At 57.8% G+C, this 57,408-nt stretch carries 52 protein-coding genes and 4 pseudogenes (1 of these 56 only partly in view); 30 read left to right on the top strand and 26 right to left on the bottom strand.

Translation table 11 applies throughout. The annotated features are described in order from the left end of the window. Window positions 1-347 carry the 3' portion of an ATP-binding protein gene (locus J4E53_RS06445; protein ID WP_177431685.1) on the top strand. The gene continues 1,003 nt to the left of window position 1, outside the view, so 347 of the gene's 1,350 nt are visible here — the last part of the coding sequence; its start codon lies beyond the left edge, outside the window; the stop codon is at window positions 345-347. On the opposite strand, the gene J4E53_RS06440 is transcribed toward J4E53_RS06445, so the two are convergent. The 11 genes and pseudogenes from J4E53_RS06440 to J4E53_RS06395 form a co-directional block, all read right to left on the bottom strand. Next, entirely contained in the window at window positions 331-2,298 is a 1,968-nt protein-coding gene (locus J4E53_RS06440) for a TonB-dependent receptor domain-containing protein (protein WP_103308268.1), read from the bottom strand. The genes J4E53_RS06445 and J4E53_RS06440 overlap by 17 nt on opposite strands. A 197-nt stretch (window positions 2,299-2,495) precedes the next feature. Continuing rightward, window positions 2,496-2,705: pseudogene (locus J4E53_RS31025) on the bottom strand (methyl-accepting chemotaxis protein); the annotation flags it as partial. 81 nt (window positions 2,706-2,786) lie between these two features. Then, window positions 2,787-3,779: pseudogene (locus J4E53_RS06435) on the bottom strand (PAS domain-containing protein); the annotation flags it as partial. Window positions 3,780-3,892: 113 nt separating this feature from the next. Beyond that, a complete protein-coding gene (locus tag J4E53_RS06430) occupies window positions 3,893-4,570 on the bottom strand; it encodes an energy-coupling factor ABC transporter permease (RefSeq protein WP_103308266.1) in 678 nt (225 codons plus the stop codon). A gap of 60 nt (window positions 4,571-4,630) precedes the next feature. Further along, window positions 4,631-5,059 (bottom strand): nitrile hydratase accessory protein, encoded by a 429-nt coding sequence (locus J4E53_RS06425; protein WP_259333218.1) that lies wholly within the window; start codon window positions 5,057-5,059, stop codon window positions 4,631-4,633. An 8-nt stretch (window positions 5,060-5,067) separates the two neighbouring features. Beyond that, a complete protein-coding gene (gene nthB, locus J4E53_RS06420; protein ID WP_060742472.1) occupies window positions 5,068-5,721 on the bottom strand; it encodes a nitrile hydratase subunit beta in 654 nt (217 codons plus the stop codon). A 19-nt stretch (window positions 5,722-5,740) separates the two neighbouring features. Then, complete coding sequence (gene nthA, locus J4E53_RS06415; protein WP_103308264.1) at window positions 5,741-6,379, bottom strand: nitrile hydratase subunit alpha; 639 nt, start codon at window positions 6,377-6,379, stop codon at window positions 5,741-5,743. A 76-nt stretch (window positions 6,380-6,455) separates the two neighbouring features. Then, window positions 6,456-7,970 carry an amidase gene (locus J4E53_RS06410; protein WP_103308263.1) on the bottom strand — a complete coding sequence of 505 codons (1,515 nt, stop codon included), beginning with the start codon at window positions 7,968-7,970 and terminating at the stop codon, window positions 6,456-6,458. A gap of 237 nt (window positions 7,971-8,207) precedes the next feature. Beyond that, the gene (locus J4E53_RS06405; protein WP_103308262.1) at window positions 8,208-8,732 is read right to left on the bottom strand and encodes a group 1 truncated hemoglobin; all 525 of its coding nucleotides are present in this window, start codon (window positions 8,730-8,732) and stop codon (window positions 8,208-8,210) included. A gap of 106 nt (window positions 8,733-8,838) precedes the next feature. Continuing rightward, on the bottom strand, window positions 8,839-9,705 hold the full coding sequence (locus J4E53_RS06400; protein WP_103308261.1) for a transporter: 867 nt from the start codon (window positions 9,703-9,705) through the stop codon (window positions 8,839-8,841). Window positions 9,706-9,792: 87 nt separating this feature from the next. After that, entirely contained in the window at window positions 9,793-10,848 is a 1,056-nt protein-coding gene (locus tag J4E53_RS06395) for a phenylacetaldoxime dehydratase family protein (RefSeq protein WP_103308260.1), read from the bottom strand. Between the two features lie 562 nt (window positions 10,849-11,410). Between J4E53_RS06395 and J4E53_RS06390 the strand changes: the two genes are divergently transcribed. Further along, window positions 11,411-12,346: a helix-turn-helix domain-containing protein gene (locus J4E53_RS06390; protein WP_103308259.1), complete on the top strand. Its 936-nt coding sequence runs from the start codon at window positions 11,411-11,413 to the stop codon at window positions 12,344-12,346. A gap of 57 nt (window positions 12,347-12,403) precedes the next feature. Here J4E53_RS06390 and J4E53_RS06385 read toward each other — a convergent pair whose 3' ends face one another. From J4E53_RS06385 to J4E53_RS06370, 4 genes are all read right to left on the bottom strand, one after another. Further along, on the bottom strand, window positions 12,404-13,426 hold the full coding sequence (locus J4E53_RS06385; RefSeq protein WP_103308258.1) for a transketolase family protein: 1,023 nt from the start codon (window positions 13,424-13,426) through the stop codon (window positions 12,404-12,406). Next, window positions 13,423-14,271: a transketolase gene (locus tag J4E53_RS06380; RefSeq protein WP_103308257.1), complete on the bottom strand. Its 849-nt coding sequence runs from the start codon at window positions 14,269-14,271 to the stop codon at window positions 13,423-13,425. Before J4E53_RS06380 ends, J4E53_RS06385 begins: the two co-directional genes overlap by 4 nt. Window positions 14,272-14,288: 17 nt before the next feature. Continuing rightward, window positions 14,289-15,590 carry an MFS transporter gene (locus tag J4E53_RS06375; protein WP_060742463.1) on the bottom strand — a complete coding sequence of 434 codons (1,302 nt, stop codon included), beginning with the start codon at window positions 15,588-15,590 and terminating at the stop codon, window positions 14,289-14,291. Between the two features lie 96 nt (window positions 15,591-15,686). Then, complete coding sequence (locus J4E53_RS06370; RefSeq protein WP_060742462.1) at window positions 15,687-16,436, bottom strand: SDR family NAD(P)-dependent oxidoreductase; 750 nt, start codon at window positions 16,434-16,436, stop codon at window positions 15,687-15,689. A gap of 187 nt (window positions 16,437-16,623) precedes the next feature. Here J4E53_RS06370 and J4E53_RS06365 point away from each other — a divergent pair, with 187 nt between their 5' ends. Beyond that, the gene (locus tag J4E53_RS06365) at window positions 16,624-17,541 is read left to right on the top strand and encodes a LysR substrate-binding domain-containing protein (protein WP_060742461.1); all 918 of its coding nucleotides are present in this window, start codon (window positions 16,624-16,626) and stop codon (window positions 17,539-17,541) included. A gap of 73 nt (window positions 17,542-17,614) precedes the next feature. On the opposite strand, the gene J4E53_RS06360 is transcribed toward J4E53_RS06365, so the two are convergent. Genes J4E53_RS06360 through J4E53_RS06340 form a run of 5 tightly spaced genes read right to left on the bottom strand, consistent with a single transcriptional unit; the run spans window position 17,615 to window position 22,335 of the window. Beyond that, a complete protein-coding gene (locus J4E53_RS06360) occupies window positions 17,615-19,633 on the bottom strand; it encodes an LTA synthase family protein (protein WP_103308256.1) in 2,019 nt (672 codons plus the stop codon). Continuing rightward, a complete protein-coding gene (locus J4E53_RS06355) occupies window positions 19,633-20,232 on the bottom strand; it encodes a hypothetical protein (protein WP_103308255.1) in 600 nt (199 codons plus the stop codon). Before J4E53_RS06355 ends, J4E53_RS06360 begins: the two co-directional genes overlap by 1 nt. After that, window positions 20,232-21,500, bottom strand: a complete 1,269-nt coding sequence (locus J4E53_RS06350) for an exo-alpha-sialidase (RefSeq protein ID WP_103308254.1) — start codon at window positions 21,498-21,500, stop codon at window positions 20,232-20,234. Before J4E53_RS06350 ends, J4E53_RS06355 begins: the two co-directional genes overlap by 1 nt. A gap of 23 nt (window positions 21,501-21,523) precedes the next feature. Then, window positions 21,524-22,069 (bottom strand): cytochrome b/b6 domain-containing protein, encoded by a 546-nt coding sequence (locus tag J4E53_RS06345; protein ID WP_103308253.1) that lies wholly within the window; start codon window positions 22,067-22,069, stop codon window positions 21,524-21,526. Continuing rightward, window positions 22,069-22,335: a PepSY domain-containing protein gene (locus J4E53_RS06340; RefSeq protein ID WP_060742456.1), complete on the bottom strand. Its 267-nt coding sequence runs from the start codon at window positions 22,333-22,335 to the stop codon at window positions 22,069-22,071. Before J4E53_RS06340 ends, J4E53_RS06345 begins: the two co-directional genes overlap by 1 nt. Before the next feature lie 147 nt (window positions 22,336-22,482). Here J4E53_RS06340 and J4E53_RS06335 point away from each other — a divergent pair, with 147 nt between their 5' ends. After that, window positions 22,483-23,145, top strand: coding sequence for a response regulator (locus J4E53_RS06335; protein WP_060742455.1), 663 nt, complete (start codon window positions 22,483-22,485; stop codon window positions 23,143-23,145). Beyond that, window positions 23,142-24,566 carry a sensor histidine kinase gene (locus tag J4E53_RS06330; protein WP_103308252.1) on the top strand — a complete coding sequence of 475 codons (1,425 nt, stop codon included), beginning with the start codon at window positions 23,142-23,144 and terminating at the stop codon, window positions 24,564-24,566. Before J4E53_RS06335 ends, J4E53_RS06330 begins: the two co-directional genes overlap by 4 nt. Window positions 24,567-24,710: 144 nt before the next feature. Here J4E53_RS06330 and J4E53_RS06325 read toward each other — a convergent pair whose 3' ends face one another. From J4E53_RS06325 to J4E53_RS06315, 3 genes are all read right to left on the bottom strand, one after another. After that, the gene (locus J4E53_RS06325; RefSeq protein WP_060742453.1) at window positions 24,711-26,129 is read right to left on the bottom strand and encodes a sugar porter family MFS transporter; all 1,419 of its coding nucleotides are present in this window, start codon (window positions 26,127-26,129) and stop codon (window positions 24,711-24,713) included. A 95-nt stretch (window positions 26,130-26,224) separates the two neighbouring features. Next, window positions 26,225-27,184 carry a sugar phosphate isomerase/epimerase gene (locus J4E53_RS06320; RefSeq protein ID WP_060742452.1) on the bottom strand — a complete coding sequence of 320 codons (960 nt, stop codon included), beginning with the start codon at window positions 27,182-27,184 and terminating at the stop codon, window positions 26,225-26,227. Next, a complete protein-coding gene (locus J4E53_RS06315) occupies window positions 27,181-28,209 on the bottom strand; it encodes a Gfo/Idh/MocA family oxidoreductase (protein ID WP_103308251.1) in 1,029 nt (342 codons plus the stop codon). The genes J4E53_RS06320 and J4E53_RS06315 overlap by 4 nt, the downstream gene beginning before the upstream one ends. A gap of 340 nt (window positions 28,210-28,549) precedes the next feature. Between J4E53_RS06315 and J4E53_RS06310 the strand changes: the two genes are divergently transcribed. From J4E53_RS06310 to J4E53_RS06225, 18 genes and pseudogenes are all read left to right on the top strand, one after another. After that, on the top strand, window positions 28,550-29,575 hold the full coding sequence (locus tag J4E53_RS06310) for a LacI family DNA-binding transcriptional regulator (protein ID WP_103308250.1): 1,026 nt from the start codon (window positions 28,550-28,552) through the stop codon (window positions 29,573-29,575). 302 nt (window positions 29,576-29,877) lie between these two features. Continuing rightward, a complete protein-coding gene (locus J4E53_RS06305) occupies window positions 29,878-31,578 on the top strand; it encodes an AMP-binding protein (protein ID WP_158249653.1) in 1,701 nt (566 codons plus the stop codon). 45 nt (window positions 31,579-31,623) lie between these two features. After that, window positions 31,624-31,890: an acyl carrier protein gene (locus J4E53_RS06300; RefSeq protein WP_158249652.1), complete on the top strand. Its 267-nt coding sequence runs from the start codon at window positions 31,624-31,626 to the stop codon at window positions 31,888-31,890. Window positions 31,891-31,901: 11 nt separating this feature from the next. Continuing rightward, window positions 31,902-32,924 (top strand): hypothetical protein, encoded by a 1,023-nt coding sequence (locus tag J4E53_RS06295; RefSeq protein WP_092253595.1) that lies wholly within the window; start codon window positions 31,902-31,904, stop codon window positions 32,922-32,924. Then, window positions 32,909-33,949 (top strand): fatty acid desaturase, encoded by a 1,041-nt coding sequence (locus tag J4E53_RS06290; RefSeq protein WP_103308247.1) that lies wholly within the window; start codon window positions 32,909-32,911, stop codon window positions 33,947-33,949. Before J4E53_RS06295 ends, J4E53_RS06290 begins: the two co-directional genes overlap by 16 nt. Then, entirely contained in the window at window positions 33,946-36,561 is a 2,616-nt protein-coding gene (locus tag J4E53_RS06285) for an aminotransferase class III-fold pyridoxal phosphate-dependent enzyme (protein WP_103308246.1), read from the top strand. Before J4E53_RS06290 ends, J4E53_RS06285 begins: the two co-directional genes overlap by 4 nt. Before the next feature lie 14 nt (window positions 36,562-36,575). Continuing rightward, a complete protein-coding gene (locus J4E53_RS06280; protein WP_060742444.1) occupies window positions 36,576-37,028 on the top strand; it encodes an SRPBCC family protein in 453 nt (150 codons plus the stop codon). Beyond that, window positions 37,025-38,155 carry a hypothetical protein gene (locus J4E53_RS06275; RefSeq protein ID WP_060742443.1) on the top strand — a complete coding sequence of 377 codons (1,131 nt, stop codon included), beginning with the start codon at window positions 37,025-37,027 and terminating at the stop codon, window positions 38,153-38,155. The genes J4E53_RS06280 and J4E53_RS06275 overlap by 4 nt, the downstream gene beginning before the upstream one ends. A gap of 18 nt (window positions 38,156-38,173) precedes the next feature. After that, window positions 38,174-38,860: an ABC transporter ATP-binding protein gene (locus tag J4E53_RS06270; protein ID WP_103308244.1), complete on the top strand. Its 687-nt coding sequence runs from the start codon at window positions 38,174-38,176 to the stop codon at window positions 38,858-38,860. Next, a complete protein-coding gene (locus J4E53_RS06265; RefSeq protein WP_081015435.1) occupies window positions 38,857-41,217 on the top strand; it encodes an ABC transporter permease in 2,361 nt (786 codons plus the stop codon). The genes J4E53_RS06270 and J4E53_RS06265 overlap by 4 nt, the downstream gene beginning before the upstream one ends. Beyond that, the gene (locus J4E53_RS06260) at window positions 41,214-41,993 is read left to right on the top strand and encodes an outer membrane lipoprotein-sorting protein (protein ID WP_060742440.1); all 780 of its coding nucleotides are present in this window, start codon (window positions 41,214-41,216) and stop codon (window positions 41,991-41,993) included. The genes J4E53_RS06265 and J4E53_RS06260 overlap by 4 nt, the downstream gene beginning before the upstream one ends. A gap of 16 nt (window positions 41,994-42,009) precedes the next feature. Then, window positions 42,010-42,255, top strand: coding sequence for an acyl carrier protein (locus J4E53_RS06255; protein ID WP_060742439.1), 246 nt, complete (start codon window positions 42,010-42,012; stop codon window positions 42,253-42,255). A gap of 8 nt (window positions 42,256-42,263) precedes the next feature. Continuing rightward, window positions 42,264-43,481: a beta-ketoacyl synthase gene (locus J4E53_RS06250; RefSeq protein ID WP_103308243.1), complete on the top strand. Its 1,218-nt coding sequence runs from the start codon at window positions 42,264-42,266 to the stop codon at window positions 43,479-43,481. Further along, window positions 43,478-44,449, top strand: a complete 972-nt coding sequence (locus J4E53_RS06245) for an SDR family NAD(P)-dependent oxidoreductase (RefSeq protein WP_103308242.1) — start codon at window positions 43,478-43,480, stop codon at window positions 44,447-44,449. The genes J4E53_RS06250 and J4E53_RS06245 overlap by 4 nt, the downstream gene beginning before the upstream one ends. A gap of 11 nt (window positions 44,450-44,460) precedes the next feature. Beyond that, window positions 44,461-45,990 carry an acyl-CoA dehydrogenase family protein gene (locus tag J4E53_RS06240; RefSeq protein WP_143011713.1) on the top strand — a complete coding sequence of 510 codons (1,530 nt, stop codon included), beginning with the start codon at window positions 44,461-44,463 and terminating at the stop codon, window positions 45,988-45,990. Then, entirely contained in the window at window positions 45,987-47,222 is a 1,236-nt protein-coding gene (locus tag J4E53_RS06235) for a hypothetical protein (protein WP_060742435.1), read from the top strand. Before J4E53_RS06240 ends, J4E53_RS06235 begins: the two co-directional genes overlap by 4 nt. A gap of 620 nt (window positions 47,223-47,842) precedes the next feature. After that, window positions 47,843-47,977: pseudogene (locus J4E53_RS06230) on the top strand (Arm DNA-binding domain-containing protein); the annotation flags it as partial. A gap of 17 nt (window positions 47,978-47,994) precedes the next feature. Next, window positions 47,995-48,645, top strand: coding sequence for a hypothetical protein (locus tag J4E53_RS06225; RefSeq protein WP_256587141.1), 651 nt, complete (start codon window positions 47,995-47,997; stop codon window positions 48,643-48,645). Window positions 48,646-48,660: 15 nt separating this feature from the next. On the opposite strand, the pseudogene J4E53_RS06220 reads toward J4E53_RS06225, so the two are convergent. Beyond that, window positions 48,661-48,827: pseudogene (locus J4E53_RS06220) on the bottom strand (Arm DNA-binding domain-containing protein); the annotation flags it as partial. Between the two features lie 107 nt (window positions 48,828-48,934). Continuing rightward, window positions 48,935-49,537, bottom strand: a complete 603-nt coding sequence (locus J4E53_RS06215; protein ID WP_103308241.1) for a helix-turn-helix domain-containing protein — start codon at window positions 49,535-49,537, stop codon at window positions 48,935-48,937. Between the two features lie 161 nt (window positions 49,538-49,698). Between J4E53_RS06215 and J4E53_RS06210 the strand changes: the two genes are divergently transcribed. Then, on the top strand, window positions 49,699-50,418 hold the full coding sequence (locus J4E53_RS06210; RefSeq protein ID WP_103308240.1) for a B3/4 domain-containing protein: 720 nt from the start codon (window positions 49,699-49,701) through the stop codon (window positions 50,416-50,418). A gap of 5 nt (window positions 50,419-50,423) precedes the next feature. After that, window positions 50,424-51,317 (top strand): dihydrodipicolinate synthase family protein, encoded by an 894-nt coding sequence (locus J4E53_RS06205; protein WP_103308274.1) that lies wholly within the window; start codon window positions 50,424-50,426, stop codon window positions 51,315-51,317. A 56-nt stretch (window positions 51,318-51,373) separates the two neighbouring features. On the opposite strand, the gene J4E53_RS06200 is transcribed toward J4E53_RS06205, so the two are convergent. Beyond that, the gene (locus J4E53_RS06200; RefSeq protein WP_060742432.1) at window positions 51,374-51,856 is read right to left on the bottom strand and encodes a DinB family protein; all 483 of its coding nucleotides are present in this window, start codon (window positions 51,854-51,856) and stop codon (window positions 51,374-51,376) included. Between the two features lie 238 nt (window positions 51,857-52,094). Between J4E53_RS06200 and thrC the strand changes: the two genes are divergently transcribed. The 5 genes from thrC to J4E53_RS06175 form a co-directional block, all read left to right on the top strand. Beyond that, on the top strand, window positions 52,095-53,498 hold the full coding sequence (gene thrC / locus J4E53_RS06195; protein ID WP_103308239.1) for a threonine synthase: 1,404 nt from the start codon (window positions 52,095-52,097) through the stop codon (window positions 53,496-53,498). Between the two features lie 14 nt (window positions 53,499-53,512). Next, a complete protein-coding gene (locus J4E53_RS06190; protein ID WP_103308238.1) occupies window positions 53,513-53,950 on the top strand; it encodes an Lrp/AsnC family transcriptional regulator in 438 nt (145 codons plus the stop codon). A gap of 117 nt (window positions 53,951-54,067) precedes the next feature. Next, on the top strand, window positions 54,068-55,117 hold the full coding sequence (locus J4E53_RS06185; protein WP_007896168.1) for a homoserine dehydrogenase: 1,050 nt from the start codon (window positions 54,068-54,070) through the stop codon (window positions 55,115-55,117). Between the two features lie 2 nt (window positions 55,118-55,119). Continuing rightward, window positions 55,120-56,538 carry an aldehyde dehydrogenase family protein gene (locus J4E53_RS06180; RefSeq protein ID WP_060742429.1) on the top strand — a complete coding sequence of 473 codons (1,419 nt, stop codon included), beginning with the start codon at window positions 55,120-55,122 and terminating at the stop codon, window positions 56,536-56,538. A 51-nt stretch (window positions 56,539-56,589) separates the two neighbouring features. Continuing rightward, window positions 56,590-57,408, top strand: an 819-nt coding sequence (locus J4E53_RS06175; protein WP_207268117.1) for a PLP-dependent aspartate aminotransferase family protein, incomplete at its 3' end; no start/stop codon positions are given.

Raw genomic sequence — 57,408 nt, 5'->3', positions numbered from 1 at the left:
CCCTGGCGCTGAAACGGGCCCTGACCAACCTGATCGACAACGCCTTGCGTCATGCCGGGGACGCCACGCTGAGCCTGTGTCGCGAAGACGCCGGCACCGTCCGCCTGGACATCCTTGACCACGGTGCAGGGCTTCCCGATGCCTGGTTGAGCAGGGTGTTCGAGCCGTTCGTGCAGCTCGCCGGTGGAACGGCCGATGGGCACAAGGGCGGTGTCGGCCTGGGCCTGGCCATCGCCCGCGCCTGCGTGCAGGCACACGGTGGCGAACTGCTGCTGGAAAACCGCCCGTCCGCCGGATTGTGCGCCGTGGTCAGGCTGCCGGCCGCGCTGCTCAGAAGTTCAACGTAGCGCCCATCCACAACGTGCGACCGTAGTTCACCGTGCCGTAGGTTTCATCGTCCAGGCGCTTGTCGGTGATGTTGTTCAGCGAACTGTTCAACGTGATCGAATCGGTGAGCTCATAAGAGCCGCCCAGATCGGCCGTGGTGTAGCCTGGCGCACTTTCATCGGTAATGGTGTTGCCGGTTTCTTCTCCGTAGTAGCTGACCGACGCCCACGCTTGCGCGCGATCATTGATCGCCCACTCGCCGCGCAGGTTGGCTTTTTGCTTGGGCGTCAGCGCCAGTGGTGCGCCGGCATTGGCGCCGCTTTTCTGTTCCGAGTCGGTGTAGGTGTAATTGGCCTTGAACAACACACTGGCGTTGATATCCCATTGCCCGGTCAGCTCCACACCCTGGATCACGGCCTTATCGATGTTGACCCGGTCCATGACGATGTAACCGTTCCAGCGCTCGTCGGTGGTGATCGTCGACAACTTGTCCTGGAAGTCGTTGTAGAACACCGTCGCGCCCGCCGACAGATCATCGCGGTTGGACCACAACGCCGAGAACTCGTAGTTGGTGCTGGTTTCCGGCTTCAGGTCGGGGTTGCCGAGCATCACGAAACGGTTGCGTCGCAGGTAGGCGTAATCCTTGACCACCGCGCGCAATTCGGGTGCCTTGAAACCGCGGGCGATGCCGCCCTTGAGCGTCCAGTTATCGGTGGCGCGCCACACCCCGTAGATCCGCGGACTGGCGTGGGTGCCATATTGTTCGTGGTCGTCCAGGCGCAGGCCGGTGGTCAGCGCGAAGTTGTCGGTCACCGACCATTCGTTTTCGGCGAACACGGCTTTTTGCAGCACCGAAAACTCGTAATCGACGCGATCGCCCAGGCCCTGGTTCCAGTCGGTCAATTCGCTTTCATTCCATTGCATGCCCACGGTACTGACATTGTGCGTGGTGGGCACCACCAGTTTGGCGTCGAACACGGTGTTCTTGACCTCCGGTTTGCGCCCGTAAATATCGGTTTGCGCCGGCGTGGCCTTGCCTTCGCGGCTGGAGGTTTCCTGGGACAAGGCGATATCCGAAGTGGCCCAACCCCAACGGCCCTGGTGCGACAGCGACCAGTGATCGCGATTGTTCTCCTGCTTGCGGGTGGCCCAATTGGCACTGATGCCGTCGCCGTTCTTCAAGCGCGTGGCGCCAGCCTCCAGCAGGATGTCGTGGTCGACGGTCGGGGTGAAGGCCAGGCGTGCGGTCAGGTCGCGGTGATCGGCCTGGCTGAAACCGTTGGTTTGCTCGATGTCGTCATCGGCCTGACGATCCAGGTAACGGCCCCAGACCTGCAAGCCGAGAAAATCTTCGTGCAACGGACCATTGAGGTAGAACTGCGTCTGACGGGCGTTGCCTTGGTCACTGTGCTGGCGCGCGGAATAATCGTAGGACACCGAGCCGCCCCACTGCGGCGAAACCTTGCGGGTAATCACGTTGATCACCCCGCCAATGGCGTCCGAACCGTACAGCGACGACATCGGCCCACGCACCACTTCGATACGCTCGATGGCCGCCGCCGGCGGCACGAAACTCTGCTCGTAACCGCTGTTACCGTTGACCCGCGATTCCCGGGCACTCTGGCGCTTGCCATCGACCAGAATCAGCGTGTAATCGGCCGGCATGCCGCGAATGGAAATGTCCGTCTCATTGGCCCCGCCGTTGACCGTTACCCCCTCGACATCCCGCACCGCGTCACCCAGATCGCGATACGACTTGCGGCGCAGCGTCTCCCCATCAATCACCGTGACAGAGGCCGGCGCATCCTCGACGCGTTGCTCGTAGCCGGAAGCGGTCACGACCACATCATCAAGGGTCATGGCCTGCGGTTCGGCAGCCTGGGCGGACGTGCACAGCGCGCCGGCTGCACTGGCGGCCAGGGCGAAACGCGTCCACGGGGACAATGTTGGAAAACGGAGAGGGGAGTGCATGGGGTGTCCTTTACAATTCAACTTAAAAGAGAATCGTAATCATCTGCACTGGTGAAGATTGGACAAAGTGTGACAGGCAAATCCTACAGCACCCCACTGTAGGTTCGAGTTCACTCGCGAAAACCCAGGAGCGTCACTGCCTGGGTCTTGTACGAGAAGTCGGGGCGAATAGCATGGGGCCCCGCTTGAACTCAGTACCTCTCGATCATGTCGGCCGCCTGCTGGGTGGCCTGGCTGGTCCGGGTGGCCAGCTTGCGGACCTCGTCGGCGACCACTGCGAAACCCCTTCCGGCCTCACCGGCTCTGGCCGCCTCTATGGCCGCATTCAGGGCCAGTAGATTGGTCTGTTTGGCGATGCTTTGGATGGCGGCGACTATCTGCGTCAGCTTGGCGAGGTTTTCCTGCATGGCTTGATGCTGACGTTCCTGAGTCTGGCGCAACTGGCTTTCCTCGCGATGGGAGTGCACGTCTGTGATCGCCCCCACTGTACGTAAGGGCGTGCCGTCGTTGCTTCGCTGGGTCTGACCTCTGCCTCTGAACCAACGGTACTCGTCGTTGCGGTGCTTGAGGCGGTAGGTCACATCGAAGGGTGTTTGGCCGGAGCGGTCGGCGACATGGTCGACAAAGGCTTGCACGGCACGCTGGCTGTCTTCGGGATGCAGGCGTGACAACCAGCTTTCGAACACATTGGGAAACTCTTCGATGGTTTCGTAGCCGAGCATGCGACGCATCTGTGACGAGAACCAGATGACGTTATGGGGATTGGCTGGATCGCCTGCGACGATATTGATATCCCAGAGCGCGTCCTGGATGCATTCGCGGGAAATATCGAAGCGGGCCGAGAGCATCGCGAACTCTTCGTCTCGCAAGCGCTGTTTGTGGATGTCGCGCAGCATACCGACGCTGATCTGTGGCAGCCCCCGTTCGTCACGGAGCGTTTCACCGCAGATCTGGACCCAGCGGTATTCTCCCGAGTGGCTCTCGAGGCGCACCTCCACCTGGTAGGGCGCATGCCCGCTGCGATCGGCAAGGTGATGGGCCAGGGCATCCAGGTTGGCCTGGCGGTCGTCAGGGTGAAGGCAATCGTTCCAAGGGCCTAGATAGACGGGGAGATCCGTTTGGGTGGGCAGGTTGCCGAACCATTGCAGCACTGCATCACGTGCGGGCTGCAGGCGGCCATCGAGCTGCAATTTCCAGAGCAGATCTTCCGACCCGCTTGCCGCCAATTGCCAAAGTTGTTCTTGATCATGCAACCGCGTTTCGTATTCACCCAACTGAAGCCTGAGGCGTTGCAGTTCAGCATTAAGGTCGACCACGCTGGCCCGGAGCGCCGTGCGATCGGCGAGCAGGCGTTCGATGCCCGCCAGTACCCGTCGCAGGGACGAATCCTTCGCCGCTATCGATACTCCCTCGCCGTCGTGCTGTTCCAGCCGGTCGCCGAGCAGCTTCAATTCCTTGCGGGTGCTATTTCTGAAAAACATCAAACACCTCTGGTTCGCTCACGAGGTTTCGGGACGGTTCTCGCTCTTGATGCCCCCGAGCATTACGGTCTTCGAATGCCCGGGGACAGTCTGGCCTGGAGGAGTCTGTCGACTCAGGCGGCCTGGTACAGACGGCGCTCGAGCAGCGTGCTACCACGCAGGCGATGTGTGGCCTTGGCACCGGCCAGCACGGCCAGGTCCAACAGCGGTTCGAGGATGACGACGGTCATGTAGGCGCTGCCGAAGGTCAGAATTGACAGGGCGTTTTCTGCTGTGAAGCCTTGCCCGTAGAAGGCCCAGAAGGCAACCCAGGCGACAATGCCCCCCTGAAAGGCTGTCGACAGCCCCAGCGCTTGTCTGTAGCTCAGCTCCACATACGGTGTGTTTGGCGCGATGATGCGTTTCGCCAGGGCGGTAACTGCGAACAGCGGAACCAGAAGGGTGGTGACGTTCATGCCGTATTGCGGCAGGTCGAATGGCGCGAAGAACAGACCCTGGATCAGCAGTCCCAGGGCCAGACCCACTGCCGCAGGTGCGGCGCCGAGCAGCAGAAACAGCGTTGACCCGAGGATGAGATGGACCTCGGAGACGCCGACGGGATGATGCGGTAGTAGCTCGAAGAAGCTGAATACCAGGGCCGTGGCGGTGACAGTGCGAGCCAGCAGCGAGAAGACACCGCGCTCGCCCATGGCTTGGGCAGCGAGTTTGAGGGTGTAGGCGCCGGCACCTGCGGCAGTGACGTAGCTCAGCCAGAGTTTTCCAGCTTCCACCAGGTTAGGTTCGATATGCATGACGATTGCCCCTTGGCCGCTACGCGACCTCGAAAGTAAAAAAACAGGACGACTCCGGCCTCAGCTTATGGCCCGGCTGATCGCCACCGGCTCGTGCCGCGGCAGGTGTTCGTGGCCGTTTCCATGGGCCGGTGGGCAACTCGCATTGAGCAGCGTCACCGGCTGTCCGTGGGGGGTATTCAAGTAAGCCTGCTGCCATTCCTCGGTGCGGCGGGTGATGTCTTCCATACCCGTTAAACCGAGTGTGGTGACCATTCTTTCCAACGCTGTGAGCCACTGCCGGTAGTAAGTGTCGTTGACGCTTTCTCCGGGTTGCGCCGGGGCAGCCTTGATTTCGTCGCTGAATACCTGCACCCAGTCCTCCCAGGGGAACAGACCGATCTGGTGCAGGTGTACCAGCAGGGAAAAAGCCTCGGCCTGCCAAGGTTTGTCGAAGACCGGGCCTTCATCGTCGAGAGACAGGCCGGCTATTGGGGGGATGTGACGCATGCTGGCGCTCATACGGCCTCCAGATAGTTGTCCCACAGATCAATGCAAACACTGTCCGGTCGCGCCACTCCCCACAGTTCTGTCGCACTGAAGCGAACGGCATAGACCTGTTGGGGTTGTTCGCCGAGACCGTGTGCCATCGTGTCCGGGGTGGCAAACGCGCCGTGTGCAATCTCGATGGTCCCGACCTTGCCGCGCGCGTAGCGGGGCAGTCGGGTGTGGGTGGTTGGGTTGAGGTTCTTCGTCCGCACCCGGTCACCGACCCGGAAGCGGCCGCAGACGGGTTCCTTTGCCCGGGAAGAGGCGCCGCCGAGCACTACGGCCTCGACGATGTCCGGTGTTAAAACAGTGATGGGCTGTGTCGATGGGGTTGGTTTGGCCGTACCCTGCAGTTCGCCAGTGCTGATCACGCCTTTTTCCAGCAGCAGGTTCTCGAAGGCATGCAGCCAATGCTCGTAGTAACTGGACTGCAAGTATTCAGCCGGTTCCATGCGTTCAATGGAGTGTCGGAATTCGTCGACATTGAAGTGTCCGCCGACGAAGAGCGAGGCGAACAGCGGAAAGACCCTGCGCTCCCAGTCGTGATGGAAGATGGGTTCATTTTCTTCGGTGAGCACCGGGCCGAAACCGTGCATACCGCCTAAGTCGTGTACACCGTTCATGGTTTTCTCCTTCTCGGGTTCAGGCTTCGTCGCCCGGCGTCTTCGGCAGGCCAGTGCCGATCATGGCGTCACGCGTCACCAGCTCGACCAGTCGTTCCTCGCTCCAGCCGTCAGTACCGGCCGGACGTTCCGGCAATACCAGGTAGCGCAACTCAGCACTGCTGTCCCAGACGCGAACTTCCTTGTCATCGGGAATGATCAAGCCGAATTCGGCCAGCACGCTGCGCGGATCGATGACGATCCGTGACCGATAGGGCGCGGATTTGTACCAGACGGGTGGCAGGCCCAAGGTCGGCCAGGGGTAGCAGGAGCACAGCGTGCAGACCGTCACGTTGTGCACGGTCGCGGTGTTCTCCACCACCACCATGTCTTCGCCCTGCACGCCGGAAAAACCCAGCTCGGCAATGGCCGCGGTGGCATCTTCCAGCAGCCGATGCTTGTAATCGGGATCGAACCAGGCCTTGGCGACCACCTGGGCGCCGTTGCGCGGGCCGACCTTGTGCTGGTAAGTGTCCACCAGCGCATCCATGGCGGCTGGGTCGACCAAGCCCTTTTCGATCAACAGGGATTCGAGTGCCTTGACACGCAAGGCGATGGCCTCGGGGGGCTCGGTGTGGTCATGATCGTGATCGTGATGATGTTCGTGGGTATGGCTCATGTCTTGGCTCCTCTGAAGTTGATACTCACTTTCAGTGCTACTTGCCGGTGTTCGTTCGCCAATGCGATGCGCAGGTCTACAACGTCCGCCAATCGACAGAGGCCTCGAATGCGGCTGCAGCCTGATAGAGGGTGCCTTCGGCATAATGTTTTGCGACTAACATCAGCCCCACGGGCAGTCCGTCCACCAGGCCGCAAGGGATCGACATGGCGGGGTGCCCTGTAATGTCCTGAGCGGCCGTATTGCCAAGCATCTCCAACGCACGCGTGACGGTCTCGGTGATTGAAGAACCCGGTTCCGGGAGCGGCTGGGCGGTGATTGGCACTGTCGGCATGACGAGCAGGTCATAGGTGTCCAGTGCCTTGTCGTAGGCCGCTCGGGCAAAGCGCGCTATGTTCTGGGCCTTGGCGTAGTAGCGACCGTTGTAGCGCTCCAGACCGAACTGGCCGACGAACATGCAAAGCTTGAGGGACGGCGACAATGCGTTTGCCTGATCGCGCCAACCGACCTGTTTGTCCAGCAGGCCCACGTCGTAAAGCCCCTTCCAGTTAAAACCCGCGCCATTGCCGTGCATCATTTGCATGGTCAGGCCTTCACAGCCGATAGGGCTCCATAACGATCCCGCCAGGTTGTGTTCGGGAACCGATACCTCCTCGACCCGCGCGCCCAAGGCTTCGAGCCGGGCGATAGCGCTGCGGACCTTTTCTGCGATACGTGGATCCTGGTTGGCGAGTTGGAAGCCTTCCTGGAGGATCCCGATCCGGAGTCCGGTCACGCCTCGTTCCAGATAATCGCAATAGGCATCGACCTTGGGGGCGGCCTGGCGAGGGTCGAGCCCGTCGGCGCCGGCCATCACTTCGAGCATGAGCGCGTTATCGCGTACGTTGTTCGTCATGGGGCCGACATGGTCGAAGGTGGACTCGATCGCCATGACCCCGGTGTAAGGCACTAGACCCCAGGTAGGTTTCATTCCATAAATGCCGCACCATGCGGCAGGAATGCGGATGGAACCGCCTTGGTCGCCACCGATAGCCAGGTCGACCGCGCCCGTCGCCACAAGCGCCGCGCTGCCCGAAGACGAACCGCCCGTCGTGAAACCATGGCGAAAAGGGTTGTGCACAGGCGCGGGGTCCGAGGTATGGCTACCACCGGAGAGGCAGTAATGTTCGCAGGTGGCTTTGCCGAGGATGGTTGCTCCCGCGTCGAGCAGACGCGTCACCACGGTGGCATCAAACGACGGTACGAAACCCTCCAGTGGTGCGGCGCCGTTCATCATCGGGACACCGGCCAGAGAGATATTGTCTTTGAGCGCGACCGTCTTGCCAGCGAGTTTGCCCGAACTGGCGCCCATCACCTCAGTTCTGTAGTACCAGGCGTTCAGCGGGTTTTCCGTGCTTGAAGGGCGATAACCGGAACTGCGCTCGTAGCGCACTGAAGGGATGAAATCAGGCAACTCATCGACGAGGTCGTAGGCATCGAAACTGGATTGCATGAGCGCCAGGTATTCGCTGGCTTGCTCGGGTGTCAGCTGTATGTGCAGGCGGCTGGCGAGATCCTGCACTTGTTCGAGAGTCGGGCGGATGATGGCCATGGGGTGTCCTGTGTCCTGTGCCAACCCGCAGGGGCTGGCAATGTCTGTTCAAACGTCATCTCGGGGATGCCCGGGCACGGTGCGCACGATTGGCGAGCCGTGGCCGGGGCTGGTATCAAGCTATCTCCACAGATTGAGCAGCGCTTGGCTGAGGAGGACAGTCGCTTGGTTGAGCGGGACTCGCTTGCTCCTCCACGGTCGCCCTCCATTGCTGTGGCTCAGGCTTATGCCGGGGTATCAGTCTTCGGATTCAGGCGTGGTCTGTTTCCGAGACGACTTCCCTGGTTTTGGCCAGACAACCCCAACGCTTCTCATGCCTTTGGCAGGGTCCATTTCCGGGTGCGCGAGTACGACGTCCCGATAGGAGGGGCTCCCGATCACCGCCGGTTTGAACTTGATGAGGAAGTCATTGACCTCTTTGCGCAGATCCGGGGCCAGAGCGTAGTCGTCGTAGCACGCCTCGAGACAATCGAGCACGGCTTGCCAGTGCACCTCGGTCAGCCCCATTCCGCGATGCGCGGTGACCATGTCTCTCCCCCTGTATTTGGCGCTTCCACCCCAGTGCTCGGAAAGGAAATCGACAAAATTGATGTGTTCCTTTTGGAACGTCGATTCCGACATATGGGCCCAGATGTGCCCGATGGCAGGGTGTCCCATTGTCTTTCTCAACACTGCGCCTGCGAACTGATAGATCACGTCATAGCCGCCAAGACGGGTATAGAGGGAGGGTTGTTGTTCCGTGGTGGGTTGCTGGTCGGTCATTGTCTGGTTACTCCGTTTCGGGTGAGAGGCATCTCATTAGCCAACTGTCGCGTCGTTGGGCACACGCTTGGTTGATAAGGACAACGGGTGGTAGAGACGGGCGGGCCTAAAAGACCCTGACGTAGCGCAGGTTCATGCGAAAGTCTTCTTTGGGGCCGTTCTCCACCGCAAGGTCGCGTCCGAGTTGCACTTGGAGTTGGTCCTTGGCGGTGAAAAACTTTCTGGCCGTGACGCGGACGTTGGTGGTTTCCATCCTGTCGTCCTGGTTGACACCATCGATCTGGTTTTCCCCGCCCCAACTGTGGCCGAAGCCGATAGCCAGCGCAGTGGTCTCGTCGGGCATGTAGCGCCCCATTAACTGAGCGCCGTAGGAAACGTCCTGCTCCCGGCGGGCGGAGCTGGCGCCGAAGTCGTTGTTGTCCCCGTACCAGATGGCGTCACCGACGAGGTCGATGGCCCAATTCTCCGTGAAGTGCTTGACGTAAGCGGCCTGGAGATCAACCTTCCAACGGTTCTCGCCAATGTTGAGCGCGTCGTCTTTGTCATAGTCACCAGTCGGCACGTACAGGTAGGCGGTCGCACCGAGGGTGTCGTTGGCGTCGTTGAGACGGTACTTGAGCGGCGCGGTGAGAATGAGGTCGCCGATGCCGCTGGCGTCGCCTAGACCAGAAGCGTCACCACCGCCCGAGACATGACCGAAGGGCAACAGGAATTGAGGCTCGATGGTCAGTCGCTCGCTCAACTGATAGACGTGCAGCAAACGCAGAATGCCGATATCGGAAGTCAGGTTGAAATCGGAACTGGTCTTGTGCCCCTGGGCATAGGCACTGTCCGTGGTGGCGTGCTGGTAGTAGACCACGCCGATGGTCGCTCCCACGGGGAGCGGCTCGTAATCGCCAGGGTCCACCTCGAGGGCATGGGAGGAAAGGCTGGGGAGGAGGGCGGCAAGCGACAGGTAGCGGAACTGTTTCATGATCGACGATCCTTTTTTCGGGCAAAAAGAGCCCCGCAATCGCCAGTCAGGCAATGCGCAGGGCTAAAAGTGGAGTCAGCGATGGAGTCAGGCGGGCGACACTTGCGCGTCGCGCATCATCCCGGTCTGCGGATGGCAGTTGATGTACTCGAACAGTTGTTGGCTACCGTCCGCTACCGAGACCTCGTGATACAGCCGCAGCTTCGAAAGGCCCCCGATCACTCGGAAGAACGTGGTGAAAATACGCAAGTGAGTGGGGTGGGATTCTGCCCAGCGCTCCAGTTTGTCGAGGGATCGCCAGTGACCGATGTCATAGGCGATGTCGAGGAGATTGCCATCCAGGTCGACATTGCGTACGAAGCGGTTGCTGTAGCAGCCCAGCGCCTGCCCCTCGTCACGCAGGAAGTTCATGCCGTCTTGCAGTGGCGGCAGCATCTCGTTGAAGTAGAGCGCACGCTCTTCGTCGCCGGCTTCGACCCAGTCTTGTCCGGAGCGGATCAGCGTCAGGTTGTCGTGGCCGCGTACCACGACCCTGCCGCCCTTGGCGGGGTCGCCTGAAATGACTTGCAGTTCGCTGGTCGGCTGCATCCAGTCGGTCTGTGAGATAGCAAAGCGATCCCGCGCCGAGCCCCAGTAGCCGTGCTCCTCGATCTCGCCGCTGATGCCGTCCATGATCGCACCGACACCTGGCAAATCATCCTGGAATGCATACAGCGTCTCGAACTGCTCGGCACGTGGTGCGATGACTTCGCGGAAATACCCCAACCCCTCGTTCAGGCGCGCATCGTCGCCCCACCAATCGGCCACAGGCGCTGAAAGTAGCCATCGGTGATAGGCGGCGGGATCACGCCAGTAGCCCACGGCGATGAAGTTTCCGTAACCCTGATTGTCGAGGTGGTAGGTCAGGTCGTGATTCCCTGGGCCATCGGCGAGGGCAAAGCTTGCGTCAATGTAGCGCATGGCTTGCAAGGCGGCGGCGCGTTGCTCGTCGCGGAATTGCACCCCGAGGTAAGCCATTACAACTTGCTTCACGTTTTCGTCAGCCCGCCCCACAAACATCGGGAAGGGTGGCTGGTAATCGTCGTGGACACGACGGGACAAAGTCCGCGGACATTTGAGATGTTTATCGATTGCAGATTCCATGGGGGGCTCCTTTATTTCCGTCTCAAACGGACGGTTCGCTGTTCTACATCCCAGTGGATGTTGTTGTTTTGCGGTGGGTACCACTCCATCGGCGTTGCAGCACCAAGGTCCCGAGCTGCACCAGGTAAGTGGCGAACTCTTCGGGTGCCATGTCCCATCGCTGTAAAAACCAGGATGAATCGGACAGTCGCTGCTGTTCTCGTGGATGCATGAGACACCTCCTCATTCGTGCTTGTAGGGACACGGCGTGGAGTGAAAATTATCCAGGGGGGATGCAACGTGCTTGGCTCGAATGGACAACCGTTTGGTTAAAAAGGACAGGTAAAAAAGGCCGGCATGTCAGCGCGCGGCAATGGTGCGGGGCGTGTGAAACAAGGGGGCGAGGTGCCCCGAGAAGTGGCATGGGGAGTGTTGGAAGGATCGGCCTCTGTAACGTGCAGGCGGCCATCTTCCAAGGTGTCTGGCAGCGGGAATGATGCGATGGAGATGGCCTGCTAATTGCTTGGCTCGCAAAAACGTTACCCCGCTTCTTTTGTTGAAACGCCGCCGCGAGGTGAATGCAATGAGCCAGACCTGTCAGTATTCAACGCTTGCCGTTACGGCCCCCCACCGGTTCGATTACTGGAAAGAGGTGGTTTGTCACCACTGCCTGGACGCAGACAGCAAACGACTGGCGCAGAGCGATTTTGACGGGGCACTTGAGGTGCATGCCATGGGCGCATTGGACATCTGCACGTTGTCCGCACCCTTGCACTATTGGGAGCGTTCCGCCCAGCACCTGCGCAGTGATCCTAATGACGATTTGTGGTTGGGCTTTACCAGGAGCGGTTATGGCGAACTGGAGCAGGCTGACCGACGGACGAAACTGGCGGCGGACGATCTGTTTCTTTATGACGCATCCCAGCCGTTCAGATTCAGCTTCGGTGGTACTGATAACCACCTTGTCCGCATTCCGCGACAATTGCTCAGTCAGCGCTTGCCCTCCATAGCAGACTGCACCGCTGTGGTTCTGGATGACCGTCGCCCCGGGGTGATTCCGTTACGCGAGATGTTACGTCAAGCCGCGAGTATGCCTGCCGGCTTCCATAACACAGGAGTCTCCAGTCGTTACTCCAGCACGTTGCTCGACCTTCTGGTGGTCAGCCTGGAACTCCAGGATTTAAAGCAGACTCATGACGAGTTGGATCTGCATGGCCGGATCATGAAGTACATCCACCAGTATTTGACCGAGGCGGACCTGTCGCTCGAACGCATCGCGCAAGCCCACCATGTCTCCACACGCACGGTGACGCGCGCTTTCGCCCGTCATCAGAAATCGCCGGTCGCAGAAATCTGGAAGGCACGCTTGCTCGCCAGCCGCGAGGCTATTGAGCGCGGTCAAGTCCGCAGTATTTCTCAGGCGGCGCTGGATTTCGGTTTCTCCGACTTCTCTCATTTCAGCCACGCTTTTCGCAAGGCCTTTGGCGTTGCTCCCCATACGCTTCTGCGACGAGAGTAAAAAGGGGGGCTTTCCCCACGGCGTTCAGGGGGGATTCCCCCCCTGCAGTTTTAAACCCTATAACCAACCCTTGATCTGTGCGCACACAGCCTGGGTGGAAATACCGTAGCGATCGTGCAACGTCGGCAGTGCGCCCGCATCGAGAAACGCGTCCGGCAGCGCTATTTGCCTGAACGTCGGCGTGACCCCATTGCGCAACAGCACGGCGGCCACCGCTTCGCCCAATCCGCCGATGATGGAGTGGTTTTCGGCCGTCACGACCAGTCGTCCCGGCTTTCTGGCCTCAGCCAGGATAGTCTGCTCATCCAAAGGCTTGATGGTGGGAACGTGAAGCACCGCGACATCCACACCGTCAGCCTGAAGCTCCTTGGCTGCTTCCAGGGCGCGCATCGTCATCAAACCGGTGGAAATGATTAAAACCTCATTGCCCGTGCGCAGGGTCTTGGCTTTGCCGATCTCGAATTCATAGCCATATTCATCGAGCACCAGCGGTACGTTGCCGCGCAGTAACCGCATGTAGACGGGCCCTTGGTGCGCGGCAATGGCGGGCACGGCTTGTTCGATTTCCAGGGCATCGCAGGGGTCGACGATCATCAGGTTCGGCATGGCGCGGAAGATCGCCAGATCATCCGTTGCCTGGTGGCTGGGGCCGTACCCGGTGGTCAGGCCCGGCAGACCGCAGACAATTTTAACGTTGAGGTTTTCCTCGGCAATCGCCATGCAGATGAAGTCATAGGCCCGGCGCGAAGCAAACACCGCGTAAGTGGTGGCGAAGGGCACGAACCCCTCCCGAGCCATGCCGGCCGCTGCGCTCATCAACAGTTGCTCAGCCATGCCCATCTGGTAGAAGCGCTCTGGGTGCGCCTTCGCAAAAATATGCAGGTCGGTGTATTTGGACAAGTCAGCCGACAAACCCACGATGTCCTGGCGCTGGTCCGCGAGTGCGGCCAGTGCGTGGCCGAATGGCGCTGGCTTGGTGGCCTGGCCTTCAGCGGCAATCGAAGCAATCATTGCCGAGGTCGTCAGCTTTTTCTTCGCCGCTGCGGGCACCTGAACGTTGGTCTTTTGTGCGTTGTTCATGCTGTTTTGCCTTCTTCCAGGTTGTTCAGGGCCACATCCCATTCATGCTCATCTACGCGGATGAAGTGAGTCTTTTCGCGGGTTTCCAGGAACGGTACGCCTTTGCCCATCTTGGTATCGCAGATGATGACGCGCGGCTGTGCGGCGGGATGGCTGCGGGCTGCGTCGAACGCTTTGACCAAGGCGTCCAGGTCGTTACCGTCCACCCGCTGAGTAAACCAGCCAAAGGCTTGCCATCGGTCAACGATGGGTTCAAATGCCAGCACCTCGCTGGAGTGGCCGTCGGCTTGCTGGTTGTTGACGTCGACGATGGCGATCAGGTTGTCGAGTTTCCAGTGCGAAGCTGACATTACCGCTTCCCAGGTAGAGCCCTCATTCAACTCGCCATCCGATAGCAGGTTGTAAACGAAAGAGCTGGACTGTTTGCGCTTCAGACCCAGGCAGGCGCCTACCGCGATGCCCAGTCCCTGGCCCAGCGAGCCGCCGGTGATTTCCATGCCGGGGGTGTAGGCGGCCATACCGGACATGGGCAGGCGGCTGTCATCCGAACCGTAGGTTTCAAGCTCATCCAGTGGAATGATTTCAGCCTCGATCAGCGCGGCATACAGCGCGATCGCGTAGTGACCGATGGAAAGGTAAAAGCGATCACGCTGTTCCCACTCGGGGTTTTCGGGCCTGTAGTTCAAGGCATGAAAGTACGACACGGCCAGCAAGTCTGCCGCGCCCAGTGCCTGACCGACATAACCCTGGCCCTGGACTTGCCCCATGCGCAAGGCATGGCGGCGAATGTTATGGGCACGCTGCACCAACGTGGTGGATGCCGCGCGAGATAAAGTGGCAGTCATGGAAATTCTCCGTTAACTCAACGATTGACCGAAGCGGCAGGAATACGCAGTACCAAACAGGCACCGATGCACAGCACACCGGTAATCAGGTACATGCCGATGGCGCTCGAACCGGTCGTGGTGGTGATCCAACCAATCAGGTACGGCGAGCAGAAACCCGCCAGATTGGCAAAGCTGTTGATTCCGGCGATCCCCGCAGCGGCGGAGACACCACCGAGCAAGGTGGTAGGCAGCATCCAGAACAGTGAAGACGCCGACAGCACGCCTGCTGCTGCAAGGCACAGGCACAACACCGACAACGTCAGGTTGGCACCGAACACCGCCGCCAACGTGAGGCCCAGCGCGCCGGCAAGCATTGGCCCGACCAGATGCCAGCGCCGCTCCTGGTGTTTGTCGCCGCTGCGCCCCATGAGCACCATCGCAATGATGGCGCACAGGTAGGGGAGACTGGTGAGCAATCCGATGTGCATCGGATCGGCAACACCTGCATTACGGATAAGCGTTGGCAGCCAAAAGGTGATCGCGTACTGGCCCATGACCACGCAAAAGTAGATACCGGCGAGAATCCACAGGCGGCGGTCCCGCAGGAATGCCCCGACCGAGGCGTGGGTGACTTTGCGGCTGTTGTCCTCGGCCAGTTCTTTGGCGACCAGCGCTTTTTCTTCATCGGTGAGCCAGGTCGCCTGGTGCACGCCGTCCTTGAGGTAGGCCAGCACCATCAGGCCAACGATGACGGTCGGAGCGGCTTCAATCACGAACATCCACTGCCAGCCCGCCCAGCCATGAACGCCTGCGAACTGCGTCATGATCCAGCCTGATAGCGGTCCGCCGATCATCCCCGAGAGCGGGATGGCGATGAACCACAGCACCGTCATTTTGGCGCGACGGTAGGAGGGGAACCAGTAAGTAAGGTAGAGCAGCAAGCCCGGCGCGAGACCCGCTTCGGCGATCCCGAGCAGAAAGCGCAGGGTATAGAACTGCCAGGCCGTTTCTACGAAGGCGAAGAGGGCGGAGATGATGCCCCACGAGATCATGATGCGTGCGATCCAGCGACGGGCACCGACCTTGTGGAGGATGAGGTTGCTGGGCACTTCGCAAAGGAAATAACCAAGAAAGAACATGCCGGCGCCAAGCCCGTATACGGTCTCGCTCAGGGCCAGGTCATTCATCATCTGAAGCTTTGCAAACCCGACATTCACCCGGTCCAGGTAAGCGCACAGGTAGCACAACATCAGGAAAGGCATCAATCGCCAGGCAGTCTTGCGATACGCGCTTGAGCGCACTGTGGACACAGTGTCGAGCGTCATGGTGGTCATCATGATGGTCTGATCTCTTGTTTTTATAGAACGCCGGGCTCAGGCCCGACGTATCTTCGATCCAGAACTGAAAGGGCAGTGGGTGGCTTCAGTTGATCGTCAATGGATCAACATGCCGCCGTTTACATCGAGCGTGATACCGGTGAGGTAAGAGGACAAGTCGCTGGCGAGGAACAGTGCCGCATTGGCGACATCCTGCGCGGCACCGAGCCGGCCCAGCGGGATGCTTTCGATGATGGCGTGACGACGATCGTCCTGCATCAGGCCGCCAGTGATGTCGGTATGGATCAAACCTGGCGTGATGGAGTTGACGCGAATGTTGTCCGCGCCAAACTCCCGCGCCATGGCTTTGCCAAGTCCGAGTACACCGGCTTTCGCTGCGCTGTAGTGGGGGCCGCCGAAGATGCCGCCGCCACGCTGGGCCGACACGGATGACATGCAAACGATGCTGCCCGAGGCCTGGGTACGCATGACCGGAATGACCGCCTGGGACATCAACAGCGTGCCGCGCAGGCTCACATCCAGGACTTTGTCGTAATCGCCCGGGCGTATGTCCAGGGTCTTGATCGGCTGCGTGATGCCGGCATTGTTGATGAGTATGTCGATACGGCCGTAGCGCTCGACAACCTTGGCGACCGCGGCTTTGACTTGCATTTCGTCGGCGACATTGGCAGCCAGGCCCAGATGGCCTTCGCCGAGGGTGGCCGCGGCGTCACGGGCGGCGGATTCGTCGAGATCCAGAATCACGACGTGGGCGCCGTGTCTGGCGAAGGTAACAGCCGTTGCTCGGCCAATACCACGTTCGGATGCGGCGCCAGTAATAATCGCGACTTTGCCTTGAAGAAGCATGAGGGGTACCTCTGATTGTTTTTATGGTTCGATTCAGCGATCGATGACCCAGAGTGGTCCCCGTCAACAGGTCGAGCAATAACGCAAACGTCACTGCTACATGAATAAAATTCAGCACTCGTCAATGCAGATCGCAAATGTTTGAATGGCACTCCCTGCTCGTGCCACAAAAACAGGCTGAATACTGATGCGCCAGGACGATATCCCTTCATCCCATCTGCCACCGCTGAGAGCCATTCAAGCCTTCGAGCAAACCGCTCGTTTTGGCAACCTGGCAAGAGCCGCCGAAGTGCTGGACCTCACGCCATCCGCGATCAGCCATCAACTGGCCAAGCTGGAGGTGATGATTGGTCGACAGCTGTTTGTGCGGGCTGCGCGTGGGGTGACGCTGACACCGGTAGGTGAGCAGTACTTGAAGGACATTTCCGGTTTGTTGCAGAGCCTTGAAGTCGCCACCCAGCGGGCCGCGAGTGACGTGAGCCTGGATTGCCTGCGGCTGCATTCCTCCCCCAGCTTTGGCTTGCTATGGCTGATGCCCAGGTTGGAGTCATTTCGCTTGACCAACCCGGACATCCAAATCAATTTGTCTTGCTCTTATGAATCGCTGCATTTCAGCCAGGACAAGATCGATGTCGATATTCGCCACGGCCGGCCCAATTGGCCCAGCTATGAAGTGCGTACCGTGCGTAACGAGAACTTCGCTGTGCTGGCCTCGCCCAAGCTGATCGCGCGTTGCACGGTAAAAAGCGCCGCTGATCTTCTGGCTGAAGACCTGATCCTTTCCGAAGCGACCTTGCTCAGATGGCCTGAGTGGTTCGCCCAACATGGCCTGGCGCGCCCCGAAAAACCCTACGCCTTGAGTTTTGACCGCTCCTACATGAGCCTGGAAGCGGCGAGCCACGGTTTGGGATTCGCCCTCGAAAGCACGCTGCTGGCACAGAAATACCTCGCCAGCGGCTCACTGGTCGAGGTCGCCCCCGAAGCGTTGAGCTCTCCGGTCGCCGCCCACCATCTGGTGTTCCCAAGGGCTCACTCCAGCTTTCCCAGGGTCAGGCGGTTTTTGGGGTGGATGGAAGGGGAGTTAGGGCATAGTTTCGTGTTCTGAAGTGGTGGCCGCCCGAACGGTCACCACTGCGCCTACAGATACAAATCAGTCATTGAGCGTGAAAACCGCAGCGTCATGGAATATTGCGATAAAGCATCATCCGAGCCGTTTCGTGCAGCCCCCGTGTCAGCCCATTCAAGCGCCGAAACTCCTCGGGGTGCTGCGCCGCCACATCGTCACGCGGTGTGGGTGATGCCAGGTCGTGCAGGGTCGGCGAACTGCCGTCGTGCTGCATCTGCAGCAGGAAGTCCTTGGTAACGCCGCCAATGATCGGGAATGTACCCTCGCGCAGCACCAGCGGCACCACGCGCTCGCCCTCGGGGGCCGGCTGCTGGATATCCCGGCCCAGCGCGCCATTTCTGAACGGTATGCCCGCCATGCCCGCCACCGTCGGCAACAGGTCCACGAGACCGACGGCCTCTTCGATCACCCGGGGTTGCAGGCCGGGGGCATGGATCAGCAGTGGCACGTTATTGCTTTCCAGGCCCAGTTGCTCGAACGCCGGGGCCATGTGCGGGATCTGGCTGATACGCGTGTTGTGGTCGCCAAAGAACACAAAAATACTGTTGTCGTAGTAGCCGCCGGCCTTGGCGATGTCCATCAGGCGGCCGATGTTGTAGTCCAGCAGGCGCACGGCGTTATATTGTTCGACGCTACGGGAACCGGCGGCCTGGACTTGCTCCAGTGTCACGTCCTTGACCTGGAATCCGTCGTTTTGCTCGGGGATGGTGAACGGCCGATGGTTGCCGGAAGTTTGCAGGTAAGCGAAGAATGGCTGGTCCTTGGGCACGGCACGCAGCAGTCGATCGCTTTCCTTGAACAGGTCCAGATCGGAAATGCCCCACACGTCCACGCGGGACGAGCGCCAGTGGCTTTCCTCGAACAGTTGCACGCCGTCGATGCTCTGGCGGATCAGCGCATTGATATTCGCCCAGCCGGCGTTGCCGCCGATCATGTAGAACTTCTGGTACCCCTCGAACGCGTTGATCAACGTGCGTTGGCGCGTGATCAGCGGGTTGCGGGTGGCGGTCTCCTGGCGGGTCACATCCGGCACGCCGGTGATACTGGCCCATACGGTCTTGGCGGTACCGGTGACGGGCACATAGAAGTGCTTGAAGAACCAGCTTTGCGTGGCCAGTCTGTCCAGGTTCGGCGTAGGGTCGAGCGGATTGCCATAGGCACCGACGGCGCTGGTGCCGAGGGATTCGAGCATGACGAAAATCACATTCGGCGGGCGCTCACCGGCCAGTCGATAAGGCTGCACGCCTTGTTCGCGGACGAAATCAAGTCGCTGGGCGTCGGGTTGATCGACGCCCAGGTACTGCACGATCTGCGGGTAGTGCTCGCGCACCTGGGCTTCATCAAATTGCGCTTGACCGACCTTGAGCGTGTCATACAGAAACAGCACCGGGTTCAGGCCCACCGCCGCCACTTGGTTGTTGCCGGAGAAGAACGCATCGCTCCAGCGCAGCGGCACCGGGTTTTCCAGGTTGAGGTTGGCGACGCGGCCAAGCAGGGCCAACAGCACTGCTACGATGCCCATCACGGAAACCGGCGCCAGTGCCCACTTGCTGATAATTTTGCGCTCCTGATCCAGGGTCAATCGTTCAAGGCGTATCAGCGCCCAAACCCAAAGCGCCACTGCCGTCAGCCAGCTCGAGGCGATCCACACCACCGGGTAGGTTTCCCACACCATCTGTTGTGAAATCTGTGCGTCTTGCAGGTAGCGCAGCACCGTCGCATTGATGCGCACGCCAAGGTAGGCGTAGTGGCCGAAGTCGATGATGTACACCAGGCCAACCACCGCTAGTGCGATGAGCAGATAACCCCGTGCCAGCCAACGCAAGATCGGCAGGGTGGTCAGGTTCCAGCGCGGCAGCCACGCCAGCACGGCCAACGGCAGCAAAATCAGCACCGTCAGGCGCAGGTCGAAACGCAGGCCGATGCCCAGTGTTTCCAGGAGCGCCGGGGTGTTTAAAGCCAGGCCGGAAAAACCCAGCACAAATACCAGCCGCAACGCCGCCAGCAACGCAAATACCAAGGCGATCGAGCCTGCGCCGTAACGCAGGCGGCGCGATTGCAACACACCCATCATTGACCTCTGTGCCATTTCAAAAGGGGGCGCCAGGCGGCGCCGATCAGCAGGCCGAACCCGGCCACCAGGCAGTAGCCGGTCAGCAGCGGGTCGACCAGATAGTCCCAATAGTTTTCCGAAGCCTTGAGCCGCAGCGCGAAGGCCAGGGTGCCGATCGCCAGCATCCACACGGCCAGGGAATTGCGCAGCCACAGCATCAGCAGTGCCAGAGCACCTACCAGCACAATCATGGGCCGCGGGTTGAACCCCCAACGGTACGGGTCGTAATAGGTCAGACCCAAGGTGGCGGGGTACAGCAACAGGCTCAATACGCCGAACAGCGTCAGCAATTGCACTTGGTGCTGACGCACAAGCGGCTGCACCACGCCCAACCTGCTGAGTGCGACCCACCCCAACAGCACCACGGTGCTGAGCGCCAGGTCATCGGTAAAACTGCGCACATACGCCGCCAGCGGCAGCTCATCGACCGGGATAAAACTCACCGCAGCCAATATCGGCAACCACCATGGGCGCCAGGGCGCACTGAATCGAAACGAGCTCAACAGCACAAACCCCAACAGCACTAAACTCAAGTGGGCCTGCCATAGAGAAACCATCACAGCCGCTCCGCCAGCCAGGCTTCGTTGAAGCTGACATGTTTGATAAACGTGTTATTCCATGAGTACACCACGTGGTACATGCCGTCCGAGCCGCGGCTGAAGTACGGGTACTCGTATTCGAAATCGCAGCCCTGGGGTTTGCACACGCGGTAGTCGAGGTTACTGAGGAAGCGTTGTTCCAGCGGCAGGCGCCGTGCGCCGCTGGAGGCACGGAAGCCTTCGCCGATGATTTCCTTGTAGACGTCGGGCGAGAAGGGGTGGCCGAGCGGATCGGGTGACTGGTCCAGTTCCACCACCGTACGCCATTGGCTGAGCTGGGCGTCGGTGCCGTAGAGACTGAGCCTGAAGCGGCCGTCCTGCAGGTCATTGAGGGCCACCAGCAAACCGTCGTCCACCGTGCCCACTGCCGCCAGCGACGAATTGGGGTTGGCTGGCTCCAGCGGATACGGTTCGCTCCAGGTTTGCCCGGCGTCTTCGGTACGGCTCGCCAGGACGCGGTGATGGGTGTCGCCGGCATAGCGCAACATCGCCACGGCGCGGTTGCCGTCCAGGGGCACAATGGTAGGTTGCAGGGAGTTTTTGCCACGGCTGATGCGGAATTTATCGATCACCGCGCCGTCGGCGCTCAAGTACAGGTACTCGGCAAACTTGCCCATGAATTCGTGGTAGACCGGCAGGCCGATAGAACCATCGGCATGGAACACCGGTGCGGCGCGTACCAGCGTGCTGATATTGAAGAATGGTGAGGTCACCAGTTGCCGAGGTGGCGACCAGTTCGCGCCGAGGTCATCGGACACCATCACATTGATGGCGCTGGTGGCCCAGCCACCCACCGATACCGAGACATAAAACATCCACAAACGTTTGTCCGGCGCCAGGGCTATGACTGGATTGCCCAGTTTGCGGATATAACGCTGGGTGCCGTCACGGGTGCTTTCCCGCGTGGCAAGCACGTGCTCGGTGCCCCATTCGCCGCTACGGGCATCAAAGCGTGCGGTGCGCACCTGTACATCGGCAGCACCTTCGCGCGAGCCGGCAAACCACACGGCCATCAAGTCGCCACCGGGCAGGGCGGTGACCGATGAGGCGTGCACAAAGTCATTGAGCTGCGAAGACACAAAACGACTGGTGTACTGCGGCGCCGCAGTTGCCTTCGCGGTGTTCGAGCTGATAGGGGCAAACGGCGCCAATACATGGGGGGGATGGCTGAACCAGGCGGCGCAGAATACCCCTAGCAGGCTGCAGATCAGGAAGGCGGAGCGCATAGGCAAACCAATTCGGAAAAAGATTACGGTGCACGCTCATCCGGCAGGCGCTTCCTGCGACCGGTGAGCATGGATAACGGCAGGTTGTCCCGCAGCTGGAAACTCTCGAACACCGCTGCCAGCACATGGATGCACACCAGTCCCAGCAACACATTGGCCGCGGTTTCGTGGACTTGCAGGGGCCAATCGGCGCCCCATAAAGCATCGACTTCCTGCATCAGGAAGCCGCTGATACCAAGGGTCAACAGCGTCGCCAGCATCGCCACCATCACCAGGGCGCCGAGCGGCGAGTGACCCAGGCGATGTTGCGGGCGCCCCCTGAGCAGCGAGCGCAGGTGGGCCGCAAGCCGCTTCGGTGTCGGCCAAAAGTCTGACCAGCGCGCACTGCGCGGCCCGACGAACCCCCACACCGCTCGTACCAGCAGCCAGCCCATGGCGTAGTAGCCCAGCCAGACATGCCAGTCGTCGCCCGCTTCATTGAAGAAGTAATTGGCAACAAAGACCCCGGCGATAGACAGGTGAAACAGCCTCACCAGCGGGTCCCAAAGGCGCAGGGATTCGCCTTGCATCAGCCTTTTATCTCAGTCTTCACGGCCTTGCCGGTCACCGGGTCGTGGTAGATCTCGACTTTGCGCTTGTCCTTGTCGAAACCGTAGATCTCATAGCAATTGCCGTCGGTGACCTTGAACTTGCTGATTTGGTAGCCTTCGGCCTTGAGCTTGTCCTGGAAGGCTTTTTCGTCTTGCCATTGCGAGCGTTCGGCGGTGGTGCATTGCGGGCCGGCGACGGCCAGCGGGCTGGCGATAATCAAGGACAACAGGAGAATTTTGCGCATGGAAAAGCTCTCAGCATTTGTGGGAGCTTGCACAGTGCAAAATCAACCTTAGCGAAACCTTAGTTGGTAATGAGCTGTAACATCTTTGCCGGAATAGCCCCCGACAGAACCCGGCATGATGCCGCCGATTCCTAGAGAGATTTTGCGATGCGCCTACTCCTCGTCGAAGATGATCGTGCCCTCGGCCAGGGGATTCGCGTGGCATTGGGCGCCGAAGGCTACACCCTTGACTGGCTGCAGGATGGCCTTGGCGCATTGCATGCCTTGCGCAGCGAAAGCTTCGACCTGCTGCTGCTCGACCTCGGCCTGCCGCGCCTGGATGGCCTCGATCTGTTGCAGCAATTGCGTGCCGAGCAGCACGACCTGCCAGTGCTTATCCTCACCGCACGCGACGGCACCGCCGAGCGTATCGCCGGATTGGATGCGGGCGCTGACGATTACCTGATCAAACCGTTCGACGTGGAGGAGCTCAAGGCCCGCGTGCGTGCGTTACTGCGCCGCAGCCAGGGGCGCGCACAACCGCTGTTGGAGCATGCTGGCGTCAGCCTCGACCCAGCCACCCAGCAGGTTCGCTATCAGGACGAGGAGATCATCGTCACACTGATGGAATATCAACTGCTGCACCAGTTAATGGTGCGCCCCGGCAAAGTGGTGACACGCGAGCGGCTATCGCGGGCGTTGTACGGCTGGCAGGACCGCGTCGAGAGCAATACCCTCGAAGTGCTGATCCATAACCTGCGCAAAAAAATTTCCACCGAACTGATCCGTACCGTTCGTGGTGTCGGCTACGTACTGGCGCTCAAACCATGATTTCCGTCCGCGCGCGCATCCTCGTCCCGGTGCTGGTGCTGATCCTGCTGGGTGACGCCCTGATCAGTTGGCTGGTCCTGCGCGACAGCCACCACGAAATCGAAGAGGTCTACGACGCGCAACTCGCTCAAAGTGCCCGCCTGCTGCAAGGCGTGCTGCACCAACGCGCCCCCGGCGAGGCCGACTGGGACCGTCTCTACCAAGCCTTCGACCAGGCCATGAGCCGTGTCGGCGCAGACGGCGTAGCCCATCCCTACGAAACCCGCCTGACCTTTCAAGTCTGGCGCACCGACGGCCAACTGCTGGTGCGCTCCGCCGAAGCACCGATCCTCGATGCGCCGCCCGTCACCCTTGGCTCCCACGACCTGGTGGACAACGGCAACGACTGGTGCGCCTTCCTCCTGGCTGACCCGCAACAGGGCCTGTTGATATGGGTGGGCGAGCGCGACGACATTCGCCAGGACCTTATCCAGCGCATCGTTCGCCACACGCTGTGGCCCACACTGATCGGTGTTCCGCTGCTGGCATTATTGATCTGGCTGGTCATCGGCTGGGGCCTCAACCCCCTGCGCGCCATGGCCCGTTCTATCCGCGGGCGTACCACCGATTCTTTGCAGCCGTTACACCTCAAGCCGCTGCCGAGCGACCTGGAACCCATGCAAACCGCGCTCAACCGCCTGTTGGATCAGGTGGATGATCTATTGGAGCGCGAGCGCCGCTTCATCGCCGACGCCGCCCACGAACTGCGTACACCCTTGGCAATCCTGCGCATCCACGCCCAGAACGCGCAAAGCGCCGTCACCGAAGAACAGCGGCGCGAGGCATTGGATTTCCTGGTCAATGGCGTCGACCGCGCCACCCGTATCGGCAGCCAACTGCTCACCATGGCCCGCATCGAACCGCAATTGAACAACCCCATGTATCAACGCGTGCAACTCACCGAGCTGGTCCGCGAAGAACTGGCCGAACTCACGCCACTGGCCATGGAAAAGGGCGTGGAATTGGTGCTGGAGTGTGATGAAGAGTGTTGGGTAGAAACCGAGCCGACAGCGTTAGCCATTGCCATGCAGAATCTGGTGACCAATGCCCTCAACTTTTCTTCCCCAGGCAGCGAGGTGACTGTCGTGGTGCGTAAGGACGAGGCGGGCATGGCCAGCTTGAGGGTGGAGGACGCCGGGCCGGGAATAGCAGAAGGGGAGCTTGGCAGATTGTTCGAGCGATTTTACAGCCGAGGCAATGCCAATGGCGCGGGCTTGGGATTGGCCATCGTACAGATGATTACTCGTAAAATTGGTTGCACCCTGCACATTTACAATCGAACAAGCGGGGGTGTATGTGCAGAACTCGGCCTGAACCAGGCCAGCCGCCCCTATAACGTTCTCGCAAATTCGAATAACGCATCTGTCACCGTGACGACGTAGGTGAACTCCGAACGAAAACCACTTCCCGCTAAAAGCAGCCTGAACTCGGGCACAGCCATCAGCAGAGGAGAGCCGCTTCCCAAAAAACATGGAGCGAAATAGGGAAGCGGTGGAACGGCAGTTAAGGGGAGACTTCATCCTCGCCTAACCATACAACCGCTGTTCAATCTCTTCGAGGGTGCTGCCTCGTGTCTCCGGTACCCATACCGCGACGAAGGTCAGAGATAGAAGTCCTGCTCCCACGAACACAAAGAAGGTTTGGCCGATCCCGATCGTCGCAACCAAAGATGGAAAAAACATGCCGATCATCACGTTGGTCAACCAGAACGCTGCGATCGCCATACCCATGCATCCGCCGCGGATGCGCATTGGGAAGATTTCCGCCAAAAGTACCCAAAAAGCGGGCCCGATCAGCCCTTGCATGGAGGCAAGGAACATCGCCATGGCGCCGAGAATGAGCATGGCGCGGGTAACGGAGGGATCGACAAAAACTGAAACCAGGCCAATCAACAGTAAAGACAATGTGGTACCCGTGAAACCGAGCAGCATCATTGGGCGACGGCCCACGCGGTCCAGCAGCGCAATGCCCACGAACGTTGCGCCAATCGAGATAACGCCATTTACGACATTGGCGATCAGTGCACTACGTTGCTCCAGGCCTGCTTCTGTGAGGATCTGGGTGCCGAAGTACATGATTGAATTGACTCCGGTCAGCTGCGACGTAACAGCGATACCGATGCCAATCAAAAAGATTCGTCGCGCGCCCTTTTGAGACAGATCGCGCCAGCCGCCTTTTTTGATGAATCGCTCGTTGCTGATCTGCTGGGTAATGGCCTCCATCTCAGCCTTGGCGTAGTACTCCTCCCGTACCAGTTTCAGTACCTCCAGGCCCTCTCTGAAGCGCCCTTTGGTGGCTAGCCAGCGCGGGCTTTCCGGCATGTAGAGCATTCCCAACCAGAGTGCCACTGCTGGCAGGGTTGCCAAGGCAAGCATCCATCTCCAAACACCGTCGAGATCGCTAAACAAATTGCCCAGTGTGGCGTTGGTGGTGAAGGCCAGGAATTGCCCGGTGACGATCATCAACTCGTTGCGAGTGATGATGCGACCGCGGATGCTGGATGGGGCCATCTCCGCCAGATACGCCGGCACGACGACCGATGCGCCGCCCACCGCTAACCCCAGCGTGAAGCGGGCGGCCACCATGACGTTGAGGGTGGGCGCCAGCGCACAAGCCAACGCGCCAAGAAAAAACACTACGGCGAGGAAAAGAATGATACGGCGGCGACCCTTGAGGTCCGAGAGGCGACCGCTGAACAGCGCCCCCATCATTGCGCCGATCAATAGGGCGCTGGCGACCAAACCTTCCGTGAAGGGTGTCAGGCCCAGGTCATCTTTCATGTAGAGCAAGGCGCCATTGATGACGCCGGTATCGAAGCCGAATAGCAGGCCGCCAAACGTGGCAATCCAAGTGATTTTTTGCAGGTAGCGCTGTGCCTGGTGTTTTTCAGGACTTACAAAAGTGGCTGAAGTGTCTGCCGTATTTCCGTAGGAATTAATTGTCATTGTGATATTCCTGACTGAAACTCATGGGAGTGCTCACTCGCCATCGCGGTGAGCGTTTCAACATGCAATTACATTGGTTTTTCTCGTGGTGCGATTCAGATGGGTTGGGGTTTGAAATCGCTGGTGGCTACTGGCATGACGCTCTGTAGCAGTCTTACGGACTTTTCCAAACCCTCGAGGCTGTTGAGTAAAACGTCCTCATGCTCGATCGATAGCCAGCCATCGTAGCCAGCCATCTTCAAGCGGTAGCAGAACTGCCGCCACCATTGCTCACCGTGGCCGAATCCAAGCGTGATGTAGGACCAGCTTCGGGATGAGATATCCATCAACGAGCCATTTTCCAGGAGTGAATCCACGGCCTGGACTGGCGCGTTAAGCAAAGTATCTTTGGCGTGCACATGGTAAATGGCGTCGCCCAGTGCCTCGGCGGCGACCAGCGGGTCAGCGCCCATCCAGAACAGATGCGAGGGATCAAGGTTGGCGCCAATCACCGGTCCGATTGCGTTGCGTAGCTTCAGCAGCGAGCGGACGTTGTAGACGCACTGGTTACCGTGCAACTCCAAAGCGATGCGTTCCACACCATTTTCCTTGGCCAGATCAGCTATTTCGCTCCAGAAGGGCAGCAGGCGTTCTTCCCATTGATAGCGCAGCATTGCCTGGGTTTCGGGAGGCCATGAGGCAACCACCCAGTTCGGCATCTTGTCGCCGGCCTGACCTTCAGGTAAGCCAGACATGGTGCAGACGGTCTTGACTCCCAACTCACCGGCTACGCGTATCGTGTCCTTGAGACACTGGCCTTGTGCAGGCTGCGTGGGATGCAAAGGGTTGCCGTTGGCGTTCAAGGAAATGATTTCCAGACTGTGTTCCTGGAAGCTGCGTTTGAGGGCCTTGCGGTCATCGGCGCTGGCGAGCATCTGCGCCAAGTCAAAGTGCGGCGCGGTCGACCATCCGCCGGTGTTGATCTCCAGGCCCGACACTCCCAGCCGTTCAGCCTGCTTGAGCATCTCCCGCAGGGGCAGGTTGCCGAGGCTATCGGTGACGAATCCCAGCTTCATGACGTAGCTCCTTCTCGCGATCGGTAGAGGGGCGGTGCTTCCAGCGTTGGCAAAACTACCCGGCGACGCTGATGGAGTGCCTCGATGCCGGCTTGAGCGACAATGGCTGCGCAATAGCCGTCCCAAGCACTCGCGGCATGGACAGGGAAACTACCTGTGGTGATGAACTCCACGAATGCTTTGTTCTGCAGGCGATAGGCGTCGGCGAAACGCGGCCGCCAATCGGCAGCGTACCTTTCAAAACCCTGAAGACGGGTGTTGAAGCGAGCATGTACGGGGGTGGCCAGCTGCACGGAGCCCAACTCGCCCACCAACTCGCCACGGACGTCGTACCCGTAATGGGCGTTGTTGTTGATTTCGATGTTCACCAGATGGCCTTCCCGGGTTTCCAGCACCATGAATACCGGGGCGCCGACGCCGTCCTTAGACGTGTGGGTGGGTTGGAACACCGAAATGGCAACGTATTCAGTATCGAGCACGTGACGTGCCACATCGAACTCATGCGGCGCGGAGTTACTGATCGCCATTTGCCCGCTGAAGTTGGCGGGGGCTTCTACGTTGCGGTGGAAGTTGTGCATCATCACAGCCCGACCTATCAGGCCGTCGCTCAAGGCACTTTTCATTTCCCTGTACGAAGGGTCAAACCGGCGCATGAAGCCCAGTTGCACGAATTGGCGACCCCGGGAGGCCTCTTTGTCGATGACCGCCAGGCACTGGTCCGGGCTTTGAGACAACGGCTTTTCACACAGTGCGGGCTTCCCTGCATCAATGGCTGCCATGGTCAGGACCGCATGGGTTTCGTCCGGGCTGGCGATGATGATTGCATCGACATCGGACCTTGAAAGCGTGAACAGTGGGTCAGTGGAAACGTCAGCGGCTCCATAACGGTCAGCTATCAGCTTCGCTCGCTCTGGCGACGCATCACACACCACATGCAAAGTGGCTCCCGGAAGGTCCTGGGCAATGATGCGGGCGTGATCCTCCCCCATAATTCCCGCGCCGATAACGGCGATTCGTATGCTCATATTCAACTACCTATCAATGGGCGAAAGTCATCTACGCAGCGTCGAACGCGCGAGCACGTTGACTGAGAAGGGAGGTGCAAGGTGGGCCACGAGCGGCTTGGCCGTGGCGGTCGAAACCAACCGATGAGGCGAGTTATTCATGGGGCTATCCTGGCGGTTTGTTGTGTTTGTTATGCCTCGATTATTAGCGCCGAAAAAGCAAGCATCAAGGAGCACCATAGGCGGTTTATGATGTGAAAAACCTCAAATTCAAGAGTGCAGTATCGTTTTTCATTGCTCTTGAAGCCGAACATCGGGAATGTTTATATGGTGTAAATAACATCAAAAGAGGGCGTGCCATATGACCACGCAAACATCAGCGCGCTTATGGAAGGGCCCCACCGTTCAACAGGTCGCCAAGGTGGCGAGGGTCGGGCCTGCGACCGTCGATCGTGTGCTGAACAACCGTCCCGGCGTTCGGGAAAACACCCGTCTGAAAGTCCTGGCTGCGCTGGATAAGCTAAGGAAAGACTTGGCTGACGGCATGGCAACGTTGCAGATCAAGCTCTTTTGCGATTCGGGCGAAACCTTCAATGCAACGTTGGCCGACGCCGAGGCATTGGTGAACGCTTCGACACCGGGCGTCGTGGTGCATGGCTACTATGAACCGACTAACCAGGTCGATCCCGCCACTTTTGCTGATCAGGTTCAGGCACAGGGCGCCTCGGCGGATGGTGTGATCGTGGTATCGCGCGAGCATCCGGCGATCAATCGCGCGATTCGCAAACTGTGCAGCCTAGGCATACCAGTCGTTTGCCTGACCACCGACCTGCCTAATTCCGGGCGAAGCGCTTATGTAGGCAACGATCAATATGCGGCGGGCAGTGTCGCCGGGTTACTGATAGGCAATGCGTTACCCAAGGAACCGGCAAAAATTCTGTTAGTGACCAGTGTGCCGTTTCGCTGTCAGCAAGAGCGGGAGATGGGATTTCGCAGGGTGCTCCGTTCCGAGTTTCCGTATCTGAAAATCGACGAACGAGTGATGTCCGACGATCGCCCTCAGACCACGACTGAACAATTGACGCGTTATTTTTCCAAGCACGACTACCCGGCAGCCATCTACAACGTGGCCGGAGCCAATCGGGGCGTTGCTCAAGCGATAGATACCATTGCGGCTGAGGATCGGCCTATTTTCGTCGGCCATGAGCTTACCGTTCATACGCGGGCGATGCTTGAGTCCGGCGTCATGGATTATGTCATCTCTCATGATTTCGTTGGCGAGACGGCCGCAGCGGTGCGCTGGATACGAGGAGCGGTTGAGGGAGCCGCGACAACGCCACCTTCCACACAGATCTTGATTCACACTCGATACAACTGTGGTGCGTAAGGCCACGTTGCGTTCTACCCAGCCGTGCCCCTCGGCAAAACCAAGGATGGAGGCCTGTGTCGGAGTCAGTAGTGATCGAGAAACGGTACTCCTTGCCACATTGATGTTCCCGGTTGCGCCACTGATGTCGCGGAAGATTCCGGCCAAGAAATAAAAAATCTATATAAATCAATATGATGATTTTGATTCGCTACAAGCTTTACGCTTTCGTCGTTTTATTGGCTGATTAATATCAAAGAGCCATATTGACAGATTGTTGGACAATATTTAGTCTTTGCAAGATGTTTCAAGGACTGAACGCGATGACTAATGGATTAGTTGCACATGCCCGCCTGTGCCTCATAGAAAAATTCCTGTTGTGCCCACCGGACCGTCTCACAACGGTTCTTGATCATGATTCTACCGTTTGCCTGACGCAGTTGGACCTCAAGTCGAAGGTTTATCAGGCGCGTCAGGTACTCCGCCAACGTGCCCTTGAACCGGGGCAGGTCGTAGCGATCTGCATGCCTTCGAGCATGGAGGTGCTGACCGTGGTGCTCGCCGCGTGGGCCGAAAGATTGGCAATCGCGCTTCTGCCGCACGATTTAACTCATACGACAATGCGTGATGGCAGCGGGTTGGCCGCAATGCTTGAGTTGATTGAACCTGCGTTGATAATGACCTGCGGGGCGATAGCGACGAAGTTGCCGGGCTCATGGTCAGACGTCGCCCTGACGGATGACGAGTTGCTCAAGCAGATGAGCGCGATAGCCGATTACGTCGATGAGCCAGCCTTGAGCCGCCCTGAAGACTTGGCGATTTTACAGTTCACATCTGGCAGTACCGGAATGCCTAAAGCGGTGTGCATCAGTCAGTCGATGCTCAGTTCTAATTGTCAGGCAATTGCCGAGCGTGTAAACGTCGACACGACCGACCGGATGGTCAGTTGGTTACCGCTTCACCACGACATGGGGCTTTCCGCATTGACGCTGGCCTGGTGGTGTTCTATCGATCTGGTGCTGATGCCGACTCACGAGTTTTCTCGACAGCCCATGGCTTGGCTGCAGGCACTGTCTCGCTTCAAGGGTACCTTGTCACCAGCGCCAACTTCTGCATTTGCCTTGCTCAGCCGCCTCGCCGGACGCGTGCGCGAAGGTGAACTGGACTTGTCCCATTGGCGCTATGCCTGGGTGGGTGCCGAGCCAGTGTTTTATGACCACCTCCGTCAGTTTGAAATTGCCTTTGCAGTTCATGGCCTGCAAGTGGGTGTACTGCAACCGGCGTACGGTATGGCGGAAGCAGTGGTTGCGGTTTCACTCAACGCACCTGGACAAGGTATGCGCGTTCGCTGGTTGGACACTCAGAGCCTGCACAGCTCAATGCTGGTCAAAGAGCAAGCGCCTGGTACTCCCGGCTCTGCACCTTATCTAGGAAATGGCACGGCAGTCGGTGAAACCGAATTTCGAGTCGTAGATGAACACCAGATTTGTTTGACGCAGGGCCAGCTTGGCCGGCTGCAGATCAGGGGCGACAGTATCATTCGCCGTTACTTGAAAATGGATCCGGTGCGACCCCAAGCAAAAGATTGGTATGACACGGGTGATCTGGGCTTTCTGCTGAACGATGAAGTGTTCATTACCGGGCGCAGCAAGGACCTGATTACGCGTGCAGGCGTCAACGTCAATCCGCACATTATTGAATGGGCGCTGGAAAGTGCCTTCAATTTAGCTGCCGGTTCTGTCGCTGCCTTTTCCTGCATCGACATTCAGCGTTCAAAGGAATGCGTTGTAGTGGTCATGGCGAGTAATGCTCTTGGCACTCGGGATCCCGCGGAGTTGCGTCGCGAAGTGGCGCAGATCGTTGTACGCCAAGCCGGCGTCCAAGTGGATGAAGTGCTGCTGATCCGCCGCTCGGAATTCCCTAAAACCACAAGTGGGAAAATCCAGCGTCAGGCATTAAGTCGACTGTATTTGAGTAACCGTTTGAGTTCTGCTGCCGTCAATACTGACCGCGTTTCCGCTTAATCATCTTTTACAACAGCACGGATTGCATACGTGCAAGGAGCACTTGTGTTTGATGTTATTTGCCAGACGATAAAAAGCCTTTCAATACAGGGGATTCTACCGGCTCATTTGAGCGGTTCCGCGATAAAGGCTAACGATACGTTGTTGGATTTGGGCTTGGACTCAATGGGGCAACTAACGCTGCTCTCCGAGTTGAAAGGTCGCTTATCGCTGAGCTTGCCTGCCGACCAAGTTGATGCGACGACAACGCTTCATGAGTTGGCGATGATACTTGAGCGTGCGAACACACTCGCGTTTTCCGCGGCGATATAAAGGGGGCGTCAATGTCCACTAATACGTCTGTAAAAATGCCGTGGTTCGTCAGTGCCAAGGTCGACACGCTGGCTATTCTGGTTGGAGGCCCATTGATTTCGGTCGCGCTGTTACTGGCTATTATGCAGGGACCGGCGTTTCTGGTGGGCGCGTTGTTGTTTGCGCTGTTCCTAGATATTCCCCATGTGCTGCATACGCACGTTCGATTGTTCGCTGAGCCGCTGGAGTATCAGCGGCACAAAGTGCAATTCTGGGCGGGATTAGTTGTTATCAGTGTCTTCTGCGTCGCCCTCTACAGCCTGAATGCTTTACCTTGGCTTGTGGCGATCTGGGTTTATTGGCAGCCCTATCATGTGTGTAAACAGCATTTTGGTGTGGCGGCACTTTATGCGAAGAAGGCCGGGTATAAACATTCTACTTTGCCGATTCGCAACATGGTTTTGGCCGGGTTTGCTGCGCCGCTGATTTATCGCATCACTCACGGTGGTTTTCATTTTGGAAACTACGAACTGTTTGAGCAGACGCTGCCGTTTGCGAACATCTCAATTCCAACGCCGGCACTCGCGCCGTTCTGGGCCTGGTTGGCATACGCTGTATTCGCAGGCACGACGCTTCAATTCCTGGTTGCCGAGCGGCGACAGCAGCGTCATCAAGAAGGCTTGCCGCGCTTCGTACTGGTCATGCTGGCGGTTTCGCTGGGGCTGTATAACGCCGCTTACCTGCTGGTGAGCGATCTGTACGCGCTTATTTTGATCGGTACCAGCATCCACGCGCTGCAATACCACTTGGTGTGCACGTCTACCGTAATGGCTGGACTGCGCCGAACTGAAACCCAGCCAGCCGTCACAGGCGCCTTGGGTGTTGCACACGGTTGGGTCAAGCGGATGGGGGCTAAACCGTGGATCTGGTTCAGTACGCTGGGGCTGGCCAGTCTGTTGGTGCTCAGCCTGGAGATGCCTTCCGTAGGGCTGGTACCGCTGATCATCGTTCTGCATCACTTCTACCTGGATGGTGTCATTTGGAAACGTCGGTGAAGCCTGTCGCAAACCTGGACGGGCGTACCTTCGTGGACGAGTTGCGCCCATTGATCGAGGACTTGCGACGCCATCATGCATGGCGCTATCGCTTGGACTTCGGGTTGAGCATCGGATTGTTCTGGGTCGCACTGTCCATGCTGGAAGGCGCCGGTTCTGTGACTTGGCCGTTATGGTATGGCACGGCGGTGTTCACGCTTTACCGGTCGGCCATGTTCATTCATGAGCTGAGCCATATGCCGCGCCGCGCTGTACCCGGGTTCAACCTGATGTGGAACCTGGCGTGTGGTATCCCACTGCTGTTGCCATCGTTTTTGTATTTGAGCCATATCGACCACCATACCCTCGGGCGCTACGGCACTCGCCAGGATCCGGAGTACCTGCCCTTTGAGCAGCAGTTTGGCCGCAGTGTGATCACCTTATTGGTCGGTACGCTTTTTACGCCGCTATTGCTGCTGGTCCGTTTTGCAGTACTTGGCCCGGCCTCTTGGTGCATTGCGCCGCTGCGTCGGCGGGTCATCGAGCGATACAGTGCGGTCACCTTACATGCCGCCTACCGAAACTCGGCGACGCGTTTTCGCAGCGCGCGCGGCTACAACTACCTGCTGGAGATAGCGACCAGCCTTTATGCGTGGGGGCTGATCGCTGCAGCAGGCTCAGAGATGTTGCCGTGGTCGCGTGTCGGCCTGTTCCTTGCCGTCATTTATGGTGTGTTGTTCATCAACATGTTCCGTACATGCCTGGCGCATCGGTATGCCTCCAGCGGTGAACCGGTATCACTTCAATGGCAATTGGCCGATTCGTCGACCCATGATCGCCAGGGAAGTTGGCTGGAACTGCTTGAGCCCCTGAGCCAACGCTATCACGCCATGCATCATCTTTTTCCGGCATTGCCCTATCACTCTTTGAGACCAGCCCATGAACGAATCATGGTGGCCGAGGGTGTGGCGGCGGATCTTTATCGACAGACAGCGGGTCGGCTATCGCCCGTTTCGTCACCCTACAGCACAGAGAATCTTTCATGAGCCGTTGGCAGCAAATCAGTCCATTTGAGCAGCATGTGAATCCTGCGGTCGGCGAATTGATTCGTCGGGTAGGGCTCGACAAAACGTTTGTACGCGGCGAGGGCTGCTACCTCTATGACGCACAAGGACGGGCTTACCTGGATTTTCTCGGTGCGTACGGTGCGCTGCCATTCGGACATAGTCCGGACGCGTTGCTGGCCGAACTGGCCAGCTTTCAACTGAGTCGGGAACCGATCTTTGTGCAGCCATCCTCCCTGGCGGCAAGTGGGTTGCTGGCACAACGTCTATTAGCAATCGCGCCGGGCGATTACCGAAGCGTGACCTTTCAAAACAGTGGCGCTGAAACGGTAGAGGCGGCACTTAAAGCCTGCCTTATCAAGACAGGCCGCAAGCGCATTTTGTCGACCCACCAGAGCTTCCATGGCAAGACGCTCGGAGCGCTCTCAGCGACAGGCTCGGATAAATATCAGGAAGGTTTCCAAGCGCCGTTGCCAGGTTTTGATTTTGTTGACTATGGCGACATTCAGGCCCTTGAAGACCAATTACAGCGCCACCCTGACGCCTACGCTGCAGTAATCATTGAACCGGTACAGGGCGAGGGTGGAATCAATCTGCCGCCGCCCGAGTACCTGCAACAAATCAGGGCCGCCTGTGATCGCAGCGGCACCCTGTTGATTATCGATGAGGTTCAAACCGGACTGGGACGCACCGGGCAGATGTTCGCCAGTGCGGGGGTGCAAGCGGACTGCCTGCTGCTGGCGAAAGCCCTGGGCGGCGGGGTCATGCCGATCGGTGCCTGCCTGATCAGCAAGAACGCGTACAGCGAAGACTTCCAGAACAAGCACTCATCTACTTTCGGCGGGAACACACTGGCCTGCCGCATCGGGCTGAAAGTGCTGGATCTACTGGACGAACGTCAAGACCTGCTGGACAGCGTGCGAGATAACGGACGCTACCTGCTGGAACAGCTCAACGAGCTGGCGGCAAGACACGCCTCGTTCATCAAGGAAGTACGCGGTGCGGGCTACCTGATCGGCATCGAGTTTGATCTTGATCGCAGTCACTATCCGCAATTCTACGGCGGCTTCACCGGCATCATGGGGGAGCAGGAAAGCCTTGTTCCCATTCTCGCAAGCTACCTGCTCAATGTTGAAGGTGTACGCGTTGCACCGACCCTCAACGGCGCGAACGTGATGCGTGTCGAGCCTCCCCTCATTGCCGGGCGAGCCGAGTGTGAAGTGTTTATCCAGGCGTTGGCTCGCACGCTGCAATGGGTGGAGGAGGGGCGTACGGGCACATTACTTGCGCATCTGCTTGATGCTCAGCCCTGCTCGTCGGGACCACCGCCAGCTCCGCTGCATCAGATCAGCTTTACCGAGGCAGTGCCTGATAACCATTTTGCATTTGTTCTGCATCCCCTGGAGCTCTCGAACTATGCCGAATTCGATGAAAGCCTGAGTCATTATTCTCAACAGTCGTTGCGCATGCTTGAAGAGCGCTTGAATCCGTTGATGGACCCATTTTTCGTCTCTACGGTCGAGCTTACATCGCCCGCCACCGGTCGCAGAGTGACCGGTGATCTGATCATGGTGCCACGCTCCGCGGCGCAGTTTGCGGCGATGCCCGTTGAGGAATCCTGTGAACTGATCGGCCAGGCCATCGACATGGCCAAGCAACGCGGTGCAACGTTGGTTGGGCTAGGAGGGCATACCTCAATCGTGACCGGTGGTGGCTTGCGTTTGTTGGATAAAGGCGTGGCCCTGACGACGGGTAACAGTTACACGCTGCTTACAGCGGTCGAGGCATCGTGCCGCGCAGTTGAAATGACAGGGCGCCGTATGCAGGACATGCGCGTTGCGGTTATTGGTGCCACCGGAAGCATAGGCTCGGCCATCGCGCGGTTGATTGCGATGCAGGCCGGACAGGTCACCCTGGTGGGTAACCCGATGAGTGCACGGTTCAACACGCCGCGCTTTGCCTCTGTCATTACTCAGTTGGTGAACTTCTGCACGCAGGGCGTGCCGGCGCCCGGCAGCGTACTTGCCGGAATCGCTGAGCGTTTGAACGAACACGATAGCGCGGATCTCGCAGCCTTGTTGTTGACTGAAAACGGTGAGCGTACCGCGCTGCGCTGGAGTAACGACATCAACCTGTCGTTGGCCGACGCTGACTTGGTACTGATTGCGACTAACAGCGCCGAGCGTTTTATCAGCGCCGATGACATCGCCGAAGGTGCCATCCTGTGTGACATCTCCCGACCTGCCAATGTCAGCCAGGATATCTCAAGTCGCCGGCCGGACGTGCTGGTGCTTGACGGTGGCATTGTCGAAATGCCCGGAGAAGCACGCTTGGGGTCACGTTACGGTATCCCGCAAGACCTCGCATATGCCTGCATGGCCGAAACCATGATGCTCGCCCTCGAAGGTATCTCCTGCCACACGAGCCTTGGTCTGGACCTCAGCAATGATGACCTTGAATTGGTTCAATCGTTGTCCGTGCGCCACGGTTTCATGCTGGCTGGATTTCGCAGTTTTGATAAAGCCCTCGATCCCGATCAGTGGCGCAGATACGCCGAACGATTCAGCACCGCTACCGCTGTCGAAACCATCTAAGAGAGGATCCGAGTATGCCCGTATTGGAAAAAACCACCCTCATCAAGGGGCGTAGCTGCGCCGAGGTATTCGACTTCTGCATGGAAGGTGTGAACTTCCCGAAGATCTTCCCGGAGCGCGTCACCCCACTTGGAAACATAGATATTGCTGACCTGCGGATCGAGCAAGGGCGTCAATTCCGTTTCCGGCATTGGATGTTCGGGTTTATCCCTGCCAATTGGACCGTTGGCATCCGCGAAGTCAAAGACAACGAGTATTTCATTGATGAAATGATCAAGGGGCCCCTGAGTGCGTTCCGGCATGAGCATCGCGTTGAATCCGCTGCCGGGGGGACGCTGTATACGGATCGAGTGACTTATCACGCAATAGGCGGTGCGCTGTTTGAGTGGTTGTTTGTCGACGCCTATATGGACCGGATATTTGAAGCACGTCACCGCAACATGCAACAGCTTTTGGACCTCTCATGATTACTGTCGAAGCAGTGGATACGGCAAAGCGGTTAAGGCAGTTTATCGACCTGCCTTTTCGTCTGTACGCCGACGACCAGCACTGGGTTGCGCCCTTACGCAGCGACATGAAACGGATATTGTCACCACGACATAACCCCTTCTTTCGCGAAGCGCAGATTGAGCATTTTCTGGCGCTGGATGATCAAGGTCAGGCCCAGGGTCGAGTCAGCGTATGTATTCACGCGGCATACAACCTGCGCTTTGGTCATGAGCACGTTTTTTTCGGTTTTTTTGAAGTCGCGCCAGACCCCGCCGTCACGCGGGCATTATTCGATGCGGTAGGTAAATGGGCGAGAGCACGTGGCAAATCGAGGTTACTGGGGCCTTACAGTTATACCTCGACACAGGATGCTGCGTTGTTACTCGAGAACATCGACGGCCGGCCTCCCACGTTGCTGCAAACCTATAACCCGCTTTGGTACGCCGACGCTCTCAAGCAGGCGGGTTTCGATCTGGCTTTCACCTTCAGCACGTATGGCGTTGACGTGGAGCAGTACCGTGCGCGACGCAAGGCCAGCCGCAGTGAAAAAGTATTGCCAGGTAGCCAGTTCAGTGTGCGCAGTGCTACGCGGGCTGACTTGCGTTCGAATCTGGAGGAGATCCGCTGTTTGTTCAACAGTGCATTTGCCGAGAACTATGAGGTCGCGCCGATCTCCAAGGCCAGTTTCAAATTCCAGATCGATAGTGTGAAAACGTTTATCGATCTGGAAGGCATCAAGCTTATTGAGTTGGACGGCCGGGCCGTAGCATTTTTCCTGGTTTTGCCGGACCTCAACCAGATCTTGAGTCGGCTCAAGGGGCATTTCGGTCTGTTCGACCTGTTCAAGCTAAATCGTTACAAGCGCGGCGTCACCGGTGGTGTCATCGCACTTATCGGTGCCGACCCATCCGTCCAGGGAAGTGGTCTAGGCCGGTTGATCGGCGATGAGATCGTGCGTTACGCCGAACCGCGCTTTCAACGTGTTGACACCATGTGGATCGACGACCGCAATCCTTCCAGCTACGTACTTGCACGTAATGTCGGAATGCGTCGGACCAAGCGCTACGGTGTTTTCGGACTCAATCTAGACCAAACCCCGGGTTGAACTGGAGCTGTAATCGAAATGGATAATCCCTTGATTTCTCTTGTGGGGCTGAAAAAATTCTACCCCAGCGGCGATGGGCGCAGTTTAGTGCTCAATGACATCAACCTGACGATACCTCGCGCCAGCATGACGGTGATCAGAGGTGTATCAGGCTCGGGCAAAACCACGCTGCTCAACGTGCTGGGCGGTTTGGATCGTGTGGATGAGGGGCAGGTCCAGGTCGCAGACGCACGCCTGAACGCCATGGACTTCAAGGCGTTGACGCGTTTCAGGGCAGAGCGGGTAGGGTTCATCTTCCAGTTTCACAACTTGATCCCGACGTTGACGGTGAAGGAAAACGTGCTGACTGGTCTTGAACCGATCCGCTCAGTCACTTTGCAGGATCATGCGCGCGCGCAGGAATATTTGCGCAAAGTTGGTCTGCATGAACACGCCGAAAAATTCCCTTCAAAACTCTCCGGGGGCCAGCAACAGCGGGTCGCTATTGCGCGAGCGCTTATCAAGGAACCTCAGTTGATTCTCGCGGACGAGCCCACCGGCAGTCTTGACGAAGAGACAGGCATGCGTGTTTTCGAACTGCTGCGTCAGATGCAGGAAGAGAAGCAGGTCACGGTGGTCATCGTCACGCACAACCCCGCACTTGGGCAGCACGCCGATGACGTCTACGAGATGCGCTCCGGCAACCTGCACAGGGCCGAACCATGAACATGCTGATGCGGCATGTGCTTCGCTCGGTTCTGGTCATTCGCTATCGCTTGCTGACCATCGCACTGATCTGTGCCTCGACCTTTGGTGTGCTGGTGGGTGCCTATTCGGCGATCGACAGTCTGTTCGATACGGTGGAGGACATTCAGTCCCACGCATCGATGGCCGATCTGGAAGTCATCTTTGCGCCGGACGATCTGATCAACCTCCCGGCATTTGATGACATTGCCGGCGTAACCGCGACCCATCACCGCTTACTGATGCCAGGGTTGGCGCCTTTGGGCGGCAATCAGCCGGTCGCAGGATTGATGGTGAGTGCCGACGCAGCGGATTTCTCGGCGGTCAATCGACTGAAGGTCTTGCAAGGTCGCCTGCCGAATGCAGCGGACGTTGCAGGGATTGCCCTTGAGCGTAACTGTGCGAAATTCCATGGGAAGGGCGTGGGTGACCGTTTTGATTTTATTGCCGGCGCTGCCAGGTATCCGGTGGAGGTTATCGGCATCGTTGAAAGCCCGGAGTATCTGGTCGCGCCGCTGAACCCCAGTGTGTACGTGCCCAGCAACGGTTCCCTGTGTGTGTTGTTTGCTGACCAGGGGCTCATGCGCCAGCAGTTGGGTTTTTCAGCCAGCAACAGCTTATTGTTCAGCGTGTCGCCGCATGCGTCGATGAATGAGGTCAAGCAGCGCATTACCGCGCGAGCGCAGTCGCGTCTGGCCGTCGATTACGTGCTGCCGCGCCAGGAGCAGTTCAGCCAAAAGTTCCTCGAGTTGGACCTCAATACCTTCAAGGTTTTCCTGCCGACGGTTGTGCTGATTTTTGCGCTGTCATCGACCCTGGTGGTGTTTTTCCTCATGTTCCAATGGGCCAAGGAAGAACGCCCATTGATCGCGATGTTTCTCACGCTGGGCTATACGCGTCGACAGGTCGTTTGCGCTTACAGCCTGCCTGCGCTGATGCTGATTGTGCTCGCTTTGGTGCTGGGTTGCGGCCTGGCGCTGTTTGATATGTATGCATTCGGCTGGAACTATGCACGCGCCATCGGCATGCCCGAGCCACAGTTGATGTTCAAGCCAGCTTATCTATGGCGAGCCGGATTATTGCTGTGCTGCACCGTCGCCCTGGGCATGTACTTGCCGATGCGCTCGATCATTCGCATCACGCCGATGGACGCCCTGCGTGACGTTGGCGCAGGTCAGGAGCAAGCGTTTGCGCTGCGCATGGTCGCCTGCCTGCGTCATATCGGAGGACCGTTCTGGTTTCGTTATTCGTTGCGCAACTTGCTGCGCAGCTGGCGCATCAGCCTGGTCACGGTGCTGGCAATGTCGGCGAGTATCGCAATCACCATTGCCTTCTATATTTCCCTGACGTCCATGGAGCGAACCGCGATCAGCAACGTGGAGCGCGACAACTGGAGTCGCGTGGTCGATCTGGATGTGCCCTGGTGGGATGAAGATATCGGCCGTCTCGAAGGCCTGGCGTCAGGCAGTCGCTGGTCGACGTTCGTCAAGGGCGGGGCGCAGGTTCTGGGCGAAGGGCAGCTGGATAACGCCAGTCTCCTGGGTATCGAGCCGGCAGACAGCGTGCGTCACGTAAACCTGATGGAAGGCCGGATGTTGTTGGACGGCGATCTTGACGCGCTGGTTATTGAACGCCGCATCGCCATCGCCCATGACGTCCACCCAGGTGACCGTTTGAATCTAAAAGTGCGAGGAAACGTCTATCCGGCCAAGGTTGTCGGGGTGTTTTCCGGGGCGCTGCCGGGTGAAGTGATTACGACGCGCCGCTTCGCTCAGCAAATGCTGTCACTGGATGAGCAGTTTACCGGCGCGTACCTGGTGGATGCGGGGAGCAGTGGCCTGGACGATGCGAGAATCTATGAGTTGGCAGGCGTGGTACGGGTTACGTCCAAGCAGAACATAGTCGCCTCCATCCTGGAGATCAGTTCGCATATCTGGGTGATCATTCACATCTCGGCGTTGATGAGTATTGCGATTGCACTGCTGTTTGCGGTGACCAGCATGAACTTCAGCATCGTGGGGCGTCGCGGCGAATATGGCGTGTTGAGAATTCTCGGTTTCAGCGACCGAAGTGTGTCGCTCATCATGCTTTGCGAAACCTTCAGCGTTGCGCTGCTTGCTGGCGTGGTGTCCATCCCGCTGGGCTATGGTCTCGGAGGCGTCCTCAATCATCGCCTGACGGACGTCTGGTTCAAGATCAATACCGACCCCGCCTCCAGTGATTTCTGGAGAGTCATCCTGCCCGCCTTGGTGATTATTCCATTCGCAGCAATGCCTGCCATTCGTCATGTATTGCGTATTCCCGCGGTAGACACGCTCAAACTCAGGAATTTTGGATGAACAGCAAACTGCTAACAGCCTTGCCTCTTTTAATGCTTTGCACATGGCCAGCCTTCGCCGACGATGCGCTGGCGGTCATGCAGGATTCTGATCGCCGCATGAAGGCACAGGACGAAAAAGTCGACTATCGCATGGAGCTGTTTGAGGGCGAGCGGCTGACCTTTACACGCCAACTGAGTCGCTTGGACAAGCGTATGAGCGACCGTATGGGCACCCTGGTACGGTTCACCGCGCCCGCGGCCGTCAAGAATGTTGCGCTGTTAATCGAGGACAGTGGAAAAGCCGCGAACGACATCTGGTCTTATACCCCTTCGACCAAAAGCTTGAGACGACTGGCCGGTTCTCAAAAGCAGAACTGGTTCATGGGTACAGACTTCACCTATGAAGACTTTGAGGACTACAAGCTGCTGAACTACACGTTCACTAGCCTCGCGACCTCCCAGCCCTGCCTCAGTTGGCCGGCATGCCGGCAGATTGAAGCGAAGGCGCGTAGCGAAGAGGCAGATATTTCCGGCTATTCACGCAAGGTCTATTACCTGGAAGAGAAGAGCCGCTACCCGGTGCAGGTGGATTACTTTGACCGCCAGGGGGTGCTGGTCAAACAGCTTAAAAGCGACGGCTTGCAAGTTGTTGACGGATTCAGCAGGCCTACGGCCCAGACCATGCACAATCTGGCAGCCAATAAGAGCACGCGGATGATTGTCGAGAAAGTGAGCATCAACCCTGGCATCTCGGATGCTGAATTCACTCAACGTGCCTTGCGCACTGAACACTGATCCCGAGAGTCCCCGTATGTCGACTGAATCGCTGCAAACCCTGGTGCTGGAGTTGCTCGCCAGCACGCTGGAACTGGATATCACTGAGCTGGATACGCAACTGAGCATCGAAGAGCTGGGGCTCGACTCGCTGGACGTACTGAAGCTCACCTACGCAATTGAAAAGCGATTCGCTGTCAATTTATCAGCGTACAGCCATACCGATATCAGCTCCGTGTCTCGCCTGGTGGAAATACTTGCTGAACGGCTGGCCTCCAAGTGAGCGGTTTCATGAACACAGTTGTCATCACCGGAGCGGGGTGTGTGTCACCGTTTGGTGTGGGTCGAGCGCGTCTTTGGGAGGGGTTGGCCACAGGACAATGTGCGATCGCACCAGTGCCTCGTTTGATCGACGTTGTCGGCGGCACATGTAACGCGGGGGCGTTGCCGGGGGATGCACTTGATGGCCTGTTCACGGCCAATGAGTTGTTACTGTTAGACCGCGCGAGTCAGTTTGCACTGCTGTCGGCGGCAGAGGCGCTGGCCATGGCCGGTCTGAACCCGGCAACGGTTGACCCCTACAGGTGCGCGGTCTACATGGGCACCGCCGTGGGTGGCAGCGAGTCGTTGCACAGCGCCTATCTGGATCTCTATCAGGCCGGCAGCGCTACACTCGCGCCGTGGACGGTGCCCCGGGTCATGGCGAATGCCGCAGCCAGTCACATAAGCCTAAAATACGGTTTCAAGGGCCCGGCGCTCACCGTCAGCACCGCGTGTGCCTCTTCCACACAGGCGATTGGCGAGGCTTATCGGTTGTTGCGATGCGGTGATGCAGACCTGGTGATGGCAGGTGGTACTGACGCATGTCTTAACGCACTGGTCTGGAAAGCGTGGGAGGCGTTGCGAGCCATGGCCCCCGATACCTGCCGGCCATTTTCCGTTGGCCGGCGTGGCATGGTGCTGGGCGAGGGGGGCGGTGTATTGGTTCTGGAGACCCTGGCGCATGCCCGAGCGCGCGGCGCACCGATACTGGCTCACGTATTGGGGTATGGGGTCAACAGTGACGCTGGCGACCTACTCAAGCCATCCGTGGAAGGCCCTGCTCAGGCCATGCGCCAGGCCATTGCCGACAGTTGCTTGCCCGTCGAGGCATTCAGTTACATCAACGCCCATGGCACCGGCACTTTACTCAATGACCGGTGCGAAACGGCGGCGATCAAACAAGTATTCGGCGCTCATGCGCCTTCGCTGGGCGTGTCATCCGTCAAGTCCTCGATAGGTCACCTGATGGGCGCTGCGGGCGTGGTCGAGTTGATTGGGGGGCTTATGAGCTCGATACACAATCAGATTCCCGGAACCCTCAATTACCTGGGGCAGGATGCCGAGTGCGACTTGGACTATGTGACTGGGGGCGCGCGCGAGGCCAATGTGAAAGCGTGGCTGAAAAACTCCTTCGCGTTTGGTGGCCTTAATGTTTCCTTGGCTCTGGCTGCGCAGGGCGCTCAATGATTCTGGTCACCGGCGCCAGTGGATGCCTGGGCAGTCATATCGTGCGGGAGCTGCTGGAACAGGGTGAGAACGTGGCAGTGCTGGTCTTGCCGAACGATCCAGCCGCAGCGTTGCAGAGCCTGCGCGAAGGTTTGGTCTGGCGCGAAGGCGATCTTCTGGATCCCGCCAGCCTCGGGTCCGCGCTTGAAGGCGTCACACAGATCTACCATGCCGCCGGTTTGGCGCTGCCTTACGAGTGCGAGCGCAAGCGTATGTTTGCGGTCAACGTGCAGGGAACGGTGAATTTGCTGCGGGCCGCTCGCGACGCGAGGGTCGAGCGCATCTTGCACGTATCGTCCATCGCTGCCGTTGGCTATCCGGCCGAGGAAGCGGACGAGTCAATGATCTATAACGGCGATGCATTTCGGCTGGCCTATATGCACAGCAAGCGTGATGCAGAAGATCAGGTCCGTGGTTTCTGTGCGTCGGGCATGGATATTGTCATTGCGTGTCCCTCTGCGGTCATCGCCTCCAACTGCGATGTGCTGCATGGATGGGGCAAGGTCATGCTTGATCTGCAGCTTCGACGCCTGCCGTTTATCCCACCCGGCGGCATTGCGGTCATCGGCGCGCAAGATCTGGTGAGGGGGCTGCTGGCCGTCATGGCCAAAGGCAAGAGCGGGGAGCGATATATCCTGAATGCTCATAACGTCAGCTATCTCGAATTATTCACCTGCATGGCCGCTGCGATGGCCGTCGAAGCACCGCGTTGGCAGCCTCGCACATTGGGATGGATCGTCGCCCTTTTGCGGCCGTTGGACGTATTGCTCACGAGAATACCCCTTAGGCTCTCGGCCGATGTCGTTGCGTTGCTGGGCAGGCGGGTTCATTACCGAAGTGACAAGGCTCGTCGGCAATTAGGCTTCGCGCCGACACAATCACTGGAGCATATGGTCCATGAGGCTGCAAGCTGGTTGACGAGTCGATAGGAGATTAGTCGTTGAATGCATGGATGATGCTTGATCCTCAAGCACGGCAGGACACGCCTGCTGTGACTGAGTTGAATGCATGGTTGCAGGACTGGGCGAAACGCCTGGACTTTCGCCTCATGGATGAGCGCCGTTGCCTGCCGCCGCACTTGGTGCTGGCAGTCGGGAACCGGGGTTTACTGGGAATGCAGGTGCCCGCCGACTATGGCGGCCGGTTGTGCTTGTCCAACTTCGAATTGCTGCGAGTACAGCGTCAATTGGGCGCCATTGATCTGACCTTGGCTTTTTTTATCGGTCTCAACAACGGGCTGGGTATCCGTCCTATTCAACGCTTCGCGGCGCCAGCCATCAAAGAGCGGTACCTGCCGCAACTGGCGAATGGTCGAATGCTCGCCGCGTTTGCGTTGACTGAGCGGGTGGCGGGCTCCAACCCGTTGGGCATGGCGGCCTGCGCGCAACGTGAAGGCAATGTGTTCAGGCTTGATGGGACTAAGTCCTGGTCAGGTTCGGCTGCATGGGCGGGCGTCATTTCGGTATTCGCCCGGCATATTGATGACCAAGGGCGTGAGCTCGGCTATTTGGGACTCTGTGTAGATGCAGAGCAACAAGGTATGCGCCAGGGTAGCGAAGCGATGACGCTTGGCCTCAAAGGCATGGTGCAGAACCAACTGCATTTTGAAGCTGCGCTGGTCAACCAGGACCGAGTCCTGGGAAGTGCCTATGCAGGCCTGGCTGTGGCCAGCGACACGATGGCGTTCGGCCGGCTGGGAATTGCCGCTACCTGTGTCGGTGGGTTATGGCGGTGTGTTCAGTTGATGATCCGCTATAGCACCCGACGTAGCCTGGGCGGTCACCGTCTTTGGGATCATGAGCATACTCAACGTGTGGTTGATGACGCGCTCTGTGCAGCGACTGCAATTGGTAATTGGGTCGATGACCTGGCGCTACGACTGGATCAGGGCTTACCTGACGCTCCCCCCGAGGTCCTGGCAGCGACGAAGTGGTTGGCCAGCGAGGTGCTTGGGGAGGTCAGTGATAGCGCGCTGCAGATGCTAGGGGCTCGCGGCTATTGCGATAACAATCCCATTGGACAACTCTGGCGCGACGCTCGTATTACGCGTTTATTCGAAGGGCCTTCGGAAACGCTGGCGGCTTTCATCGGCCAGCGCGTGCTGGAACAACCCAGCACGGTCATCGCCTACCTTGACCAGACTGCCCATGGCGAAATTACCCGAGCACGAATCCTGGAGTGGACCGCCGAAGAGGTGTCCGCCTCGCGTTTATCTGCGGGTACGCTCAGGTTGGGGGAATGTGCTGCCTGGTTGATGCTCTCGTCGCAACCGCTGGATGAATTCTGTCGCCGTTGGGTGGACTATCGACTGGAGAGGGCGCTGCACGCGTGGGAAAGAACACGTTTACCTATCAGAAAAACGAATTACTCAAGCGATTGGGCAACGATTGATGCAGGTCTTCAGGATTGCATCCAGCCCGGTGAAGAGCGCGAGATCGACCCTTTGCTTGCCTCACAGGTGAGCCTATGAAAGTACCGGCAGTGAAGGTTGGCCTTGCATTAGCGATACTGAGTAATGTCTGTTACGGCGCCGCTCTCGACGCGCTCGATTTCAATGGTCGTCTGGAAACCCGACAGGCGTTGACCCGCGAAGGCGAGTGGGGGCTCAACGAGTACTCCGCATTGTTGGGGGGGAGCTGGCAGGATGCATCTGGCTGGCGCTACAAGTTGCAAGTCAGGGCTTTGCAGGAAAATAAACTGGACGGCGACTATCACGAAGTCGAGCCCCGTGAACTCTTCGCTGAATACCAAGGCGAACGATGTACCTCCACGCTGGGGATACAACAAGTCGTCTGGGGCAGCGCTGACCGGCTCAGGGTCCTGGACGTGATCCATGCGTTTGACCGTCGCGAAGGCTATTTCGGCGACTATGTCCAGCAACGACGCCCATTGGCCATGCTCAACAGTGAATGCTCGGTATTCCAGGATCAATCCTTACAACTGCTGTTGATCCCCCAGACGCGTACGGACCTCCTTCCCGATAGCGGTGCCCGTTTTGCTGAAACCAGGGTCAGCGATTATTTGGGCAATATCCCTCAAACCGAAGCGGATGGTCCGGATTGGCGTAAACCTTCCGACTGGACACCCGCCTTGCGTTGGAGCGGCAACGCCCATGGGGTGGACTACTCCCTGAATGGCTGGCACGGCTGGCAGACTGAAGAGACCTACTCCGCCCGGCTGACACCCGCTGGCCTGAGTTATCGAGAAGCACTGAAGCGTCGCACACTGCTTGGCGGCTCATTCGCGATGCCGATAGGGCCGGTGGTATTCAAGGGGGAAGCGGCCTTCGTACCTGATGCCTATCGTTACTCCCAGGCACAAACCGGCATCGTTGAGCTGAAGAAGAACCGTGAGAAGCAATTGCTGCTGGGCGTGGATTACTTGAGTGGGGACTGGTTCTTCGGCATGCAGTACTACAACGTCTGGAAGGATGCCGTGGCGCATGCCGTCGATCAGGATCGCACGCAAATGATCAGCTTGGCGGTACGCCGCGAGCTGTGGCAGGGCCGGCTTTACCTCACCGCTTACGTTGCGCAGGACCTGCGCCTGGATGCGCAATATGCTTCTTTGGAAATGCGGTACGACGTTGATGCTCACTGGCAGCTACGTACGGGTGTGGACATATTCGAGGGAAGTCAGCGCAGCTTCGGTTATTTTGATGAACAAAGCCGGTGGATCAATGCTGTGCGTTATTCCTTTTAGCGTGGGCATGCGCTGCGTTAATGTCATTTTTGCGGGCGATGGCGACTCAGTCTGCAAATCCTTGGTGGTTCGATGAGTCGATATGCGAACTACTTAGCCCGCCGAGATGAGACATAGGGTGTGACATCTCTGTCTTCTACCGCCTGAAGCTCGAAGAACTGCCCTTTGGCGATTGGTCGGTGTCTGGTAGCTCAGCGGAAAACTTGACCTGGCGTTGGCTTTGAAAGCCTCCGCCACTGGCCGAGCCTATTCGGTTAAATGTGATGTGGGCGAGCAGGACTACTTCCATGGTCTGAACCTTCTATGTGAGTCTTACTTCTTTGTCGTAGGGGGCAGCGTCAAGGCCAAGTGCCCCCCTGGGTTCTTTCTAATTTGCACCCAACAATGATTTACCGATTGCGTTAGGTGCGATAATGATGCGCTTGCCGTGAGGCGTTGGCCACACGAACTGACGGATCTCAAGTGGCGCAAATGTAAATCACCAAAACGCTCACCTCTTCTGGTGAGGTGGTGGCCAGGAGTGGCAGTGACCCGATGAAGAACGCATAAATCACCTCCCTCGATGCCCGCTGCCAGAATCCAAACTTGTCCTAGGTTTTCAGCAGCAAACGCATGTACCCCATCTGCGCTACTACCGGCTCGGCAAGCAGAAGCGCATCTCCTTGGGCACCTATCCTGAGATTGGTCTGCGTGAAGCACGCACCTTGCGTGATGAAGCCCGGGCGCTCCTCGCGAAGGGTATCAATCCCATGACCGCAAATATGCTGCGGGTGTGAACAACATCTGGGCAAGTGAGCAGGCAAGTAAGCTAGGCTGTTCGCACGACAGGCCGTCGGTATTCGACGGCCTGAAAATAAAGGCGCTATCAATGTCGAAGCATTTGCTGTTGGGCTGGACCCGTTCCTTGTGCGTGCTTGCTGCCTTGAGCGGCGGGGCTACCATGGCAGTTGCTGCCTCGCCTGAAAAAACTGCTACGGCGGAATCGGACACCCAATCGGTGTCCCTGGCAGGCGGCAAGCTGAAGTTCATGCTGAAAGGCGTCGAGGCCCGTACCTTGAACAGCGAAAACGGCGGCACGATGTACTTCGATCCGAAAAGCGAGCAGGCCATCATCGTTACCGAAGGTCCGACGCCGACTGCGGGCACTACCCCGGACGCTGCGTTTCGCCTTGCCGTGGATACCTTGAAGGAAAAGCAGCAAGCCGCGTCACCCAACTTTCGCATGACTAGCGAGAAGACCATTCAGGTGAACGGCTTGAAGATATACCGCCTGGACGGCACCGACGATTTCAACGGCCTGAAACTACTGATGGCCTCGTTGATGACGATGAACGATCAGAAGATCACCATCATCGAAGTGATGTCCAGCGAAAACGACCCGGCCGGCCATACCGCTGCGTTGAAGAACATTCTGGGCGAGTAAACCGCAGGTTTCCGGATAGTTAGCCACATCGCGGCGCGCGCCGCGGGCAATGTCGCGCGTTTCCTTCAGACCGATGTCGGGTAAGCACCGATGGAGAAGCGGTTTTCCTTGCCATGCAGCCGATACTTCAAGCGCCAGAACTTGGAAGGGGATTTGCCGGGTTCGGTCAGCGGGCGGATCAAGGCATCATCCTGCGTGGGACTTGATGGCTTTCGGTGGCACCGCTTTTTTGAAATTGGATGGTTCGCCCGCCTTGCAGATGTTCACTGGCTGCCAGTCCACCGGATATCTATTGATGCATCTCCGTCACGGACATGGTGAACACCAACTTGGATCTGCCGGCATTGGAATAGGAGTGAGGTACATCGGTTTTGGCCACTGCCGAACTCCCCGCAGGGATGACCAGCTCTGTTTCCCCTACCACGCATTTCAGCGTGCCTTTCTCCACATGAAACAGCTCAAGCGTGCCCTGAGGATGCCCCTGTGAAGCGAAAGATTCGCCTGGGTGCATTTCCCAACGCCACAGCTCGATCATATTAGGACCGGACGTTCCCGCCAGAAGCCGCGCCGTTCCTCCCAGGTCCCCGGTCCAGAGCGTGGGGATGTCTTGACTGTCGATGATATGGGCGGATGGGGCTTCGGTCACATTGACGATGTCTGCAACGGACAGGCCAAGCGCGGCGGCGATTTTGCAAAGGATGCCGATACTGGGGTTCGCCGTACATTTCTCTATTTCGACGACCATTCCTTTGCTCACCCCTGAGCGGCGAGAAAGCTCATCCAACGTGATCTTCTGTGCTTTGCGCGCCAGTTTGAGCGTGCGCGCGACGGCCAGGCTGACGGCTTGAGCGTCAGCACCAGGGGTAGTCGACAGGCTGGTATTCGTGGTCATTGATGAGGGTCATGAGAAAAAATGTGTGGGGATTCTCGGCCTTTACCAATCGCCCCGTCAATCTGCACACGCGTTATAGTAGATGATCTTGGTCATTATATTGACTTTATTGGTCGCCACTGACTAGCATGAAATGACATTTGGATTCCTGGAGGTTTTTGATGCTGTCCGTACTGCCGTTGATCGATCAAGCCGTTGCAGAATTGGCTCCGGAGTTCAGAGCCCTGAGCATTGTGGTGGGAGCTGCGCCACTGGCCAATCCTGAGGTAGCTCAGGCCGCGCTGGACCGTGCTTGCAAGGCTGTTCAGGAAGGTGGGCCAAGCTGGGGTGAAGCTCATCTGGCCGCATGGGCGGAGACATTCCGAAAGTTTGGGGCCAAGCCGCAACGCACGCCTTGTTCAGCTGAGGCGCTGCGTAAACGGGTTTTACGTGACGGCGGCTTACCTAGCCTGGATCCCATCGTCGATCTCTACAACGCAATCAGCATTGAGTACGCCATTCCGGTTGGAGGGGAAAATATTGAAGCCTATGCGGGCTCTCCGCGGCTGGTAGTCGCAGATGGCACCGAGCCTTTTGACACCATGAAAGAAGGGGCTCCTGCTTTCGAGTATCCAGACGCCGGCGAGGTCGTCTGGCGCGATGACAAAGGCGTGACCTGCCGTCGTTGGAATTGGCGGCAAGGTGTGAGGACCCGTCTCGGTGCTGACGCGAAGTGCATGTGGTTCATTCTGGAAAGTTTGCCGGCGATGCCCCTTGAAGCCTTGACGGAAGCAGGGGACAAACTGATCGAAGGTTTGCAGCAAATGATGCCCGGCGCCCAGATCGAAAGCTCACTGATTGGTCCCGGGGCCAAATGGTCGACAGACCACTGCAAGGAGTGATGACCATGTTTACCGGCCTTAGTGCATTTCCTCTGACGCCTATGGATGAGCAGGGTGTGGACGAAATTGCTTTTGCCCGTCTTGTGCAGCAACTGGTGGCGGCGAAAGTAGATTCCATCGGGGCACTCGGATCCACCGGAAGTTATGCCTATCTCTCTCGCGCCGAACGTTTTCGAGTTGCACAGTTGGCAGTAGAGGCCGCAGAAGATGTGCCGGTGATGGTTAGCATCGGTGCGCTGCGTACACGCGACGTTTTGCTGTTGGCTGAGGATGCGCAAGCCGTGGGCGTCCAAGCCTTGTTGCTGCCGCCCGTGTCGTATCAAAAACTGACTCAGGACGATGTTTTTTCGATGTACGAAATGGTTTCGGCCAACATCTCAGTCCCACTGTGTGTCTATGACAATCCTGGCACCACCCATTTTGAATTTAGCGATGAGTTACACAGGCGTATTGCAGAGCTACCCAATGTCAGGTCAATCAAAATCCCCGGTGTCCCCGAGGCGCCGCACCTGGCCAAGGAGCGCGTGGAGCGCCTGCGAAAATTGATTCCGAGTCACGTGACTATCGGAATAAGCGGCGATGCGTCTGCTGCTGTTGGAATGAATGCCGGTTGCGATGCCTGGTATTCGGTCATGGGCGGATTGTTCCCCAATACAGCGCTCGCCATCACGCGAGCAGCATTGTCAGGTGACGCCTTAGAAGCCACGCGGCTATCCGAATCCTTGAAGCCGCTCTGGGCTTTATTCAGCCAATTTGGCGGTAGTTTTCGCGTGATAGCAACAGCGGCGGAGCTTCGCGGGTTTACTCACTCTGCGAGTGTGCCCCTGCCGCTCAGAACCATTAATGGGGAAGGGCGTGAGCAAATTGCTGCGGTGATTGAAGCGCTTGAATTGAGCTGAATATCGGCGAGGATATTCTGCCTCACCCGTGGCGGATGAGGCAGATGTTGCGATATCTACAGCTTCAAAAACGTTGTGAAATGATCCTGGTGCCCCTCCAGAATCTCCCTTGGCAGGATCGTGCCAACACCCCCTCGATGCTGCAGGCCATGAGAAAGGACATGAGCGAGGATTTGCTCCCTGGTCATGTTGCCGGGTTTGCCGTCCTTGAAGATAAACGCTACCGGGTCAGACAGCTCCGTTGCAGTGACTGATTTCGTATAGTCAACAAACCATTGATTTGCCTTTGTAAATGCCTCTTCCAGCTGGCAAATGTCTTGCCGTTGCTCAGTGACGACGTCGTCAAACTCCTCCGGTTTTCCTTGCAGTCTGGCGATGAACAACTGGTCCACGATATTGATGTGCCTGAGCCAGTAGCAGGCTTCCTCCATTTCCATCGGAAAGGACTTTGCTATGGGCGCTTTCAAGCAACTGAAAAGCGCCTCCTCAGACCATGCCTTGTACTGATAAAGCGAGTGCAGCAGGTTCTTGGCACACATGATTTTCTCCCATTTTCTAAGCGTCGGCGGCCCTTGGGCGCACCACAAGAGCAAGGACAAAGGCGTTGTCGTGCAACGGAACGGAATACCGTTGAAGAGATACGATAGTCACTATATTGACTTTAATGGTCAATGGAGTGAAGCTTGATCGAAGGCGATTAAAAACTGCCGCATTGAATTCCACAGAGCATCACCTTGAGGTGAGCCGCTCGAAAATGGCTTGAGGGTGTCTTGGACCATGAAGTACGTCAGCACACGGACGCCTGGTAGAACATTTGAATTCAGCGAGGTCCTGATGGGGTCGTATGCGCCTGACGGTGGCTTGTACGTGCCGCGCAAGGTGCCCCGTTTCAAAAAGGAGGAGCTCTCAAAACTTGAGTGGCTGCCCTTTCACGAATTGGCTCGCCATGTCATCGAGCCATTTTTGGGGGGATGGGTCGAGCAGGATCAGCTATCTCGGATGCTTGAGGAGACCTTTGATTGTTTTACAAACAACGCAGTGGCACCGCTTTACCAGACGGCAAGTAACGAGTGGCTACTGGAGTTGTTTCATGGGCCTTCAGGCGCCTATCAAGACTTTGGTCTTCAATTAATGTCTCGTTTTATCAATCACGATTTACTGAAGTCTGGGAAGAAGGCTCTGATTGTAGGTTGCACAGGCGGAGATACTGGAGCTGCTGCAATAAAAGCATTTTCGGGAATGACGGGCGTTACTTTGTTGGTGTTGCATCCTTCCAGGGAACTAACGGCGGAGGATCGCCGGCGCTTACTGAGTGTGGAAGAAGGTAATGTAGTCAATATTGAGATCGACGGAGATTATTCTGATTGCCATCGTTTGTGTGAGCAGTTCTTAAAACAAGATAATGATGCGCAGCAGCATCTTGTTTCGTTCAACTCAGTGCATTGGGTTCGTGTACTTGCGCACCTGTCCTTCTATTTCTATTCCGCCCTTCAGCTCGGCGCGCCTAAAAGACAAGTTGCTTTCAGTGTGCCGACCGGGAATTTTGGCGCCCTGTACGCTGGTTATATTGCCAAACAAATGGGGCTGCCCATTCGACAACTAATCGTTGCCACAAATGCCAACGCCGGCCTGCATCACTTTCTCCAATCGAATCTGTACAGTCGAAATGAGATTCGCACTACAAAAACTCCCACTATGAATGTTTCATTGGCCTCTAATTTTGAGCGCTTGCAGTGGAGTATTTTAAATCGATGTGGAGAAAAAGTAGCTCGTAATATGCAGCTGTTAGAAGGAGAGGGCACCATCCACTTAGAGCAGGATGAATGGTTGGAGGCGCGTAAATTGTTTGACTCACTGGCTGTGGACGATGCGGATGCATTCAGTTGTATTCATGAGGTCTTTGCACAGAGTGGGTATCTCGTCAGCCCCAATACCGCTATCGGCTTGCGCGCTGCGCGCGTGAGCAGGCGCAGCTTGCTGATCCCCATGATTAGCCTGGCGACGACGCATCCCTCGAAGATTGGCGCTGCAACCGATAAGTCGGAGATTTTCGGCCACCTGAATACAGGCGGCGCTCCTGCATCCACCGAACAAGACTGTACTTCAATTCCTAACGACATCGGGGCGCTGACCTCGCTGGTCAGGGCCTTATCCAAAGACACGGAGTCTCACTCGTTATAAGTTCGGAGCCAGAGATGAAACGTGTTTTAGATAAAGTTGATGAGAAAATTTTGGAAGAACTCACCCGAAATGCACGGTTGGCCCACAACGATATTGCCGTGAAAGTTAATTTGTCCAGAAACGCAGTCAGGCTTCGGATTGAGCGATTGGAGCGCGATGGTTATGTCCGGGGGTACACAATTATTAAAGGTGTACCCTCAGCTGATGTAGGGCCCATTAATGCGTTGATCTTTGTTTATCGTCAGGACCGTATGCGGGATTCTGAAGTTGTTCGCTCCGTCGGGGCAATGCCTGAAGTCATTTCCTGCAATGTGATGAGTGGTGACCTCGATATTGTGTTGACAGTTCAGGCGATGAATGCAGATCGCATCCACAGGGTATGGAGTGAGATCTCTGCGCTGCCGGGTGTCCTGAATACCGTGACATCTTTTGTGCTATCCAGCACAAAGTAGCAAGCTGTACCGTTGTGCGAGCATTTTGCTCGTAACAATGTTCTGTTTGCCATATTCGTAAAGTTAAGTTGGCGGATTACTATCTCCGCACCACAACATAACAATGAGAATCCTGTCGTGACTGAATACAAAATTGCGTTGCTTGGTTTTGGTGGTGTTAACCGCGCACTGACTCAGCTTATTGCCGATAAGAATTCGCGCTGGGCCGATGAGTTAGGTTTCACGTTGAAGATTGTCGGTGTCAGTGACCTTTACCTCGGCTCAATCATTAACAAAGACGGCTTGGATGCTCATGAATTGGCTGCAGTACCTGCTGCTAAAGGCGGCTTCAGGACGCTACCCGGCGGTAGTGCTGAACCGGCGAACGAAACCGTCATCCGTTTCTCAGGTGCGGATATTGTGGCTGAAGCAACCTTCACCAATCCTGTGGATGGTGAGCCGGCTACTACCTTCTGTCGCTGGGCGTTGGAGAAGGGCGTCAGTGTCGTGACCACCAACAAAGGGCCCGTGGCGCTGCATGCGCAAAGCTTGAAGACGCTGGCCGATAGTGCCGGTGCCCGCTTTGAATTTGAAGGTTCTGTCATGAGCGGAACCCCGGTTATCCGTTTGGCCAAGGAGTCACTGGCAGGCTCGGAAATCACCGGCTTCAAAGGGATCCTCAACGGCACGTCAAACTTTGTCCTCTCCAGCATGGAGACGGGGTTGGACTTCTCGAGTGCTGTCGCAAAAGCCCAGGAGTTGGGTTATGCCGAAGCCGATCCAACAGCGGATGTAGAAGGGCACGATGTGCGCTTGAAGGTCGTCATCCTCGCCAATGAACTACTGGGCGCAAAACTCAAACCAAGCGATGTCTTGTGCAAAGGGATCTCTGAAATCACGGCCAAGGATATCGCCGAGGCAACGAAAGTGAATGCCCGTTGGAAGCTGATTGGCAGTGCAGAGAAACGGAGCGATGGCTCGATTTCGGCCTCGGTGAGTCCACAGCTATTGCCATCGAGCGACGCACTCTCAGCAGTGAGCGGAGCCACCAACGCAATCACGTTCAGTACCGCCATTCTCGGTCCCGTCACCGTAGTGGGGGCAGGGGCAGGTCGTTTTGAAACCGCCTTCGCATTGCTCGCCGATATCGTGAGCATTCACAACCACAAAACCACGTCAGGTAAGTAATCATGAATAGCTTGAGTCTCTCGCTCGCTGCTGATTATAAGGCCATTACGGTGCTCAGCCCGTTTGACGGCAGCAAGGTGGGTGAAGTGGCAGACATACCTGCATCATCAGCCACCACGATAGTCGACACCGCTATTTCGGGTGCTTTGATTGCCAAGGATCTGCCGCGACATGAACGCGCGCGCATATTGGAAAAAGCCGCAGGCTCAGTCGAGCGTGACAAGGACGCCTTTGCCAAACTGATCGTCGCGGAGTCGGGAAAAACACTGAAGCAGGCGCGAAAGGAGGTGTTGCGCTGCGTCAACACCTTGAAGTTGTCTGCCGAAGAAGCCAAGCGTAATGCCGGTGAAGTCATCCCTTTTGATGCCTATGTCGGGTCTGAATCCCGTCAGGGGTGGTTCACGCGTGAAGCGTTGGGCGTAATCGTCGCCATCACCCCTTACAACGACCCGCTTAATCTGGTTGCGCATAAATTGGGACCTGCCATCGCAGGGGGAAATGCGGTCGTTCTCAAACCGTCTGAGCTCACACCGCTGTCAGCGATCAAGTTGGTAGAGTGTTTGATTGATGCGGGCCTGCCTCCGGCTGTCGTCACAGTCGCTACAGGCGGCGCCGCGCTGGGCAAGGCTCTTGTGGCCCACCGTGCGGTGCGCATGGTGTCGTTCACGGGCGGCTTTGTCACCGGTGAGCAGATCGCTCGCACAGCCGGCCTCAAGAAGCTGGCGATGGATCTTGGCGGTAACGCACCGGTCATCGTGATGGCTGATTGTGATTTGGATGAAACAGTCGACTCATGCGTGTCGGGCGCCTTCTGGGCAGCGGGTCAAAACTGCATCGGTACTCAGCGGATCCTCATCGAGGCCCCACTCTACGAAGTCTTCAAAACGCGCTTTGTTGAACAGACCCGGCAGTTGATCGTCGGCAACCCTGCTGACGAGCAGACGGACGTGGGGCCGATGATTACCGAGGCGTCAGCCAAGCGTACCGAAGAGGTGGTCAATGACGCCATTGCCAAAGGCGCCACCTTGTTGTTTGGCAATACGCGCAACGGCTCGCTCTATTCACCGACCGTGCTGGAAGGTGTCGACCGCCATTGCAAGTTGTGGTGCGAAGAAGTGTTCAGCCCGGTAGTCATCCTCCAGAGCGTCGCCTCCCTGGATGAAGCATTGGCACTGGCTAACGAACCTGAATACAGCCTGCATGCTGGGATCTTCACCAGCAATCTGAAGGTTGCAATGACCGCCGCTAAACGACTGGAGGCGGGCGGGGTGATGATCAACGACTCTTCCGACTACCGCTTTGATGCAATGCCTTTTGGCGGCTTCAAGTACGGGAGCATGGGCCGTGAGGGCGTACGTTTCGCTTACGAAGACATGACGCAACCCAAGGTCGTTTGCATAAACGGCGTGAGTGGAAGCTAAACAGCTCGCTCGACTCAACAATGAACCACACAACAATAAAGAGGAAACGAAATGCGCCCCGACAAGCACAATCTTTCGACATTATCTGCAGCAACGCTGGCTGTTCATGGCGGCAATGTCGCGGATGTCACCAGTGGCGCCGTCCGTACGCCATTGGTCATGGCGAACTCCTATCTCTTGCCGGAAGATCCAGCGACCATGGACTGGTCGAGCCCGGACGGGCTCGTGTACACACGCAATCAAGGCCATAACCAGGTTTGCCTTGAGAAGAAACTCGCAGCCCTGGAGGGGTGTGAAGACGCGGTTGTATTCGCGACCGGTGTCGCTGCGTTGCATTCAGTATTTTTTTCATTCTTGAAAAGTGGTGATCACGTCATTGTCAGTGACATCACCTACCAGGCGGTCTGGCGGCTTTTCGCCGAACTGCTGCCTGAACGTTACGGCATTGAGGCAACCTTCGTAGACGTCGGTGACCTGGAATCGGTACGTAACGCCATTCGCCCCAATACCAAGCTGATCCACACTGAAACGATCGCCAACCCCACCACGAAAGTTGCGGACATTGCTGCATTGGCTGAGATTGCACACGCCCATGGCGCGCTGATCTCTGTGGATGCCACGTTCACACCCCCTCCATTTTTCCGTGCGAGTCAACACGGCGTCGACTTCGTCATTCACTCACTGACCAAGTACATCAATGGTCATGGTGATGCCATGGGCGGGGTGGTGATCGGCTCCAATCCGCTGATCAACAAGATCAAGAATGATGCATTGGTTGACCTCGGCGCGACCATTTCGCCGTTCAACGCGTGGATGATCATGCGCGGCTCGGTCACGTTGCCTCTACGCTTGAAGCAATTGTTGAACACG

Source organism: Pseudomonas sp. FW305-28, assembly GCF_017351395.1.
Lineage (GTDB): Bacteria > Pseudomonadota > Gammaproteobacteria > Pseudomonadales > Pseudomonadaceae > Aquipseudomonas > Aquipseudomonas fluorescens_AA.
Note: the sequence above shows the minus strand (reverse complement) of the source record. Positions and strands in the feature narration are given on the sequence as shown.

Excerpts from the sequence above, each read along its gene's own strand:
- J4E53_RS06190 (WP_103308238.1), top strand. The coding sequence starts at position 53,513 with ATGAAACGTGTTTTAGATAAAGTTGATGAGAAAATTTTGGAAGAACTC.
- J4E53_RS06310 (WP_103308250.1), top strand. The coding sequence starts at position 28,550 with ATGACCACGCAAACATCAGCGCGCTTATGGAAGGGCCCCACCGTTCAA.
- J4E53_RS06250 (WP_103308243.1), top strand. The coding sequence starts at position 42,264 with ATGAACACAGTTGTCATCACCGGAGCGGGGTGTGTGTCACCGTTTGGT.
- J4E53_RS06265 (WP_081015435.1), top strand. The coding sequence starts at position 38,857 with ATGAACATGCTGATGCGGCATGTGCTTCGCTCGGTTCTGGTCATTCGC.
- J4E53_RS06355 (WP_103308255.1), bottom strand. The coding sequence starts at position 20,232 with ATGGTTTCTCTATGGCAGGCCCACTTGAGTTTAGTGCTGTTGGGGTTT.
- J4E53_RS06350 (WP_103308254.1), bottom strand. The coding sequence starts at position 21,500 with ATGCGCTCCGCCTTCCTGATCTGCAGCCTGCTAGGGGTATTCTGCGCC.
- thrC (WP_103308239.1), top strand. The coding sequence starts at position 52,095 with ATGAAGTACGTCAGCACACGGACGCCTGGTAGAACATTTGAATTCAGC.
- J4E53_RS06280 (WP_060742444.1), top strand. The coding sequence starts at position 36,576 with ATGCCCGTATTGGAAAAAACCACCCTCATCAAGGGGCGTAGCTGCGCC.
- J4E53_RS06205 (WP_103308274.1), top strand. The coding sequence starts at position 50,424 with ATGTTTACCGGCCTTAGTGCATTTCCTCTGACGCCTATGGATGAGCAG.
- J4E53_RS06405 (WP_103308262.1), bottom strand. The coding sequence starts at position 8,732 with ATGACCGACCAGCAACCCACCACGGAACAACAACCCTCCCTCTATACC.
- J4E53_RS06385 (WP_103308258.1), bottom strand. The coding sequence starts at position 13,426 with ATGAACAACGCACAAAAGACCAACGTTCAGGTGCCCGCAGCGGCGAAG.
- J4E53_RS06295 (WP_092253595.1), top strand. The coding sequence starts at position 31,902 with ATGTCCACTAATACGTCTGTAAAAATGCCGTGGTTCGTCAGTGCCAAG.
- J4E53_RS06380 (WP_103308257.1), bottom strand. The coding sequence starts at position 14,271 with ATGACTGCCACTTTATCTCGCGCGGCATCCACCACGTTGGTGCAGCGT.
- J4E53_RS06410 (WP_103308263.1), bottom strand. The coding sequence starts at position 7,970 with ATGGCCATCATCCGCCCGACTCTCGAACAAGTGCAGGATCTCGCCAGC.
- J4E53_RS06430 (WP_103308266.1), bottom strand. The coding sequence starts at position 4,570 with ATGCATATCGAACCTAACCTGGTGGAAGCTGGAAAACTCTGGCTGAGC.
- J4E53_RS06345 (WP_103308253.1), bottom strand. The coding sequence starts at position 22,069 with ATGCAAGGCGAATCCCTGCGCCTTTGGGACCCGCTGGTGAGGCTGTTT.
- nthB (WP_060742472.1), bottom strand. The coding sequence starts at position 5,721 with ATGAACGGTGTACACGACTTAGGCGGTATGCACGGTTTCGGCCCGGTG.
- J4E53_RS06375 (WP_060742463.1), bottom strand. The coding sequence starts at position 15,590 with ATGATGACCACCATGACGCTCGACACTGTGTCCACAGTGCGCTCAAGC.
- J4E53_RS06235 (WP_060742435.1), top strand. The coding sequence starts at position 45,987 with ATGAAAGTACCGGCAGTGAAGGTTGGCCTTGCATTAGCGATACTGAGT.
- J4E53_RS06270 (WP_103308244.1), top strand. The coding sequence starts at position 38,174 with ATGGATAATCCCTTGATTTCTCTTGTGGGGCTGAAAAAATTCTACCCC.
- J4E53_RS06320 (WP_060742452.1), bottom strand. The coding sequence starts at position 27,184 with ATGAAGCTGGGATTCGTCACCGATAGCCTCGGCAACCTGCCCCTGCGG.
- J4E53_RS06180 (WP_060742429.1), top strand. The coding sequence starts at position 55,120 with ATGAATAGCTTGAGTCTCTCGCTCGCTGCTGATTATAAGGCCATTACG.
- J4E53_RS06325 (WP_060742453.1), bottom strand. The coding sequence starts at position 26,129 with ATGACAATTAATTCCTACGGAAATACGGCAGACACTTCAGCCACTTTT.
- J4E53_RS06200 (WP_060742432.1), bottom strand. The coding sequence starts at position 51,856 with ATGTGTGCCAAGAACCTGCTGCACTCGCTTTATCAGTACAAGGCATGG.
- J4E53_RS06285 (WP_103308246.1), top strand. The coding sequence starts at position 33,946 with ATGAGCCGTTGGCAGCAAATCAGTCCATTTGAGCAGCATGTGAATCCT.
- J4E53_RS06210 (WP_103308240.1), top strand. The coding sequence starts at position 49,699 with ATGCTGTCCGTACTGCCGTTGATCGATCAAGCCGTTGCAGAATTGGCT.
- J4E53_RS06315 (WP_103308251.1), bottom strand. The coding sequence starts at position 28,209 with ATGAGCATACGAATCGCCGTTATCGGCGCGGGAATTATGGGGGAGGAT.
- J4E53_RS06215 (WP_103308241.1), bottom strand. The coding sequence starts at position 49,537 with ATGACCACGAATACCAGCCTGTCGACTACCCCTGGTGCTGACGCTCAA.
- J4E53_RS06275 (WP_060742443.1), top strand. The coding sequence starts at position 37,025 with ATGATTACTGTCGAAGCAGTGGATACGGCAAAGCGGTTAAGGCAGTTT.
- J4E53_RS06340 (WP_060742456.1), bottom strand. The coding sequence starts at position 22,335 with ATGCGCAAAATTCTCCTGTTGTCCTTGATTATCGCCAGCCCGCTGGCC.
- J4E53_RS06365 (WP_060742461.1), top strand. The coding sequence starts at position 16,624 with ATGCGCCAGGACGATATCCCTTCATCCCATCTGCCACCGCTGAGAGCC.
- J4E53_RS06425 (WP_259333218.1), bottom strand. The coding sequence starts at position 5,059 with ATGCGTCACATCCCCCCAATAGCCGGCCTGTCTCTCGACGATGAAGGC.
- J4E53_RS06260 (WP_060742440.1), top strand. The coding sequence starts at position 41,214 with ATGAACAGCAAACTGCTAACAGCCTTGCCTCTTTTAATGCTTTGCACA.
- J4E53_RS06400 (WP_103308261.1), bottom strand. The coding sequence starts at position 9,705 with ATGAAACAGTTCCGCTACCTGTCGCTTGCCGCCCTCCTCCCCAGCCTT.
- J4E53_RS06335 (WP_060742455.1), top strand. The coding sequence starts at position 22,483 with ATGCGCCTACTCCTCGTCGAAGATGATCGTGCCCTCGGCCAGGGGATT.
- J4E53_RS06330 (WP_103308252.1), top strand. The coding sequence starts at position 23,142 with ATGATTTCCGTCCGCGCGCGCATCCTCGTCCCGGTGCTGGTGCTGATC.
- J4E53_RS06395 (WP_103308260.1), bottom strand. The coding sequence starts at position 10,848 with ATGGAATCTGCAATCGATAAACATCTCAAATGTCCGCGGACTTTGTCC.
- J4E53_RS06245 (WP_103308242.1), top strand. The coding sequence starts at position 43,478 with ATGATTCTGGTCACCGGCGCCAGTGGATGCCTGGGCAGTCATATCGTG.
- J4E53_RS06360 (WP_103308256.1), bottom strand. The coding sequence starts at position 19,633 with ATGGGTGTGTTGCAATCGCGCCGCCTGCGTTACGGCGCAGGCTCGATC.
- J4E53_RS06440 (WP_103308268.1), bottom strand. The coding sequence starts at position 2,298 with ATGCACTCCCCTCTCCGTTTTCCAACATTGTCCCCGTGGACGCGTTTC.
- nthA (WP_103308264.1), bottom strand. The coding sequence starts at position 6,379 with ATGAGCCATACCCACGAACATCATCACGATCACGATCATGACCACACC.
- J4E53_RS06305 (WP_158249653.1), top strand. The coding sequence starts at position 29,878 with ATGACTAATGGATTAGTTGCACATGCCCGCCTGTGCCTCATAGAAAAA.
- J4E53_RS06390 (WP_103308259.1), top strand. The coding sequence starts at position 11,411 with ATGAGCCAGACCTGTCAGTATTCAACGCTTGCCGTTACGGCCCCCCAC.
- J4E53_RS06255 (WP_060742439.1), top strand. The coding sequence starts at position 42,010 with ATGTCGACTGAATCGCTGCAAACCCTGGTGCTGGAGTTGCTCGCCAGC.
- J4E53_RS06370 (WP_060742462.1), bottom strand. The coding sequence starts at position 16,436 with ATGCTTCTTCAAGGCAAAGTCGCGATTATTACTGGCGCCGCATCCGAA.